This is a genomic window from Curtobacterium sp. LFS079, from assembly GCF_047977865.1.
Classification (GTDB): Bacteria; Actinomycetota; Actinomycetes; order Actinomycetales; family Micrococcaceae; genus Arthrobacter.
Map to the genome: position 1 here is coordinate 170809 of NZ_JBFPFO010000004.1, position 56433 is coordinate 227241.

Consider the following 56433-nt stretch of genomic DNA (forward strand, 5'->3'; position numbering starts at 1 on the left):
GGTGATAGTCGGGAGCGGGCCGACGGGGATGATGCTGGCAGGCGAACTGCGGCTCGCAGGGGTGGACCCGGTGGTCCTCGAACGGCGCGGCTCGCAGGAGCTGGCCGGCAGGCGCGGGGGCGGAATCCACGCCCGGACGATTGAGCTGCTCGACCAACGGGGAATCGCCGGCCGGTTCCTCGCCGAGGGCAAGACGATAGCAGCCGCAACATTCGGCGGCACCGCACTTAAGCTGGGCAGCTTGCCGACACGCCATCCGTACACCCTCGCCCTGTTCCAGAACCATATTGAGCGGCTGCTGCTCGGGTGGGCCGAGGAACTGGGGGTCTCGATCCGGCGTGGCGTGGAGGTCACCGGCGTCGCGGTTGACGACGGCGGCGTCGACGTTCAGCTCGACTCCGGCGAATCGCTGCGGGCCAAATACCTGGTGGGTGCCGACGGCGGCCGGAGCGTCGTGCGACGGGCGGCTGGTATCGGCTTCACCGGCCCGGACGCAACGCGCAGCAGCCTCATCGCCGAGGTGAAAGTGACCGAGGAGCCGACGCAGCCCGGGAAAATCGACGAGCGCGGTGTCCACGGACTGCACGCCATGGGCGATGGCATGGTCCGGGTGGTGTTGACCGAAGCGGTGCTGGGCCCGAACACCGAACCCACGCTGGACGAGCTGCGGCAGGGATTGGTTGAGGTCTTCGGCACGGACTTCGGCGTGCACAGCCCCGCGTGGTTGTCACGGTTCACGGATGCCACCCGTCAGGCGGAGGCATATCGGAAGGGCCGCGTGCTGCTGGCCGGGGACGCGGCGCACGTGCACTCCCCCACGGGCGGCCTCGGCATCGGCTTGGGGTTGCAGGATGCCGTCAACCTCGGCTGGAAGCTTGGGCAGGTGGTGCGGGGCGCCTCCGGTGAGGAACTGCTCGACACCTACCACGCGGAGCGGCACCCTGCAGGGGCGCGGGCACTGAAGTACACCATGGCGCAGTCGCTGTTCCAGAAGGCCGATCCGAGGCAGGAGGCGCTCCGTGACCTGCTTGACGAGGTGCTTGGCCTCGACGGCGCCGGCACACTGATGGCGGCGCTGATCACCGGACTCGACGTCGCGTACGACCTGGGCCCGGGCCACCCTCTGCTGGGGCGCAGGATGCCGGACCTCGACATCGTCACCCCGGAGGGCACGGTGCGCGTGTTCGAGCTCCTGCACCAGGCTCGGCCGCTGCTGCTGGAGCTCGACGGTCCCGGCCTCGACGCCGGCGCCTGGGCCGGACGCGTCCGGCACGTAACGGCCGGCTACGACGGCGCGTGGGAGTTGCCGGTGCTCGGTCAAGTTGCCGCGCCCACGGCCGTTCTGGTGCGTCCCGACGGCTACATCGCTTGGATCGGCGAAGGCTCAGCCGAGGGGCTCACCGAAGCGCTCACCACCTGGTTCGGCACGCCGGGGACGTAGCCCGATGGGGGCCCGGTAGTTAGCTGCGACCACTTCCTCGCTCCACCGGATGGGGCCATCATGGACAGGGGGAGGAAGGGGCTCGGCCATGTCACAAAGAGCGCGCACCACCCGGGATTCGACAGAGACGTCGGCATTCAAACGGCGCTTCATGCGGAAGATGATTTTCGTCCTGTCAGGCGGCATGTTCCTGGACGGTTACATCCTAGGAATCGTCGGCCCGGTCACCGGCAGCCTGACCGCCGATCTCGGCCTGTCGACGCTGTGGGAGGGATTGATCGCGGCCGGCCCCTTGTTCGGCATCTTCTTCGGTTCCCCGGCAGGCGGCTGGGCCGCCGACAAGTTCGGCCGCAAGCCCCTTTTCATGCTGGACATGGGCCTGTTCGTCGTCGCGTCGGGACTGCAGTTCTTCGTCGGCTCACCGGAACTGCTCTTCGTGGTCCGGCTGATGATGGGCGTGGCCATCGGCATGGAGTATTCGGTGGGCTGGCCACTGATGTCCGAATTCGCCCCGGCCGAGCTCCGCGGGCGCCTGCTGGGCGTGACGCTGATCGCCTGGTACACCGGGTTCATGGTCGCGTTCGCGCTGGGCTACTGGCTGGCCCACTCGACCACCCTTGGCTGGCGCACCATCCTGGGCACGAGCACACTGCTGGCGGTGGTCCTGTTCGTGGCCCGGTTCGGCCTTCCCGAATCGCCCCGGTGGTTGTGGAACCAGGGCCGCACGGACGAGGCAATGGCAGTGGCCCACCGGTACATGGCACACGCGGCGGAAATGTCCGACGTCGAGCATGAAGACACCGAGAAGGGCACCTTCGGAATGTTGTTCTCCCGGCGCTACTGGCGGGCGACACTCTTCGTCTCCATGTTCTGGTTCTGCGCGGTCGCGCCTTACTTCGCCATCGCAACCTTCGCCGATTCGGTGCTCGGGCAGTACGGTCTCAGCGGCGGCCTGGCCGGCGGAGTGGGCCTTTCGGCCGTAGCCCTTTCTGGGGTGGTCCTCACTGTCCTGCTGATCGACAAGGCCGGCCGGCGCGTGCTGACTGTGCCGCCGCAGTGGATCTGCACCGCGCTCCTCGCGGTCATCGGCCTGTGGGCCGGAGCGCCTCCGTTCGTGGTGCTGGCCTTGTTCTTCGGGTTCTCCTTCTTCAACGCGATCTACACCACCCTCACCGGTGTCTACCCAGGTGAAGTGTTCCCCACGGAAGTCCGTTGCGTGGGGACCGGCTTCGCTGCCGCAGTCAGCCGAATCGGTGCCGGGTTGGGCACCTTCCTGCTCCCGTGGGCAATGGTCAACCTCGGTCCCGCGACGTCGATGCTGATCGCCGCCGGCATCGCCCTTGTCGGCGCCGCGCTCTCGCAGTGGCTGGCCCCCGAAACGAAGGGCAAGAGCCTCACCGAGGCGGCGTCAGGGTTCTCGCACTAGAGAGCTGGCGTAGGCTTCGAGGACCCGATTCGATCGCCCCTTAAATCGCCCCTTAAGGAGATCCGGCCATGACAGAACCTGAAAAGTATGCCAGCGTCCGTTACGTCGTTGACGACGTCCAGGCCGCCGTCGACTTCTACACCACGCATCTCGGCTTTGCCCTCAACACCAACGCCGTTCCCGCCTTCGCTGATGTGGTGCGTGGGCGTGGTCCGTTGCGGCTGCTGTTGTCCGGTCCAAGCAGCTCCGGCGCCCGCGCCACTCCAAGCGATGCCGCCGCGGCTGGCCGCAACCGCATCCACCTGATCGTCGACGACTTGGACGCCGAGATCGGCCGTCTCCGCAGGTCGGGGTTATCGTTCCGCAGCGACGTGGTGACCGGGCCGGGTGGACGCCAGATCCTGCTCATGGACCCCGCCGGCAACCTCATCGAATTGTTCCAGCCGGGCGCACCCACGCCGGCCGCCCCCTGAGCGGATTACTCCTGATCCCCCAACCCGACTTGTTCCATCATTTCCGTCAACCATGGCCGGTGTTCACGATGGAATGCAATTCCTTCGGGCAGCCCCCGCACAGCAGGTTCGGAATCCGTGATGTCTATGGTGATCCGGCCGCCCGCCATGGGCGCGTTGGTGATGTGCAGGTCGCCGTACGAGGCCGGCAGCGCCGGATCCATCCAAAAGCCGCCGCGGGAGATGTGGGCGTCGTACCTCATCAGGCTGGTGATCAGCATGATCGGGCTCGTGGCCGCCCAGGCCTGCGGGGAGCACGCCGTCGGGTACGGCACGGGCTCGGCGACCTGCCCGCGATCGAAACCGCAGAAGAGTTCCGGAAGCCGGCCGTCGGTGTACTCGGCTGCCTCGAAGAGGGCCGTCGCGATTCGTTGCGCCTCGTCGACAAACCCGTAGCGCATCAAGCCTGCTGCAATGATCGCGTTGTCGTGCGGCCAGACAGACCCGTTGTGGTAGCTGGCGGGGTTGTACGCCCCCATATCGCTGGCGAGGGTGCGCACACCCCAGCCGCTGAACATCTCCGGAGACATGAGCCGTTCGGCCATCTGCGGCACCTTGTCCTCGTCGACGATGCCATGCCATAGGCATTGCCCCATGTTGGACGCGCACGCGTCCACTTGCCGCTTCTTGCCGTCCAGGGCGATGGCGTAGTAGCCGCGCTCGGGCATCCAGAACTTCTCATTGAACCGCTTCTTCAACTCGGCCGCTTCGGCGGTGAGTTTGGCTGCCAACGGTACGTCGCCGGCGTCGTAGGCCATCCATGCCCTGGACAAGTACGCGGAGTACACCAACGCTTGGACTTCGCAAAGCGCGATCGGCGGCTCTGCCAGGCGGCCGTCAGCGAAGTTGATCCCGTCCCAGGAGTCCTTCCAGCCTTGGTTGATGAGGCCCTGTTCATTGAGCCGCTCATACTCGACGAAGCCGTCGCCGTCCTTGTCTCCGTAGTTCCGGATCCAGTCCAGGGCGCGGTCGGCGTGCGGCAGCAACGCGGCGATGGTGTCCTTTGCAAAACCCCAGCGGCTCACCGATGCGAGTGCCATGACGAACTGCGGGGTTGCGTCGACGCTGCCGTAGTAGACCGACTTGCCTCCGAGCGAAAGCCCGCTGGAGACGCCGAGCCTGACCTCGTGCAGGATCTTCCCCGGTTCTTCCTCGCTCATGGGATCCACAACCTTGCCTTGGCGGTCCGCGAGCGTCTTCAGAGTGCCCAGTGCCAGGGACGGGTCCACCGGCAGCGCCATTTCCGAGGCCCAGAGCGAGTCCCGGCCGAAGAGCGTCATGAACCATGGAGCGCCCGCGGCCACGACGATCCTCTCGGGATGGGCGGGATCCTCAATGCGCAGCGCCCCCAGATCGTCGTAGCTGCGCCGCAGCGTCCGTTCGATGGAGCGGTTGCCCATGTGCAGCTTCGGGATCTTCGCCACCCATTCTTCGCGACGGCGGTCACTCGGTGACGCTTCCCCACCGCCTTGGCTAACGAACGACGCCGGTGCGGCGCCATTGGCGATGGGCACCACGCTCAGCCGGGCACTCCATTGTCCGCGCGGCGGGACGACCGGCCGGTAACTCAGGGCATCCGTGGCGATCTCGGCGCCGTCGGCCCTGACGACGACGCCCTTCCGGACACCCTGCCACGAGGCCCTGATGGTCAGCGACTCGCCGTCGGGCACCCGGGATTCTTCCCAGGGCCGCTGGACCCTGGCCTCCTTCACTTCGAAGAGGTCCGCGAAGTCCGATTCAACGTTGAAGGTGATCTCGCACTCGGCCTCGTCCGGGGAATAGTTCCGGACGGTGATCTCCTCCAGGATCCCGGCGCCGACCTCCCGGACGCGCTCGACAATCAACGGGCTGTCCGCGTACCCGTCGGAACGGGGCACCCGGCCGATGAACAGGGCCCGGTAGGGTTCTGTCGTCGACGCGGTCAATGGTTCCAGGGACTGGCCGTTAATCCTCAAGCTCCAGCGTGACAAGATGCGCGTGTCCTCATGGAAGACACCATGAGGATGTTCGGGGTGGATGTCCCCGTTCGCCTCGGAGATGCAGAAGGAGGAACCCTCCACCAACGTCACGGTCCCGGGCCCCACCGGGCCGGCAGCCGTATCGGCGTTCCATCCAGCCATCCCTGCCTCCTTGAGCAGCACAAAGAACCGGACGCCGGGCGGTTCCGGGTCCAGGATCCGCCATGGCCTGATGGATAGACGCTACGCCTGTGCCTTGCCCGGGAACAGGGCGGTCCGCGACTTGGGGACTTTGTGCCCTGTTCCGCCACCCGGAGGCAATCCTAGGATCGGCACATGGCAGACACGCATGCAGTGCCGGAAGCTGAAAAAACCGACACGAAAAATGCATCCTTTGAAAGACTCCTTCGCGACCGTTAGGACTTATGCTCATGGGCGATGTAACGAATCATGGCAAGATCGATTTCGAGGACTGCTACAGCCTGCTCGCCGCAGGTGTCGTCGGCAGGCTCGCTCTGATCGTCGATGGCCACCCCGAGATCTTCCCGGTGAACTACGTGCTCGAGCGCAGGAGCATTGTGTTCCGCACTGCGGCCGGAAAGAAGCTGTGGGAAGCCAGGAAGGAACTGGCCACCGCCTTCGAGATCGATGGCTACGACCCCACCACCCAGGAAGCCTGGAGTGTGATGGTGCGCGGCAACACTTCGTTGATCGATGACGCGGACGAGGAGGCCGCCGCGGATGCCCTCGGCCTGGAGCCCTGGGAACCAGGGCCAAAATCCCACTACGTGCGGCTCTCGCCCAGGGTGCTGACGGGACGGCGGTTCAAAGTCAACGCACCGGACGTGTGGGCGACCCGGCCCAACGACGCGCGTCGAACGTCCTTTGAGTAATCGCCTGTTGTCAACGCGCGATTGACATCCGGCGGCTGGACTCCTCCTCGGCTCACTCAGCTCTGCCCTCGTGGCGCACGCCCATTGCCCCGTACTCGTGGTCCACACTCCGGAACGCGGCTGAGCGCACGCACCTGGCCACTCCATCGTCGGGGTGCGGCGCGGTGGGTCCTTCGGCCCTTGTAGGGACTCTCGCGGGCGGGAAACAATGGCAAGACCGGCGGGAAAAGCCGGCTCAAGACAGGAGTTTGCCGCGTTGGACAGGAGAACCATGGACAGTCAGTCAAGTACGCCGCGGGAGCCCGGCGAGTCGATCCGTGTGTTCATCCTTGACGACCACGAACTGGTCCGCAGGGGCCTCCAGGAACTCCTGGAAGGTGAAGGATTCGTAGTGGTCGGCATGTCCGGTTCCGCCGAGGAAGCAACCCGCCGCATCCCTGCGCTGCGCCCCGACGTTTCGGTCCTCGACGCGCGGCTGCCCGATGGCACCGGCATCGAGGTATGCCGCGATGTGCGCTCGGTGGATCCTTCCCTTGTGTGCCTCATCCTGACGAGCTATGACGACGAACATGCCCTCCGTGGTGCCGTTCTGGCCGGGGCGGCCGGGTACGTCCTGAAGGAGATCGGCGGCTCGGACCTGCTGGGCGCACTCCGCAGGGCTGCACGGGGCGAAACATTGTTTGACGCCGCGGTCAAGGCCAAGATCGTCGAAGGCCTGACGGAACCCCAACGCGTGGATCCGCTGGTGGCCACCTTGACGCCCCAGGAACGCAGGGTCTTGGAACTTGTGGGGCAGGGCCTCACCAACCGGCAGATCGGGGAGCACATGGTGCTGGCCGAAAAGACGGTCAAAAACTATGTTTCATCGATGCTGGCCAAGCTGGGCTTCGAGCGGCGCACGCAGGCAGCGGTGTTCATCGCCCACGGAACCGCGGGCCGTTCGGACCGGGACAGGTAGAGCCCTTCGGGTACGCCCGCGGGTTCGGCCCGTTCCGGGTCCGGGTTGCGGCATGGGCCTTTGTGCCCTGTTGCGCCGGTGGCCCCGGGCGTACGGTCGGCCCATGACGAGCAAACAACCACCTGTTTCCGGTGTCGAGGTCCTTTCCCCCGCGCAATGCTGGGACCTTCTCCGCGGGGTGTCCGTGGGACGCCTGGCAGTCTGGGTGGACGACCACCCGGACATCTTCCCCGTGAACTACAAAGTCGACCACGGGACGCTGGTCTTCCGCACTGGGGAGGGCACCAAGCTGCACGCGGCGCTTGAGGGAGGCCCGGTGGCTTTGGAAGCCGACGGCGTCGACACTGATTCCGGCATTGCCTGGAGCGTAGTGGTGAAGGGCGGAGCCGTCGGCGTGACGCTGACCCAGGAGGTCCTTGACACGGTGGGACTCCTGTTGTTTCCATGGCAGGCCGGCCGGAAGGACGCATTCGTAAGGATCGTCCCGACGTCGGTCAGCGGCCGCCGGTTCAAGGTGACGCCGCCGCTTAGCTGGTGGAGTCCCCTGGACGATGCCACTCGGGCAGGCCTGGAATAGGCCGAAGAGGGCGGGGTCCAATGACCACTCCCCGGCAGCCACCGCCCCCTTGGCCCGATCCCCGGTAGTTCGGCCCTTCGAACGGGCATACGCTGTGCGGCGGTTGCTGGTCAGCCGGTCACCGGCGGCTCGCCGCGTCCGGAAACCTGCATCCACTGTGAGCCCGGATCGGCTTCCGCCAGGGCAGCTGCCCTGATCGATTCGGCCAGGCTCGTGTCATTGCGCGACATGACGTAATGCACCGCGGCAGCCACGATTGCTCCGATAAACCAGGAGAACGCCGAGAAGGCCCCGAGGACCGGAACCAGCGCGAAGACCACCGCAGGGACGGCCGAGACGACGAAGGAAATGACCGCTTTCCGGTTCCAGCCGTACGTGTAGGTGTAATACCCCTGCTCCCGGAACAGGTCCGGCACAAGCACGTGCTGCCTGCGGAGCACGAAGTAATCGACCATGATGATCCCGAACAGAGGCCCGAGCAGCGCACCGAGACCGCCGAGGAAGAGGTTGATGACCACCGGACTGTTGAACAGGTTCCAGGGTGTGATGACGAGCGCGATTATTGCGGCGATCAGTCCGCCCCGCTTGAAATCTATCCGGGAAGGCCAAACGTTGGCGAGGTCGTATGCCGGCGAGACAAAATTTGCCACAACGTTGATCCCCAGAGTTGCCACGGCGAAGGTGACTGCACCGAGCAAGAGCGCCCAGATGCTGTCAATCCGCCCCACAATGTCAACAGGGTCATAGATGTACTCCCCGTACACCTTGAACGTGCCGGCGGTGACAACAACGGAGACCACGGAAAAGGCTATGAAGTTGACCGGGAGGCCCCACAGATTGGCTGTCCATACTGCTTTGCGGGAGGGTGCGAAGCGGGAAAAGTCGCAGAAGTTCAGCATCAGGGTGGAGAAATAGGTCACGGTCAAGGCCATTGCGGCGAAGAACGCGTGCGTGACGCCCCACGTCGCGTTACCCCCTGGCAGGTCGAGGGAAATATTCCAACCCGCACTGACCAGGATGTAGAGCACCAGCACGCCCATCACGACCCAGACGGCGGGGCCTGCCCAGTCCTGGAACCTCCGGATCGTCTCCATGCCGTTTCGCAGCAGGAGAAGCTGCAGCGACCACATCAGCAGGAAGGCCAGCCAGCCCAAGGTTGATTCGCCCAGGAAGTTGTTTCCGGTCAGGACCTGGAGTCCGGGCCAGACTTCCAGGGCGATGACAATGACGGCGCGGGAAGCGAGCCACGTCTGGATGCCGTACCACGCGATCGCCACCAGGGCACGAACCAGCGCAGGAAGATTGGCGCCGAACGTTCCAAACGAAACGCGCGCAAGCACGGGGTACGGGACCCCGGTCTTCTGGCCGGCGTATCCGGAGAAATTCATCAGGGCAAACACCAGCACAATCCCCGCGACCAAGGCCAGGAACACCTGCCAGGCGCCCAGTCCCAGCGCAAAGAGACCCGCGGCAAATGTGTAGCCGCCAAGCGAGTGAATGTCCGACATCCACATCGCAAACAATGAGTAGAACCCCCAGGAGCGATGTTCAGCCGGTGCGAGATCCTCGTTGTACAGGCGCCGGCTGACCCCGGGCGGAATGACGTGGGACACCTATTCCTCACTTCCAACAACGGCCTGTGGAACGGCGGCGCGCAGTGCCTTGGAGCTGCACCCGCAGCACATCCATTGCTGCCAATATACTCAGCCCGGCCAAAGTGAAACAGGTCACCAGGACGCTGAAGTTGAAACCCCGACGGGAACCGATGCCCTGGCGGGGATGTTTGGGGCAGACTGGTGGCGTGAGCGGAATCCGGTGGGTGCTGCACGTCGATCTCGACCAGTTCATTGCGGCGGTCGAAGTGCTGCGGCGGCCGGAGCTTGCGGGCAAGCCGATCATTGTGGGCGGCCGCGGCGACCCCACGGAACGGGCCGTGGTGTCCACCGCCTCCTACGAGGCCCGGGCGTTCGGCGTTGGTTCCGGCATGCCGTTGCGCGTCGCGGCCCGCAAAGCGCCGGACGCCGTGATCCTGCCCGTCGACTTCGAGGCCTACCTGGCGGCGTCCGAAACGGTGATGGCCACGCTGCATGCACAGCCGGGCGCCACGGTGCAGGTGCTCGGTTGGGACGAGGCCTTCGTGGGCATTGAGACCGAAGATCCGGAAGCTTACGCCCGGCGGGTGCAGGCCGCCGTCCTGGACCGGACGCAGCTGCATTGCAGCGTGGGCATCGGCGACACCCTGGTCCGGGCCAAGGTTGCCACCGGTTTCGGCAAGCCCGCCGGCGTCTTCCGCCTCACTGCCGGGAACTGGCTCGACGTCATGGGCAGCCGGCCCACCAGGGAGCTGTGGGGCGTCGGGGCCAGGGTGTCGGGCCGGCTTGCCAAGCTCGGCATCAACACGGTCGCCGAGCTCGCCGCGGCCGACCCCCAAGGCCTGGTCCCGGAGTTCGGCCCCAGGATGGGTCCCTGGTACGCGCAACTCGGGCGCGGGGACGGAGCCAGCGTGGTGGACGACACCCCGTGGGTTGCCCGTGGGCATAGCCGGGAGACCACCTTCCAGCGCGACCTGACCGATCCGGCCGAAGTGGACGACGCCGTGAGGGAACTGACCGCGCGCGTCCTTGAGGACGTCGTGGCCGAAGGACGGCCCGTGATCGGGCTGACCTTGAAGGTCCGGTACGCGCCGTTCATCACGACGACCCACGGGAAGAAAATTCCCGGAACGTTCGACCGGAAAGAGGTCCTGGCACAGGCCTTGGACCTCGCTGCCGCAATCGAAGCCGGACGTCCGATCCGGCTCCTGGGGCTGCGGGCGGAAATGTCGATGCCCGACGACGCCCGAAAGGGGCATACGCCGACGCGCGGCGGTTGGTGACTTGGAGGAACCATGGACAGCAAGGATGAACTGCGGCGGGCATACGGGCGGCTCATCGCTGCCGTCGCGGCCAACGACGAGGACGCGTTGGCCGGAATCGTCAGCGCCGACATCGTGGACCACGGATCTGTTCCTGGCCAGCCTCCGGGCCTGACCGGAATTGTCTACTGGATGCAAGGACTTCATGCAGCCCTGTCCGGCCTCGAGGGAACCGTGGAAGACACGGTCGTCGAGGGCAACAAGGTCGCCGCCCGGGTGACCTGGCGGGGAACGCACACTGGACCGTTCCTGGGACTGGCAGCTACCGGCAACGCCCTGAGAATCGTCTCGATCCAAATACTCCGCTTCGAAGACGGCCACGCCGTCGAATGGTGGGGCGTGCCCGACCTGTACGGGGCCCTCACCGGGATGGGCGGCCATTTCGAACTCCACGGCGGCTGAAATAAACAGCCTGCGGCCCTCACCTGTCGAGTCCGTCACCAGCAGGAGGAATGATTCCGGCCCATCGAAGATCCATGCACCGGTAATCGGTCCCTGAACCTCGAGCCGCAATTGAACGCCAGGATGTCACCGACCGGGCAGGTTCGCATGGCATCCCCATGAGCTGCAAGTCTCTACCTGGTTGCTCCGCGAGCTGCGTCGATGACCAGGAGATACCGCAAGGATGCTGATCGTCCCATGCACCCGTGAAGCGTCCACTTCCCAGCTGACGTATCCCGCAAGGGCACCCTCGACCAACCGGCAGCAGGCAGTTGTTCCTCAAGAACGCGCGCGCGTTGAGCAGAAGCACTCCACCAAAACACCTTGGACGGCGGCGTCCCGATTCGAACAGTCCCAGCCCTCCCCCGTGAATCGAACGACAGCCAAAACCACTTGACGTCTATGCATGCATCCACGAAGCGTAGCTGACGGAGTCCGCTGCTCTGTATCGCCAAAGCCGCGGCTGCCAAAGTGGCTCTAGCCAGCCAAGGGTTCCTCCCAGTAGGTTGGTCACTACACCTCGTGGCGTGCTTCAAACGCAGTGAGCCAAACGATCATTCTTACCGAACCAGAACGGCCGGAGCGCAATGACGCGTCCCGGTCTGAGGAAACCCACCGGGCACCGCATGCCGCCCGGCGTTCAGGAGGATATTCATGACCGGAATGTTTGAACTCTTCATCGACGATGGAACGCTCTTCAGATTCAGGCTCAAGGCACCGGACGGAACCGTGGTAGCCGTCTCCCGGTCCTTCCCTGACAAACGCGCTGCGGTATCCGGCATAAGCGACGTGCGCGAATATGCCGGGATGGGCCTCATCACCGATCTATGCCCGGAGGTCCCGCTTCACGGAACACCGGCCGTGCTTCCTGCCGAAGGCAATCCGCAAGGAGTCGCCGTCGAGGACTTCCCCCGCAGCAACCCGGCGAAGTCACTGCCCCTGGCCACGGGCCGTCCTGACAGGGGTGCCGGCCTCCATGAAGATGGATCGATTGACGGGCATCATCGCCGTCCCAGGAGGCCTGCGTGGGTTATCAGGGGCCATGGCTACCTTCCGGGGCAAGAAGGACAACACGCGCTGAATCGCTGAAATGTCCGGAGCTCCGCAATCTCCGCGGGGACGATGTAGATGCCAATCCGGCGGACAGCCCACACTGACTCCTATTTCAGCAGGTGCACGATCGTCGTTTCGGTGTTGGCGGGATCCGGCGTCGGATCTCCGTAGATCTCCCAGGAGTGCCCCGCAGACTCCCGATGGTTCGCCGCCATCCACTCGTCAATCGCTTCGTAAGCCTCAACCATGCGGTGGTACGGCCCATGGTGGACTGCTACGGCAGCCTCGCCCCCGGGCGTTTCGGTCACGTATACCTCGCCCGCCGATTCAAATGTGCGTGTGACCTCGACGCCGAAGTCGCACAGAATGGGCGCGGCGGGCTCCTTCGGGTGGTGGTAGACGAAGACGTTGTGGCCGCCCGTCCACAGGCCCGGCTGACTGCGAATGAAGTCCCAGACCTTGCCCACCGCAGGCCCCCACGCCGAGCCAACGTCATTCGGCGCAACTTCCCGCCGCACGGCGGCCAGCATGCGGGGGTGGACAATCTCCACGGTGACGAGCTGGTGCGGATCGTGGTGATTCATGTGCCTTGGCCGTTTTCCGCAGGTTCCTGCGAGGTCACTGGGCGGGCCGCAGTGAGTGAGTCGATGGCTGTCGTCACCAGGGAACGTGCGTGTTCCGTGGTGATGAAGCCGCTGAGCCACCGCCCGGAGATGCCTTCGACGAGGCTCGTGAGGATCTCCGCCATGATTGAGGCCTCGCCCTCAGTTGTCGCCGTGGCGGCCCGGAGGGCGTGTGCGATTTCCTGGTTCCATTCGACTGTGGTCCGGGAAAGAGGCTCAGCGATGTCCTGTTCGAAGATGGAGCAAGCGCGCAGCTCGTTCCAGGCCACGGAATTCCGGCGGACGTCGGGGTCGTCCTTGATCTCGTCGAGGAGGAGGTGCCGGAAATGCTTCGTGCGGCTTTCGACGTCAGGAGAGGGGTCGGCGTCGTCCTTGCTGACTTGCTTGTTGATGTGGTCAAGCGTGGCGGCCAGCAGGCCGGCCCGGTCAGTGAAGTGGTAGTAGAGGAGCCCGGGCGACACGCCGGCCTCTCTGGCCACATCGTTGACCCGCATCCCCCGGACGCCGTTCCTGGCGATGCAGGTGGTGGCGGCAGTGAGGATCTTGGCTAGTTTTTCACTCATTGTTCGACAGTAATACCCGCACGCCAGTCTGCGGCGTGACCTCGGCGGGGGCGGCCGCAGGTTCCGGCCACAGGCGGAGCGCGAGCAGGTACCCGACGGCTCCGATCGCCGTCGAACCGATGAAGCTCAAGTCGATTCCGCCGGCAAGCTGGGAAAAGGGTCCCGTGTAAAGGGAGGTATCGGTTGCCAGGACCCCGAACAGCGAACCGATCGCCCAAGGCACCACGGCACGCAGGTTCCAGCCGCGGCTGAACCAATAGAGTCCCCGCGGGCCGCCGGCGCGGAAGAGCTGAAGATGGGCGGCATGGTAGTTGCCACGGCGGGCAACCAGGAAGCCCAGGACATTGATGGCCACCCACGGCCCCGCGAATCCGTTGAGGACCAGCGTCATCGCTGTGATGGAATCCACCGCGTTGAAGACGAAGACACCCACGTAAAGAAGCGCGACGGCGATCACCGACGTGATGAGCGTGGTGTGGATGCGGCGAAGCCGCGGGAAGAGCGCTTCGAGGTCCAGACCGCTGGCGTAGAGGTTCAGCACGCCCTGACCGAGGCCGCCGGCCAGCGCGATGATGAGAATGGGCAACAGGTACCACGCAGGCGAGGACCTGACGAGGTCTGCGACGTAGGAGCCGCCCAGCTCCGGGATGGCTGCTGCGGTGAAGGCGCCGAAGAGCGCCGTGACGAACAGGCCAAGGAAGACGCCCAGGCAGGCGGATCCCATCACGGAGCGGTCCGAATGCCGGGATCTGGAGATGCGGCGGCTGTAGTCCCCCAGCGTCGGTGCATAGGAAAGGGGGCCGCCAATGGAAATCACCACGGATAGGATCCAGGTGGGCCAGAAGTCGCCGAGGATGTAGGGGGCATGGACCGTTGTGGGGCTAAAAGCGGGAGCGAAGGCGACCACCCCGATGAGGAGCAGGACACCGACCACGGGGGCCACGAACTTCTGCATGGCCACCACGGTGCCGTGACCGAAGAGCGCGACGAGAACGATTTCCACCGAAATCACTGCGTAGCCTATGCCGAGAGTGACGCCGTCGATCGGGATTCCCATCAGGCGCTGGGCAGCGGCAACGAGCGCATCGCCTGAGGTCCAGACGGCGATGGCCGCGTAAGCCAGGGCGAACAGCAGGGTCAACCCGGATCCGATCAAGCGGCCGCGGGTGCCGAAGTGCGCCGCGCTGGATACCGTGTTGTTGGTTCCGGTCCGCGGCCCGAGGAGCGCGAGCGGACCGATGAGGACAGTGCCTAGGAGGAGGCCGGTGAGGCTGGCCGTGGCAGCTCCCACGAAGTCGAGGCCGAAGGTGATGGGGAGCCAGCCGAAGACGATGACGGAGAAGGCAAAGTTCCCGCCGAAGAACACGGTGAAGAGGTTCCGCGGACGGGAGGTGCGGTCCGCGTCGGGGATGAACTCGATGCCGGCAGTTTCAACGCGGCCGAAGCTGTCTTTGTGCGCGGATGCGGCACCAGCGGAATCCGCGTCTTTGCGAATGCGCGTGCTGATCATGGCGAGCCTTTCGTGAGCTGCATCACGGTGATGCAGTGCTCCAACTGTAAATCTGACTGAATTTTCAGTCAAGCCTTTCCGATGCGTTACGCCCGCGCTTTCCCGACAATTAAGCAACGGCGGCGCCGGATGAGACATCCGACGCCGCCCGCGTGTGGGTTGTGCTTGTTGTTAGAGTTCGCTGGGCGCGCCCGGCTCGCCGACAGAAGGATCGATGCCGTACTTTTCGAGGATCTTCTTGATGGTTCCGTCTCCGCGGAGCTTTTGGATGTCCTCGTCCAGCGCCTTGCCGAGGGCCTCGTTGTCGAGGCTGGACGGCAGCATGACCTGGCCTACCCCGGCGAACTGGGGGACGTTCGGGTTCGGCTTGACGTTGACCACGGTGGCGCCCTCGATAGGCGCGCTTTTGAACCGGTAGTTGGCGGATGCAGAGGACGCCACCAGGGCATCGATACGGCCTGCCTTGAGGTCTCCGTAGATCGACTCGTCGTCCTGGTAGATCTTGAAGTCATCCCCAAGCCACTTCTGCATGCTGTCGTTCCAGAGGTTGCCGGCGACCGAGCCGATCTTCTTGCCCTTGAGGTCGTCGCTGGTCAGACCTGTCTTGGAGACGATGGCCTGGGGGTCGCTCCAGAGCGGCGTGCTCAGATGGACGATCTTCGTCCGCGCCTTGGTACGCAGCCAGTTGCCCGAGCCGATGTCGACGCGCTTGGTCTGCACGGAGGGGATCACTGCTCCGGCGCCGCCCGAGGTGCTCACGGTGAGCTTGAGGCATTCGAGCTTGGCGATCTCGTTGATCAGGTCGCCTTCCATGCCGGTGACGTTGTCGCCTTGCAGGATGGTGGCGGGTGCGTAGTCGTAGCTGGCGACGGTGAGCTCGCCGTCGGTGATGGTTTTGAGGTCTTTGTGCGCCGGAGTGCAGCCGGATCCGCCGCTGGCCGTGCTGCCGCCGCCGCAGGCGGCGAGGGAGAGTGCGAGCAGGCCGGCGGCGGTGCCGGCCGAAAGCGTGCGCGCGAGAGTACGGGGAGTTGGTGACATGGTTGTGCTTCCTTGTTGTGGTGAACGGAGGGGTAGTGGGGGTTCAGTTGCGTTGCAGGTGGCGGCCGAGCCGCCGTTCCAGGACCCGGACGAGTCCGAGGAAGACCAGGGTGAGGGATCCGTAGACCACCGCGGTGAGGGAGTAGACGCTGAGGTATTCGAAGGTGATGGATCCGATCTCGAAGGCCTTGGACATCAGTTCGGGCACGGCGATCACGAACGCCAGGGCACTGCCCTGGAAAACGAGGACGGCAAGGCTTGCCAGGGGCGGGGTGGAAATCCGCAGCGCCTGGGGCAGGATGATGAGCCGGAACCCGGTCCAGCCGCGCAGCCCGGAAGTCAGGGCCGCTTCCTTCTGCCCCAGCGGCACCGCGGCAAGCCCGGCGCGGAAATACTCGGAGGCGTAGGCGCCGGTGTTCCAGCTCAGCGCGATGACCGCCGTCGTCAGGGAGGTCAGGGTGATGCCGGCGTCGGGAAGGCTGAAATACAGCAGGTACAGCAGCACCAGGGCCGGCAGGCCCCGCCCGATCTCCACGAAGAAGAAGGAGATCCATTGCAGCGGCGCGATTTTCGCCGCTGCCATGACGGCGAACAACAGGCCGAGCGGGAAGCCGAAAAGCAGCGACAGTCCGGTCAGCTGGAGACTGACGGCCAGTCCCGGGGCCAGGTCCGGGAACCAGGTGAGCCATTGGGTGAGGATGTCCATCAGGCCACTCCGATCTTCCTGCGCAGCCTCAGGTCCACCCGGCGGGAGATGAGGGCGACGATGAGGCTGATGATGATGTACAGGGCCCCGGCCACGACGAAGGAGAACAGTCCTTCGTGGGTTTGTTTCGCCGCTTGCTGGGCGTAGTAGGTGATTTCGCGGACGCCGATCGTGGAGGCCAAGGCCGAGTCCTTCAGCAGGCCGATGCCGTAGGTGGCGATTGCCGGCAGCGCGACACGGAACGCCTGCGGGGTGATGACGTACCGGACCGTGGTGAAACTGCTCAGCCCGAGCGCGTGCGCGGCTTCGCGCTGCCCGTCGGGGATGGACAGCAGGCCGGAGCGGTAGATCTCGGCCATGAACGCCGAGGCAATGATGGAGAAGCCTATGATCGCGGCCTGGATCGTTGACAGGCGCAGGGAGTACTGCGGCAGGCCGAAGTAGATCAGGAAAAGCCACGTGATGGGCGGGATGACCCGGACCACGTTGACGTACAGGGTGGCGATGGTGCGGATGATGGCGATCGGTGAGCGGGCGGCGGCGGCCAGCACCAGGCCGATGAGGCCGCCGAACAGCAGCGAGGCGCCCGTGACATACAGGGTCAGTCCGATGCCCTGGGCGATCGAGGACAGCAGTTGGGTGATCATGAGTGCCTCACCGGTCCAGCACGGCTTTGAGGAACTGCCGGGTGCGTTCGTTCTGCGGCTCGGACATGACCTGTTCGCTCGGGCCGATCTCCAGGACGCCGCCGTTGCCCATTACCATGATCCGATTGGAAACATCGCGGGCGAAGTGCATCTCGTGGGTGACCACCAGCATCGTCATGCCCTCGCCGGCCAGGTCGCGCATGACCGCCAGGACTTCCAGGCCGATCTCCGGATCCAGGGCCGAGGTCGGCTCATCAAAAAGCATCACCTTCGGCGACAAAGCCAGCGCCCGGGCGATCGCGATGCGCTGCTGCTGCCCGCCCGACAAACGGGCCGGATACGCCGCGGCCTTTTCCGGCAGGCCCACCCGCTTCAGCAGCCGGTTGGCGACCTCTTCGGCCTGTTCCCTGGACGAACCCAGAACCTTGCGCTGGGGCAGGGTGATGTTTTCCATCACGGTCAGGTGCGGGAACAGGTTGAAGCTTTGGAACACCATCCCGGTGACCCGGCGCAGGTGGTCGAGGCTGGCCTTGTCCGGCAGCTTCCCGCCGGCCACCACACGGGCCCCGCCGATCAGGATGGTGCCCTCCGTCGGGGTTTCCAGGTAGTTCAGGCAGCGCAGGAACGTGCTCTTGCCCGCACCCGACGGCCCGATGATCGAAACCACTTCCCCCTCGGCCACCGTCAGGTTCACATCCGACAACACCTTGTGCACGCCGTAACTCTTGCCAAGACCGGAGACCACCACCTCACCCGAAAGCGCGGTAGAGGGAGCTTTCGTGCCAAAACTCAAGCCCATTTTTCGTTTCCCTTCAGGGAGCTGACGCGCATGACCCTGAGACAGGTCCGCTGAGGGTGCATCTTTCATGGGTATGTCTTTCCTTCTTCTGACTGGCAAGGCTGCCGCGACCTTGAGTTCAAGTGGACAGGGAGTGTGTTCCCGATCACACCTAAATAATACATCCTCATATGTTTAAGGCAATGCCTTTTTGAAGAGAGTTTCTACCAACCGCTGCGTGACGGGAGCTTTGCCAGTCGAGAACAGCAAAATAATGCTGTGGCTCTGGGAAACGTCCGCATGTCCAGGCGCGGGCCACCAAGGACCTTTACGCCGCGAGGGAGGTGTCCGCGGTCAAACGGCGGCTTTGAATCATGCGTGGTGGCATGTGACGCAGGTCAGTTCAAGGTCCGCCGGTTCGCGCGACGTACGGCGAGCAGGTTGTCGCGCGAAGGTCGCAAAGCGGCTCATCGCAGACCCAGCAGCAAACCTTCAAACGCGGACCGGACGAAATTGCGGTGTACAAGAACGCCGGCGGGGTGCAATCTGGACTTGGTTGTCAGCCAGCATCTGATGAGCCCTTAAGCTGACCCGCGCCCGGCAATCCGCTTCGGCCAGCATCGACGACGCCGGGGATGGACCCACTGTGTACCGGCAGCCGGGCTGCGCCGCCGGGACACGGTGGGTTCCTTTACGGGGCGTCCGTCGTTTAACGGGAACCGAGTCCGGTTTGGACCTGTGCCAGGATCTCTTCGGCCACCCGCTGTGCTTCGGCATATGCGCCGTGGGTCCCTGCGGTCTCCGATGAGTAGTCACCCGCGAAGTGCAGCGTGCCAGCCACCGGTTTCCGGATCAACGGCAAGGCTGCGTTACGCTCCGGCGTAAGCAGCGAGAAGCAATGGCGCCAGGACTGGATGCGCGCCCCCACGATCCGATTGCGCAGGCCAGGGGCCACGGCCAGGAAGTGCTCGAGCCACTGGTCCAGCACTCCGGAATCGGCTTGGTTGGCATCCGGCACATACCCCGAGCTGTTGCCGTAGCAGACGAATTGGACGAGGTTCTCTCCCCTGCCGGGAAGCGGGTTGATGATTGCATCGAAAGGTCGCCCTGGTGTGACCACGAAGGACCAATCGTCGTAACCCAGTTGAACAGGCGACGGCGCTCCCGCAATACCTGGTGCTTCGACACCACGCACATCCGCAACGACGCCGAGGACAGTGGAACCCGGCGTCTTGACCTTTTCCAGCGCTTCCTTCTTCCAGCCCGGCAACTCTGCGATCTCTGCGATTCGAGGCGCCGGGACGGCCATGATGACATGCCGCGCACGAAAGGTAACGGGGGTGCCGTTGGCTTCGGAGGCAACAATCTCCCAGTCCCCCGCTGAGTCCTGGCGGGCCGACCTAGCCGAGCACTGCTTGCGCACCTCCGTCGAAACGAGACTTTTGGCCAGGGCGGCCGGGATCGACTCCATGCCGTTGCGGGCAAACATCCGGTTCTTCTTTTCATGCACCACATAGCTGGCGAAATAGCGCAAAGCATACGTCGCGCTGAGCTCTGAAGGCCTGGCGACAGAGCCGCCACGGATTGCAGCTTCCAGAATTTCCTGGACCTCTGCCGGAAGACCGTCCAGTTGAGCTTGGGCGGACATGTCTCCGTAGTCCTTTGATACCGGACGCAGTTGCCCGCCACTTGTGTTGTTGAAGTATTCCTTGCTGGCCCGCTCCATGAATGCACTCAGTGCGTCCTTAGACGCTTGCGGCAGGGGCAGGTTCGCGACTAGTTCGGCGTTGTCATTGGCCACCACGGTCTCACCGTTGACATGAATGCCGAAACTCGCAGGCTCGAACGGAACCAGGGGTACACCCAGGCTCAGCGCGAGATCATGGGATGGCGTCCCGCTGTAAACAAACATGGCGCCCAGGTTGATCGGCTGCCCCTGCACATCGACCGTCAGGGCCCGTCCGCCCAATCGATCAGTTTCTTCCACGACAACGGCAGACAGTCCGCCACGTTCGAGATGATAGGCAGCCGCCAAGCCGGCCGGCCCGCCACCAACAATTACGACGTCGTACATTTTCTTCTCGCTCTCCAGAGTGTGGCTTTGACCGCCGCCTCATCGTCCTCTTCCATGCCCCCGCCGGGAAAGCTCGGCCAGCTCCCAGATGACCCTTTTGAGTCACTGAGTCATTGAGTCGTTAGCCTGCCCGTGGCACACTGTCATCTGATGCAGCGCGCAACGACAAGGCCGGGGCCACCCGTGCGAGCCGAGGCCCGCAGTGCGGTACTCACTGCTCCCCTATGGATGCCGTCGCCGAAGTGGTCAAGCCGATCCATCGCGGAGGCACTGGGCGTTAGCCAGTCATTCGTAGCCCGCACGTGGCGCGACACAATGATCGAATCGGATGTGTCTTTGCATCTTGATTCTCTTCTCTCGCAGAAGGCGATGAAGCTCGCAGGCATGCTGATCGTTCCATCCGGATGCTGCCTGGTTCTTAGCCCCGCCCCCGAGGCACTCGCTCCACAACCGTTGGTGCCCTTGGCCGAAAATACCCGCCGTCAGCTGCGTTCGGTCCTGGCTGCTGACCTCGTCAGGAAAGAGCTGGATTGTGAACACCCCACTGCTCTCATAGATGACTTCTGGAGCGCGATCGGCAAATCGCGCTATTCGCACGCTGATGTTGTGATCATGTCCTCGGGCGATATTCCTGTCCCGGAAACCGTTTCGGTTTCCTTGGCTTACCCGAATGAAGCGGATTGGCAGGCGGCGTTCCACACCTTATGCCGCTTGCCTGAGCGCGCAAATTCTGAACAATTCAGTGATCTCGAGGGGCGACTTCGACGCTGGTACCAGATAGAAGAGAGTGCGTTCCGCGACGAACCGTTTTCCTGGGTTGCGAAGCCGGAACGAGGAAATCCTGGTGAAACGTCCGCTCCCCGCGGGGCTCCTAAGGGCCGCCCTGTAAGTCAGAACGGTCTGACCGATGCAATTGTCTTGGCCATTCGCCAAGGGTTGGCTGCGGGAATATTCAGGAACTACGACGAGATCTCCGACAGAACGTTGTCACAACTTCTGGGAACGAGCAGAGGTCGAATCCGTCAAGCATTGCGGGTACTAGCCGAGGACGGCCTGGTTACGGCGGCCACGGATAGTACGGTAGTTGTGCGCCTTCCCTCGGTCGAGGATGTCGTCGAAACCTATGCCGCGAGGCGGGCTCTTGGCACTATGGCCGTCCGGGCCGCAAGCCGCTGGACGTCTGATAGTCGCGAGACTGTAGCGCACGTGCTCCAGGAATTGCGTCTCTGCGCTGAACACGAGGATATCGACGGCGCACAACAGGCGGACCTGGCCTTTCAGAATGCACTATTCCAAGCTTCAGGCTTAGCCCGTATCCCCGTCATGCTGGAATCCTTGTCCAAGCAAACGTTGATGTTCATTTCTGTCATAGGTATTCGCTATGCCTATCCCCCCAACCGCATAGTAGAGCAAAACACGGCAATCTTTGAGGCAGTCAGCAAAGGCGACAAGGACAGTGCAGCCCTAGGCTGGCAGGCCAAAATTGACGAAGGTGCACGGTATATGGTCGAGCAAATTAGTCAGCTCAGCAAGCGTTCAACGCGGACGAAAAATTAACTCGCTCAAGATCGGGAGAACCAGTTTAGAGCCGGCATGATCCAGTAAACGATGGTGCAGAGCGGCCCTCAACCACCACAAAGCTGTTGACACTCTCATGACCCGTGCTCAAGGATTTCAACCTGAGGGAGGAGAAGCCAATGACCACGCTGAGTGAGGCTGCGCCGGAAGTACTCCAGCGGTATTACCGGATCCTGGCCGCCGGCATGGATGCGTACGACCCCGACGGCGAGCTTCGCACCCTGCTCGTCGACGACCTCGAATTTGAAGGTCCAATCTCAGGGAAGCGCACAGGGGCAGCCGGATTCTGCCAGGGTGTAAAGGGCTTCATCGCCAATGTGTCGACCATTGAGGTCGTTCAGGAAGTTCACGGAGCAGACGCCTCCGCGATGCTCTACGACGCCCACATGCCCGGCGGGATTGTCCGGATCGCTGAGTTCTTCCGCCTCCACGACGGTAAGATCTCGGCTCTCCGGATCCACTACGACCCCGCTGAATACATGCAACGTGGCGGTCACTGAGCACACTAGCGCGAGGCGGAATCAAGGACAGTGCGCAAGGTGGCGCCGAACTCGACGGGCTTTCCTGCGTATGGGTTCTCGGGGCCGCCACCGACGAAGCCGCCGTGGTGGCTGGGGAACACGACTGGAGGCACGCCGAGGCGATCGGCGACGGCATATGTGGTCCGCGCAGTGATGGTGTTGCCGGTTTCTTCGCCGACACCCAACACCACGTGAGTGGGAGCCGCTTTAACGGCGTCGAGGTCGTACGCGTATCGGGTGACCGCAACGCTGCGCTCGGACAACAGCGGGTCATCCCGGCTGCCGTCGTCTTGGGCGGGCAATCCGAACATCGCCGGGTCGGCCGGCGGCTGGGCGAAGTACTCACTGGTGAACTCGCCGGGCCACATGGTCAGCGCGATGAATTGCGCCATGCCAGGTCCGAAACCGCCGCCCTGGTAGGCCTGTCGGACGTTGCCGAAGGCCCGGTCGGCTTCGTCGGCATCATGGGAGAGTGCCCAGGTCGAAGGCGGCTCGTGCGCCACCAGCGTGTGTACGTCGTCCGGGTGGGTCGCTACCCATGCCAGGCCAGCGACAGCGCCGCCGCTGCTGCCGAAGACGTCGACCTTGCCCGCACCAAGGTGCTCGACCAATGCGTGGAGGTCGGCAGCCTGGTCCTCAGGCCGCTGATCGGTGCGACCGTCGCGACGCACGGCGCTTCGGCCGAGACCCCGCGGGTCATAGGTGACCACGGTCCGATCAGGAAACTGCGCGGCCAGGTCGGCGAATCCGGCTGCCGTCATCGGCTGGCCGATCATGACGAGGATGGGCTGGCCGTCGGCGGACGGGATAGGCCCGTGGACGTCGTAGACGAGATCAACGTCAGCTAGTTCCAGGGTGTGCGTTGTGGTGGTCACGTTCGTCTCCTTGTGCTGGCTGGCGTCAGAAAGCCCACTATCTACAACCATTTGGTTGTATGCTAGGTGGCTCGGGCGGGGTCGTCAAGATACCGGACCTGGTGAAACTCGTCGGCTGCGCGGCGTCATGGACGGAAGTCGAGAGCTTCGAGCAAGCGTTTCACCGAGCCGCCGAGGTTCCAATCGGCTGCGAGACGCCCGAGTTCAGTGCGCGAATCTCCGACGACGGGGTGCAGCCGTGCTCCGGCCTCGTCGAGAGTTGGCAATGCGAGGTCGCGCACGACATTCACGACGGCGGGCGCAACCGTCAGATAGTCGGCGGAGGCGGCGAGTTTCGACCTCACCGACGCGGACAGCCCGCTGCCCGGATCCGCCGCGGCCGCAAGTAGCCCGTCCAGCGTGCCATACGCCAAGAGCAACGACGCCGCACTCTTTTCGCCGATCCCGGCGACACCCGGCAGGCCATCGGAGGCGTCCCCGCGCAACGTCGCGAAGTCAGCGTACTGACCAGGCAGCACACGATACTTGCCAACGACAACGGCATCGGTCACGACCTCGAGGTTCTTCATGCCTTTTGCTGTGTAGATGACCCGCACCTGCCGGGCGTCATCGACCATCTGGAAGAGATCACGGTCCCCCGTCACGACGTCAACAGGAAAGTCGGCATGGCTGGCATAGGTGCCTATGACGTCGTCGGCTTCATGCCCGGCCGCCCCGACAACGGCGATGCCCGCGAGACGGAGCGCCCGGCGAATCATCGGAACCTGCACTACCAGCGCGTCCTGCACCACCTCGACGTCCGGAGCACCCACCACCACCTCAGCGACCCGGTGCGACTTGTACGACGGGATGAGATCCACCCGCCATTGAGGACGCCAGTCCTCGTCCCAACACGCCACCAGATGCGTCGCTCCATACTCGGTGACAAGCCGCGCGATCATCTCCAGTAAGCCGCGAATTGCGTTCACCGGCGTGCCGTCGGCGCGTCGGATCGAATCGGGCACGCCGAAGAACGCACGAAAGTACAACGACGCGGTGTCCAGAAGCATCAAACGGTCGGCCATAACCGATCCTTACACCCAGGCGCCGTCAGACCAAGATCCCTCCTACGCACGGAACCGGATGAGCCTGCGATTCCCAGCGGCCGCCGGGATCATCCGCCGGCCTCCCGGCCAGGCGCCACGGCTTCCACGACGGCGTCCGGCCATGGCTGAGCCTTGGCGGATCCCGGCGGCACATGGGCAACTGTCACGGTGCCGAAAGCTGCCAAACCACCGGTCAGCCCGCCGTGCGGATGTCCCTCGATTTCGAAGGCATACGTCATGGACGTTCTGCCGAGCTTGAAGATGCCCACGGTCGCCGTGACCCTCTGCCCGAACCACAGCTTGGCCTTGAAATGGATCTCCTGGTGGATGCGAGGAACGCTTGGGAAGTAGTCAGGCAGTTGAAGCTTGCGCAGGAATAGTTCGGCCTCGGCGGACTCCACCCAGCGCATTACTGCCGAGTTGTGCTGGTGGCCCGAAGCGTCCGTATCCACCCATTCCACGGTGCGCTCGATGCTGACTCGGGGATTCGATCGGGACAGGCGGTCCACGGCGCGCTCCTCTCACTTGTCCAAACCCTCTGAAAATATCAGTTCACTGGCGTTCGTCATCGCTGATACACCGAAAGTCTATCGCGTTCTATTTACGAACGTCACTCTAACGATATAAAATTGGGACCAGGCGATCTGATGGACACATGGACGTGATCCATCTGGAGGCCCTGACCAAGGAGGCAGCAAATGTCCGGTTCACGCTCAGACGAGCAGCAGGAGAATATGCAGGAAGTGTCCGTGCGCGCCCTGCTGGACGAAGAGTTCAAATCGGTTTTCGGTGGCACGACGCCGGTCACGGTGCCTTGGGCGGGCCTGACCTTCATCTGACCCTGGCCCCGGCAAGCATCGTGCAGATCAGCCGGCTGCCCGCCATGTAGCCTATGACTGTAAATCGAATCCGGAACCGATCGAGGTAGTCCTGCATGGCCAAGGCTGATGCCGTCCCTGACGTTGCCCCCACGCCGCGCCATCAACACCTCATTGTCACCGTGTATGGCCTCTATGCCCGCAACCAGGATGGCACTTTTGCTGTTGCCGAGCTGATACGGCTCCTCGGAGACCTGGGGGTCGAATCAGCGGGCGTACGGTCTTCGGTTTCCAGGCTGAAAAAGCGTGGAGTCCTGGTCAGCCTGAAACGCGGCGGGTCCGCGGCCTACAAGCTTTCCCCGGAACTCGAGGATGTCTTTACCGCCGGTGACGAGCGGATCTTCGCACCTCGCCGTGCCCAAAAAGGCGATGCCTGGCTCCTGGCGTCCTATTCCGTCCCCGAGGCCCAACGGCACCTCAGGCACAAGCTGCGGACCATCCTGACCCGGGTCGGCTGCGGCCAGGTGTCCCCCGGGTTATGGATAGCTCCCGAAAATCTTGCGGATGAAGTCCAACAGCAACTCAGCCGGGCCGGCCTCATGGGATATGTGGACCTGTTCAAGGCAACGCATCTCACGGAAGGGCACATCCACGAGAAGGTGGGTCAATGGTGGGACCTGCCTTCCCTGGAGGCTCTTTACACTGACTTCCTGGAACGCCACCAGCCCGTCCTCCAACGCTGGGAGCAGCTTGAGGGTGAGGCTTCGGAGTCTCCCGAGCTGCTGAAGGAGGCCTTCGCCGACTATGTCCCCATGGTCACCGAATGGCGCCGCCTGCCCTACATGGACCCCGGACTCCCGGAAGAATACCTGCCGGACAACTGGCACGGCCTGGCAGCCCAGGAGCTTTTCACGAAGCTGCACTCGTTGCTGGGTCCGAAGGCCCAGCGCTACGCGAAGTCCGTCGTCGGAGAAAACTAAAGCGCGGCAAAGGGGCGCTTGGGCCCGCAAGCCCAAGCGCCCTTTCGGAAAACTGCCAGTGTCCCCGGCAGCAGCGTCAGTGTCCCTGGAAGGCCTCCGCCAGCCACCAGGAGCCTCCGTCCGAGGCGATCTTCGCATCAATCACCAGCGGCCGGTCCTGTCCTCCATCACGGAACACGGAAACCCACTCCCGCACCGGCTGCAGATCTTCCAGCGTCCGCACCGTGACGCCGTCGGCTCCGTACCCCCGGGCGATGGCCGCAATGTCACTGTCCGGAAACGACACGCTGCCCAGGTCCTCAAGGTCATGATGGGCCGCGAAATGGTGGACTTCTGCGCCGTATGCGGCGTCGTTATAGACGATGCACACCAACGGCAGTTTGAGCCGGACGGCGGTCTCCAGTTCGCTGATGCCCATTAGGAACCCGCCATCGCCGGCGCCCAGGACCGGCAGCCGGTCGGGCCGTGCGACGGCGGCGCCGATCGCGGTGTAGAGTCCGATGCCGATGGCCTGGAACGCCTGCGTGAAGCAGAAGCCGAACTCGTCCGGCACCGCCAGGTACTGGCTGGGGTAGCCCATGAAGTTGCCCGAATCGACGGCAACGATCCTGTCCGGGGGAAGGATCGAATCCAGCTCCCGGCTGATCACCCGCGGATCTATGGAGGTCGGCGTGGAAAGGTCCGGCGTCTCCACATCCCGCCAGCGCGAACCCAGCTTAATGGCGAGCGCGTTCTGCTCGGTGCGGTATTTTTCCACCGGGGCGGCTTGGATCCTGAGCAAAGCGTCCAAGGCATCATCCGCTGTCAGGGCAGAATCCCCCAGCACCCCGAGGGCGATGCGCCTGTTGGCACCCAAGGCCGCGTCTTCGACGTCGATCTGGACCACTCTTGCGTCGGCGGAAATGAGCCGGCCGTGGCGCATCGTCCACATGTTCAGGGTGCACCCCCATCCGACAATAAGATCTGCGCCGCTGATCAACTCCGCAGTCAGCGGCGAAGAAAACCCGCCTGAGATGCCGAGATTATGCGAATCGCCATTGAACAGGCCGCTGGCAACAGCCGACGTTGCCACGAGTGCCCCGGCGTGCCGGGCAAGGGCCAGAATCGAGTCGCGGGCGCCCCTGCCTCCTCGTCCGGCGACGAACACCGGGCGCTGGGCCAGAGAAATCATGGTGACGAGCTTTTCCACCGACGCAAAGTCCGGCCGGATCCGGGCAGGTTCCGGTACTTCAACGACGTCGATCAGATCAGCTGCCAATCCCTTCTGCGCATCGAGGGGCAGACTGAGAACGACAGTCCGGCGTTCGTTCACAGCAGTGCGGAACGCCCTGACAGTGTCGGCGATAGCCGTTTCTGCTGAATGAATCCGCTCGGCGACCGCGCCCACGCTGCGTGCCAAGGCGTCCTGGTCGATCTTGAAGTTGGAGCGGACGGCCGCTCCTTGGGTGTCGGCAGTCAGCACAATCATTGGCGTGCGGCTCTTGGCCGCCTCCCCGATGCCTGTGATCGCGTTGCTCAGCCCGCATCCTTGGTGCGTTGTCACGACGCCCACCTTGCCCGAGATCCTTGAGTAGGCGTCGGCCATGGTCGCCGCGCCACCTTCGTGCCTTGCGGCAGTGTAGGGAACGCCTTCCTTGATGAGGGCGTGGGTCACGTCAAAATTCCCGCTCCCCACGACGCCGAACACATGACCGACGCCCAGCTTGGCCAAGGTCCTGCCAACGAGGGCCGAAACCTGTACTTTCCCGCTCATGGCCCCTCCACGAAAGCAAAGACCCGGCTGGGACTTCCCGTTCCGCCGACAATCGGCAACGGCGCGACGACGAGAGTTGCTCCGGTGATCGGAAGCCGCTCTACGTTGCGGAGCGAGGTTAGTCCGTATTTGTCCGCGCCAAGGAGGAACGAGTGGACGGGAAACATGGGGTCCATCGTGGCCGCCTGGCCGGCGTCGACGCCGACCGTCTCGACCCCGAACCCACTGATTCTGTCGTTGCCGGCGATCCACTTGGCACAGGATACCGAAACGCCAGGAGTGTGCGGTCCGCCTTCGTCCGCGTTGATGAAGTCGGCGGCGTTTCCGCCCCGGGCAGACCAGCCGGTCCTGAAGAGAACCCAGCAGTTCTCCGGCAGTTGGCCGTGCTCCAGTTGCCAGTGTTCAAAGTGTTCCGGCTCCAGCAGGAAGTCCGGATCCCGGGCGACGTCGCCGCTCTTGTCAATGACGACGATCGGGCCAACCAGTCGCTTCGGGTCGATCTGGTCAACGGATTTTCCCTCCCGACCCGTAATCCAGTGCACGGGAGCATCCAGATGGGTGCCGGCGTGTTCGCCCATGGTGACGTCGTTCCATGCCCAAGCCGGTCCGGCGTCGTCGAAATTGCTCACCGGGGTGAGCGAGAGCCCGACCGTATTGGCCAAGGGTTGCGGCAGATTCAGGATCGGAGTGTCAGGGCTGAGGGGCGTCGTGAGGTCGATGACTTCGATGGAGCCGGCTGAGAGGGCTGCGGTGAGCCCGTTTAGAACAGACATTGTTCTCCTGTCGGTTGTTGTGGTGTCATTTCAGCTTTTGGGCCACAAGATGGCCGGATCCGCCGGATAAACCCGGGCCGGGGTGGGTGGAAGCGCCGATATGCCACAAGCCCCTGATCGGGGTTCTGTGGTTGGCAGCCTGAGGGAAGGGGCGCCAGAGGAGGTTCTGGAAGAGTTCCGCCGATCCCCCGTAAGGGTCGCCCTTCACAGCATTGGGGTTCTCTGCAGCAAGATCGTTCGGAGCCAGGATGTCCCAGGCCAGGACCGAAGCCCTGGTGCCCGGCGCAAACTCCTCGAGCCTTGCCAGGACACGCTCCATGTACTGTTCCTTGAGTTCGGGGGTCCACCCGTCCGCAACGCTGAGCACCCCTGCCGCGTCCCCGGCCGGTTCGAACGGCACTTCCTGCAGTTGCAGCCACAGAGTTGCCTTCCCGGCAGGCGCCCTGGAGGGATCCAGGACGCATTGCTGGCCGACGACGACGGTGGGGTCAGTCGGCAGCAGTCCCGCCTCCGCTTGGGCGCAGGCAATCCCGGTACTGTCAGAGCCGTTGCTCAGGTGAATCAGCGGAACGGCGTTCAGTGCGGGATCCAGCCATTCGACGGGTTTGCCGAGGGCAAGATGAATCTGCATCGCGCCCCGGCCGTTCTGGTAGCGTGCCGCGGCGTCGGCCGCGCCAGCGGGTGGTCGCCGCAGGAGCGTGGAGTACAGGGCCTGGGGGGACACGTTTGCCAGGACGGTCCGGGCTTGGACCAGGCCGCGGGACGTTCTGACGCCCGATGCACCTTTGGAGTCCACGAGTATCTCCTCCGCCTCGGTCTCCAGCATGATCCGTACACAGTGGTCCCGGAGTAGCGCCTCAAAAGCCGAGACGAAATTCGATGCTCCGCCTTTGACGACGGGGAGGCCGTGCCCATGCATGCTCATGGCCATGACCGGAAGCATGACGCCGCCGCTTGCCTGGTCCGGGCCGAGCCCTGCATGAAGCAGCCAAGGCGACCACAGCTGGTCGGTTTCCCATCCGTCAAAGCGGCTCCTGAGGTAATTGCGGCCGCTCATCACTGAGTCCCGCACGAAAGACTCAGTGCCTCTCACCTTTCCTCGCAGCAGGGCTCGGAACGCAATCCTCATAAGTTCCTTGACGGATCTCAGCTCCGCGCCGAAAGCCGCGAAAACGGTATCGGCGTTATGTCCGAGGTCTTCCAACATTGTTTGGTAGGCGCTGTCATCTCCGCGCGTCCGTAAGGCCGAGGCGGTGAGCTGCGGGTCGCGATAGGCAACGACAACCCGGTGTTGTCCCGTCCTCGGGTCGGCGGCCACGCTTGCTGTCACGGCGCCGTCGGTATTGCAATATTCCAAACCCCGGACGTGCAGCTCGTGCCCCAGGACCTGGTAGGCGCCTCCCGAAACGAACAAGGGATGCCAGGAGGAGAATGTGTCATGTATGAACCCGGGCAGGGTCCGTTCCGCTGAATGGATGAAGCCGCCGAGCCTGTCACTGCGTTCAATGAGGCACACGCTCTTTCCGGCCATCGCGAGTTCCGCCGCGGCTACCAGGGAGTTGATACCGGAGCCGATGATTGCAATGTCGCTGGAAACGTCCATGTGGCGTTCGGTCCCCTCAGAAGTCCGGATGGCTGGCGGCGGTATGGTATTTGCCGCCATGGAACACCAAGGGCGCCCCTCCGGTGTTTTCGTATTTCTCGACCTCGCCGACATAGATGACGTGGTCACCGGCGTCGTGCCTTGACACAGTCCGGCACTGGAAAGTGGCTACCGCTCCGTCCAGTAGCGGAATCCCTGCAATTCCTTCCGAAGTTTCCGCGCCGGCGAATTTGTCGGTCGACGGGGTTGCGAATTGCCGGGACAGCACATGCTGGTCGCTGGCAAGGATGTTGATGGCGAAATGCGTGGAGTCCTCGAAATCCCCAAGGCTCGGCGAGCGCTTACTGGGACACCACAGCACCAGCGGAGGCTCCATCGAAACCGACGTGAAGGAATTGGCGGTCATCCCCACCTTCCGGCCGTTGCTCCCGAGGGTCGTGACTACAGTGACCCCGGTGGCGAATTGCCCGAGCGCACTTCTAAGATCCCTCAAATCAAAGGCCGCCGAGTCCTCTTCCTTCCCGGCCTGCACAAAATCTGCGGCAGCTTGGGGATCGAACCACCACGGATAGAACGTGCGGGGATCGTCGAAGCCTCCGGCGATGCTGGCGGCCAGTCCGGGATGCTCTGCCGCTTCAGCCAGGACAGCGCGCTGGTAGTCCCTCCGGGGCTTGAGCATGTCGTTTGTCCACCCGACTGCCCACTGGCCCCAGCCCCGCCAGAACTCATCGAAGGTCCGTTCCATCCACTCCCTGTCGAACGGCTGGTCTCCCCTGCGGAGGATGGAGTCAAGGTAATAGCGGGCAGCGAGGGTGGCATTGTTCGACCCCTGCCCGGTGAGGGGGTCGTTGAGGAGCACGGCGTCTCCGAGGCCGAACACGAGTTTGCCCTCCCCCAAATCTCCGACGGCGGAACGGACGGTAGGCGTGATCCGCCCCAGGAGAGTGGCTCCATCGTCCGTCAGGCTTGCATTCGCGAAGTTTCCCGCCTCATGGGGAAAGTGCTCTTCCAGGATTTCCAGCGAGCGGCTCAGCTGTTCTTCCGGGGTGCTGACATCGGTCCATCGGTCCATCGGCCCGCCCACGACGCCTTCGAACACCATCATCCGGCACGGGCCGGAAACTGTAAGCCCCGGGAAGGTGAAGAATTCGCCGACGCCGGGCACCACGGACATGCGGATGCTGTCAGCTCGCTCGGTGGACTGATCGTTGCCTGCGTCGCCCAGCGAAACGTAATTAAGGGCAAGGACCCGCTGGGGCCGATCGAAGGGAGACTTGGACTTGTCCCTGGGAAAGATCCCGCCGATCTCGCCCTTGCCGGTGCTGACAATGACGAGCTCATAGGCCTGTGCGAGTTCTTCCAGCATTCGCGGCGTGACTTTCTCAATGCGGAAATCACCGCCGCCGGCTACGAATGATTCGATCCAGGCGGCGCTCTTGATCCGCTGGTCAATTGAGCGCGCCGCCCCGTCCAGGGGCGCTTCCCACTGGATGGCGTCCTGCCCGGCCCCGCCTTCAACGCGCAGTTGTATGGCGTTGATCGCCGGCACGGCTGCTTCGCGATAGAGGCTGGCCAGCGCCGGACCAAGCTGCCCTTCGGCAGTGAGGGCCGTGGCGAACATGCATTGGCTGGACATGACCTTGCCCGTGCGGATCTGGGCAGCCGAGCGGTCTGAGAACAGCGTGACCGCATAGCCCTCCCGCTGCAGGCCCAGGGCCAGTTGGGCGCCGGATTCACCGGCTCCGATAATTGCGATTTTTCGCATCTTTTGCTTCTTTCAGGCGACAGAGTTTGCCGGTAGTGATGGAACAGCAGTCAGGACGCCGTCACAGGGGCCACGCTTGCCAGATAAGCCGAGGCCTTGTCCGGGTACATGAACCATTCCTGGAAGTCAGGCGGATTGTTGAAGCCGTTGACGAAGCGGTTGGCGATTTCGGGTGACTGGCCGGCGGCTCCCAGAAGTTCAAGAACGTGCGGGGGTGGCGGGGCGAGAAGGGCGTTGGTCCAATGCGCCACGTGCCGGGCGTAGTCCCAGTACCGTTCGAAGGCTTCCTGCATGAACGTTGCATCGAAGGCAGCTTCGCCGTGCGCCGCAATGCTCTGCAGGTACGACGCTGCGCACTTGCTGGCATTGTTGGAGCCCTGGCCGGTGATGGGATCGTTGAGGACCACGACGTCCGCGATGCCAAGGACTTGCCGGCCGCTGGGCAGGGTGGCAATCGGATGCCTGACGGTGGGAGCGAAGCGGCCTTGCAGGAAGCCGTTCCGGTCGGTCAGTTCGACGTCGGCGGCCCGGACTGCTTCCCACGGCAGGTACTGCTTCAGGATGTTCTTGGACGCTTCCAGGTGTTCCTCGGGTGTGAGGCCCTTCCAGCAGTCCATGGGCCCGCCCGGGATGCCTTCGAACACCATGATTTCGCAGGGGCCGGTTGTGGTGAGGGCGGGGAAAGCGAAGTATTCGCCGACTCCTGGAATCAGGTTGAAGGAAACGGCGGAGTGCTCTGCCCTTGGTTCCATCCCCTTTACGTAGGTCAGGGCCAAGGCCCGTTGGGGAGCGTCGTAATGGCTGCGTGTGGCATCTCGGGTGAACAGCTGTGCTATTTCTCCCTTGCCGGCCGCCACAATGACCAAGTCCGACTTCAGGGTGTAGCGTTCAAGGTCCTCCACGCCTGCGTCCTCGAAGACGAGCTCGCCGCCCCGGGCCACGAACTCCTCCATGAACCGGGGGAACTTGACGCGTTGGTCAATGGACTGCGCCGGGTTGTCCAGGCGGGAAGCCCAGTTGATGGCTTTCTCCCCCGGAACGTCGGGGTGAGGTATGGTGAAGGAGATTCCGTCAACGGTCGGCGCCTCGGGCCAGAAGTCGAGCCCCAATGCCCTTTCGTGTTCAAGGGCGTTGTGAAAAATGCATTGGCTGGATGAGACCTTGCCTTGGTGAATTTCTTCGGCGGTGCGGTTTGAGACCGTGGTCACGTCGAATCCGGCTTGGAGCAGACCGATACCCAACTGCAGGCCGGCCTGTCCCGCTCCGACGATGGTGATGTGGCGCTGTGTCATGGTGTTGCCCTTGTCTTTCTGCTGTCCCGGCATCCGTGGATGAATGGAGGTGAGTCTATTTGGCATGGTCTGGGGGCGGGATGGGGATGGGTCTTCTCCCCGCCCGGAAGCTCTGTGTGCACGGGCATGACGTCCTTCACCGGTCGTCAACTGCCTTCAGCCATGAGGAGCGGTATGGCTTCCTCGGCGCGTTCCGGCCCCAGCGCCGAGTATCCGCCGTCGACTGCCCAGTCGGCTCCGGTCACGAAACTGGCCCGGTCGCCGGCGAGGAATGCGACGACGTCGCCGATCTCCTGGGGCCGGCCGACCCGCTTCAGGACGTGGAAGGGGGCGGCCACGGCGTCGGTCTTCTCGATGTTTCCGTTGCTCAGGGAGTCCATGATGTTGCTCCACACCCAACCCGGACTGACCGAGTTGACCCGGATGCCGTCCGCGGCGAAATCCACGGCCATGCTGCGGGTCACCTGCACCAGGGCCGCCTTGCTGGCCGGGTACAGCCACCGGCCGGTCTGGGCGACGGAACTGGAAATCGAGGTGAAGTTGACGATGGCTCCGTGGCCCGAAGCCTTCAGGTGGGGCCGCGCTGCGTTGCTTGCCATGACGGTGCTGACGAGGTTGACGTTCAGCGCCTCCAGCCAATCGTTTCGATTCGATCCCGCACCGTCGTCCTTGTAGGTGCAGGCCAGGTTGACGAGGATATCGATGCTTCCATGGGCCGCTGAGGTTTCATCCATGAGCCGGGATACAGCGGTGTCATCCGTGATGTCGGTGTGCGAAAAGCTGACACCGCTGCCCAAAGCGCTGAGCTGGGCGCCGCCGTCGGCGTCGATGTCGGCAACCACCACGGCGGCACCGGCTTCCCGAAGCGCTGTGACGACGCCCCGGCCGATCTTGGTTACGCCGCCGGTGACGATTGCGGTCCTGCCGGAGAGTCCTGACATGGTCAAACCTTTCGTGGATGGCTGTGGGATGGTGCCGGTGGGAGTGGCTACTTGGCTGCGGGCCTGGGTGCGGGCTTCGGATGGGTGCGTTCCCATTCCAAGCGGCGCTCGTGGACGAGCTTGACGTTCTTCATCTCTGCTCACCCCTTCCACCGGAGTTCGTTGTTGCATTTCCATGACGTGCGTCATACTTGTTCTAAAAGTGACTCTATTCACACCCTGAAAACCGGTATATCCACTTGGCGCAGGGCACATCCGAAAAGCGAAAACCGCGGAAGTCAGGTGCGCAACCATGAGAATCCTGCCGCGCGACGTCCTAAGAGGCCGTCCAACCGTGGCCACCAAAGATGTCGATGATGCCCACCAAAAGATCGCCGAACTCTTTTGCAGCCATGATCTGGTTCCCCAGACCCGCGGACATTCCGTTGACATGAAATTGCGGTCCCTGCACCGTGGCGACGTCGGGATCGAATACCTGGACTACGGTGCGGAGGTCCGGATCAATCCGGAAGGGCTTGAGAACTTCCACCTCGTTCAGATTCCCCTCGCCGGCCACGCGCGCATGAGCGTTGGCACGAACACCATCGAATCCAGCCCCTCAACGGCAACGGTTCCTCCGATCGACCGCCCGTTTTCAATGGCATGGGATAGCGGAACTCCGCATCTGATCGTCTATGTGAAGCGCCTCGCGCTTGCCTCAGTGGCCGAACAGCTCTACGGAGACAGCCCGCGCAACGGCGCGGAACTCGGTTACGCGATGGACCTCACCGGTTCGCCGGGCAGGGCCTTCCTGAGGTCCGTCGTCGAACTTCACGAGGACATGATCAGCAAGTCATCAACCACGGCTCCTGCCTTCGTCCAGAAGCTTCTGGTCGACACCATGTTGTCGCGGCTTCTCATGGCCATGGACTACACGTTGGTGGAAGGCAAGGAAGGAAAGCCGGACTCGGAGAGCCGTTTGATCCAGCGCTTCAGGGAACTGCTGGAACGTCACGCCACGGAGGAGATCGCCGTCCCCGATATTGCGGAGAATCTGGGCGTCTCGGTGCGCACGCTGCAACTGGCCCTGCGCTCCGAACTCGGCGCCACGCCGTCGGAGCTGCTGAGAAGAGTCCGCTTGGATCGCGCCCGGGAACTGCTCCTCGCTGCGGAGCCCGGGCAGGAGACCATCATCGCGATAGCCGAGCGCTGCGGGTTCTCCCATCAAGGCCGGTTCTCAGCCCTCTACCTGGATACCTTCGGCGAATTGCCGTCGGAGAGTCTTCGGCGTTAACGCGGAAAGGGGCGGGAATTCTCCCGCCCCTTTCGGCAATCACGACGACGGCGCCAGCACGCTTGGGGGATCTCCTTGCGGAACGCTCCCCTACTTCATCCCTTACTTCACCAGGACCTTCCCCGGCAAGGAGTCGGGCGTCCAGCGCAGATGCGTGGTTGCATCCTCGGCATCCGGCTCCTTCAGCAGGGACAAGCGCGGGCGCACGGCGTCGGTGCGCGCGCTGGGCGGCTTCCGCCGTCCTGCGCGGAATTGCGGGATCCACTGGGCGCCGGGGCCCGCGTATTCCTGCTCCGCCGCGGCGTGAAGGGTCCACTGCGGGTCGTACAGGTGGGTACGGCCGAGGGCAATGAGGTCTGCACGGCCTGCGAGGAGGATCGAGTTCACGTCGTCGTAGCTGGAGATGGCCCCGACGGCGATCACAGCCACGCCTGCCGGAGCGGCGACTTCATGGCGGATGCGGTCCGCGAACGGCGTCTGGTAGCTGCGGCCAAAGGCAGGCTTCTCCTCCTTGGCAACCTGCCCCGTGGACACGTCCAGGCCTTCGGCGCCGTGGGCGACGAAGGCACGGGCGATCCCGACGGAATCGTCGGAAGTGTTGCCACCTTCGATCCAGTCGGTCGCGGAAATGCGCACCGTCACAGGCTTGCTTGCAGGCCAGGCTGCGCGGACGGCGTCGAACACCTCCAGCGGGAACCGCAACCGGTTCTCCAGGCTGCCGCCATATTCGTCGGTCCGGCGGTTGGACACCGGCGAGAGGAAGGAAGACAGCAGGTAGCCGTGCGCGGCGTGGATTTCCAGGAGATCGAAGCCGGCTTCGTCCGCCCGGCGGGCGGCCTCGACGAACTCGGCCTTGATCGCGTCCATCCCGGCCCGGTCCAGCTCCACCGGGGTCTGGTTCCCGGGGCCGTACGGCAGGGCGGACGGCCCGACGGCGGTCCAGTTGCCGGAGTCGAGGGGCTCGTCGATGCCTTCCCACATGAGCTTGGTGGAGCCCTTGCGGCCGGAATGGCCCAGCTGGGCACCGATCTTCGCAGTGGAACGGGTGTGGACGAAGTCCACGATTTCCTTCCAGCTGTCGCGCTGGACGTCGGTGTACAGGCCGCTGCAGCCGGGAGTGATCCTGCCGGCCTCGGAGACGCAGACCATTTCGGTCATGACAAGGCCGGCGCCGCCGAGGGCCTTGGAACCGAGGTGGACTTTATGGAAGTCTCCGGGGATGCCGTCGACGGCCGAGTACATGTCCATCGGGGAAACGATGACGCGGTTCTTCAGCTCCAGCCCACCGATGCGGTAAGGCTGGAACATGGCCGGCCCGGTTTCGGTGAGCCCCTGGGACTCAGCGAAGTTGCGGTCCACGGCCTCGGCGAATTCGGGGTCCCGGAGGCGCAGGTTTTCCTGGGTGATGCGGCGGCTGCGGGTGAGCAGGTTGAACGCGAACTGCGTCGGGTCCTGGTCCTTGTACTGGCCGATGCGTTCGAACCATTCAAGGGATGCCTGGGCAGCACGCTGCGTGGACGCGACCACGGGACGGCGCTCGGCCTCGTAGGCCTCCAGGGCGGACGCGACATCCAGGTGCTCATGCAAGCAAGCCGCAAGGGCCAGCGAGTCCTCCATTGCGAGCTTGGTGCCCGAGCCGATGGAGAAGTGCGCAGTGTGGGCGGCGTCGCCCACCAGGACCACGTTGCCCTTGCGCCAGCTCCGGTTGCGTACCGTGTTGAAGTTCAGCCACTTGGAGTTGTTGGACAGGACCTCGTAGCCGTCCAGTTCCTCGGCGAAGATCGAGCGGATTTTGGCGATCGCCTTCTCGTCGGAGACGCCCGGCGGGAAGACCTCGTCCGCGGTCTCGTCGAAGCCTGCCGCGTGCCACACGTCCTCGTGCATTTCCACGATGAACGTCGAGCCTTCATCCGAGTACGGGTAGCCGTGGATCTGCATGACGCCCCACTCGGTTTCCTTCACGAAGAACTTGAAGGCCTCGAATACCTGGTCCGTGCCGAGCCACATGTACTTGTTGGTGCGCGGGTCCAGGTCCGGGCCGAACGCGTCGGCGTACTTGGCGCGGATCTGCGAGTTGACGCCGTCCGCGGCGAGCACCAGATCGTAGTTTGCCTCCAGTTCCTCGATGGCCGGTGCCATGGTCTGGAAGCGCAGGTCCACGCCCAGTTCGGCGCAGCGGCGCTGCAGGAGCTCAAGCAGCTCCTTGCGGCTCATTGCTGCGAAACCCTGGCCGCCGACGGTGATCCTTTCGCCACGGAAATGGATGTCGATGTCGGACCAGCGGGCAAAACGGCGGCTCATGTAGTCGGCCACGACGGCATCGGCATTGCCGATGCCGCCAAGGGTCTCGTCGGAAAACACGACGCCGAAACCAAAGGTGTCGCTGGCGGCGTTCCGTTCCCAGAGCGTGATGTCGTGGGACGGGTCCAACTGCTTCATCAGTGCTGCGAAGTACAACCCGCCCGGGCCGCCTCCGACAATGGCAATCTTCATGGTGTTGCTCCTTCTCAGGCCTGGCTCTGGCCGGCCGGGGTAAGTTCTTTGGTTTCGCCCGCGACCTGCTCGCGGAGCTTGAAGTGCTGCAGCTTGCCGCTGGGATTGTGCGGGAGTTCGGTCACGAAGCGGACGTCCCGCGGGTACTTGTAGGGGGCAATGGTCTGCTTGACGAAGTCCTGAATCTCCTTGCGCTTCCCTGCGTCACCAACGACGCCCTCGCGCAGCACTACGAAGGCGCAGACGATGCTGCCGCGCTCCGGGTCCGGGATTCCGATGACGGCGTTTTCCACAACATCCGGGTGCTGATCGATGGCGGATTCGACCTCGGGCGCGCCGATGTTGTAGCCGGAGGAGACGATCATGTTGTCCGCCCGTGCCTGGTATGTGAAGTACCCGTCGTCGTCCATGGAGAACGTGTCGCCTGTGACGTTCCAGCCGCGGACCACATAGTTCGCCTGCCGCGCGTCGTCGAGGTAGCGGCAGCCTGTCGGGCCGATCACTGCCAGGCGTCCGACGTGGCCGGGACCAAGCTCATTGCCTTCGTCGTCCAGGATCGTAGCCCTGTAGCCGGGCACGGGCCGCCCGGTGGTTCCGGGCCGGATGTCATCGCCGGCCGCTGAAATGAAGACGTGCAGCATTTCCGTGGCGCCGATGCCGTTGACCAGACGCAGCCCCGTTGCCTTGTGGACGGCCTCCCATGTCTCCTTGGCCAGGTGTTCGCCGGCGGAAACAGCGATGCGCAGGCCTCGGAGCAGGTCTCCGCGGTTTTCCTTGAGGATGGTGCGATACGCCGTGGGTGCGGTGAACAGGATGGTCGCCCCCGCGGCCGCTGCTTGTTCAGCCAACTCCACCGGCCCGGCCCGTTCGATCAGCAACGACGACGCTCCAAAACGCAGCGGGAAGACCACCAATCCGCCGAGCCCGAACGTAAAGGCCAGCGGCGGGGAACCTGCGAATACGTCGGCCGCCGTGGGCCGCAGAATGTAGCGGGCGAAGGTGTCGGCGTTGGCCAGGATGTCCCGGTGGAAGTGCATGGTCACCTTCGGCACACCGGTGGTGCCCGACGTCGGGCCCAACAGGGCGACGTCCTCCGCGGCGGTGTCCACGGCCGTGAAGATTCCGCTCTTGGCCTGGCAGCGGGCGATGAGATCGCCGTCGTCGTCATGTGCGCCGTACGAAAGCACCGTGATGTCCCCGCCGGCGGCCGCGGCAAGCTCCTCCACGAATCGATGATCGGAGATCGCGACTATCGGCTTGGTGAGCTGGATCAAGGTGGCAACCTCGGCGGTGCGCAGCATCGGCATGGTGGTCACCACCACGGCGCCGGCCTTCAACACGCCGAGCCAGGCGGCGACGAGCCACGGATTGTTGGGACCGCGCAGCAACACGCGGTTCCCGGGGACGACGCCGAGATCTTCGCTGAGGACCTGCGCTACCTGGTTGGACCGCTTCTGCAGTTCTCCGTAGGTCCAGACGGATCCATCAGGCGTGCGCAAAGCGGGACGATCGCCGCCATGTTCCTCGACGGCCTTGTCGATGAGCACAGCTGCAGCGTTGAGCCGCTCGGGATATTGAAGCTCGGGCAAGGTGAATTCAAGCGCCGGCCAGGTATTTGCCGGTGGCAGGTGATCACGGGTGAACGAGTCCACGTGGGCCGATGCCGTATGGGTCATGGCCGTTCCTTTCAAGTGGTGCATCTCTAATGCTGGCGGATAGTGTTCCGGGCGCCTAGGCGCCGGGGCGAATCATTCCTTCTTGGGCAACGGTGGCGAGAAGCCGTCCTCCCCGGTCGAAGAACCGGCCCATGGCCAGTCCACGGTTGCTTTGGCCGGACACGGCTTCCTGGGCATAGAGGATCCAGTCGTCGGCGCGGCCTTCACGGTGGAACCACATGGAATGGTCAAGGCTGGCTGTGGTGAGTCCGGGGCTGGACCAGTGCAGTCCGTTGACCCTGAGCAGGGGTTCCAGGATGGTGTAGTCGCAGACATATGCCAGGGCGGTTCGGTGGAGGTCCGCGTCGCCGGGCAAGGTGTCAAATGCCCTGACCCAGATGGCTTGCTGCGGCACGTTCCCGCCCTCCAGCTCGACGTAGACGGGTCCCGGAACATGGCGCATATCGAAGCTGCGGCCAGCGGACCAGTATTCCGCGGCAGCCCCCGTTGCTTCGGCCAACACTTCTGCTGCGCTGCGCAGGGATTCGGGCTCGACGGCGGCAGGAGACCCGGGCTGGAAGTCCGGTCCGGCCTCCGGAACCTGGAAGGAACCCATCGCCGCGTAGACGGGCTTGCCGTTTTGGAAGCCGCGCACTGCACGGGTGGAGTACCCGCGGCCGTCGCGCAGGCGCTCCACTTCATACCGGACGCTGGAACCGACATCGACGGGACGCATGAAGTAGCTGTGCATCGAGTGCATCTGCCTGTCGACGCCTACAGAGCGCATCATGGCCGCAGCGGCCTGGGCCACCATGTCGCCGCCATAAGCCTTGGGCCACGGCACATATTGGGTGGTGGCTTCATAGGCTTCGTCGAAAACCTCGGCGGGAACCGGTGTGAGGTCTACGGCCCGGAGGAACGTCTCCGAGGTCAAGGTTCCGGTGATCATTGCTTAGGCCCGGCGGTAGTCGGCAAGGGTTTCGTCGGCGACGTCCTCGAGGTTGACCACGAGGTTCTCCGGCGTGCGCGCGGTGAGCCAAACGAGTTCTTCCGTGACCGACATGTTGGCTTCGACGTGTGGCATGAATGGAGGAACGAATACCCAGTCGCCGGCCTCCATGTCGATGAACTCCTGGTAGTTCTCGCCGAAGTAGATGCGGCCGTGGCCGCGCAACACATAGCCGCCGGTCTCGGCCTCGCCGTGGTGGTGGGGCAGGGAACGGTATCCCGGGGTATTGGAAACCTGGCCGAACCAGATCTTGGTGGCCGGGGTGTGCTGGATGCTCACGCCTGACACGCGGATGCAGTCACCGGACTGGGCCGTGTTCGTGTCCTCCTCACCGGCGCGGGTGACGACGGGAACCACCTTGCCGTCGGGCTGGGCGTAGATGGAGTTTTCGCCTTCGAGGCGGTATTCGGTGGCGGTCTGGCTCATGGGTTACTCCTTGGTTGATGGGGTTGCGTGGATGCGGACGACGTTCTCAAGGCGCCCGATCCCGCTGATTTCGGTAGTGAGGACATCGCCGTCGCTCAGGAAGCGCGGCGGGGTCATGCCCATGCCCACTCCCCCGGGCGTGCCCGTCAGCACGAGGTCGCCGGGGCGCAGGGTGGTGAACCGGGAAATATAGGAAAGAAGCTTGGCGGCACCGAACACCAGGGTGCGCGTGTTGCCCTTCTGCACGACGTCGCCATTGACGTAGCCGTAGACGTCGAAGTCCCTGCCGGCCTCGTCGGGAGTGACCATGACCGGGCCTACCGGCGTGGTCCGGTCGAAGGCCTTCCCTTGGAACCACTGCAGCGTCCGGTTTTGCCAGTCGCGCATGGAGACATCGTTGGCGATGGTGTACCCGGCAATCGCCGCCTTGGCCTGGTCCTCGTCCGCGTGGAACAGTTCGGAACCTACGACGACGGCCAGTTCGGCTTCCCAGTCGACGCGCTCGCTCCCGTGGACCTCGATGACGTCCCGGGCTCCCACCAGCGTGTCCGCGTACTTTGCGAAGAGTGTGGGGTATTGCGGGAGTTCGCGGCCCATTTCCTGGATGTGGTCCCCGTAGTTGAGTCCGCAGCAGATCACTTTGCCGGCACGCGGAAGGAGCGGGGCGAAGTCAGCATCTGCTGCGTCCAGGATGTTCGCCTCATCGGCGGCCTCCTCCGTCGACCGGACGGTCTCCTGCCAGTCCGGCCGGGCGAGCAGGTCCCCGACGTCCGCGGCAGGCAGCGCGAGGTAAGAGCCCGCGCCAGTGGCGAGTGCCGCCGTCGTACCTCCGCCGGCAGTGCGCAAGGTGGCAAGTTTCATGGGGTGTGTCCCTTCGGGGTTCGATATGTCGACTTTTTTACGGTCGTCACATATGCTCAAGGTACACGACAGAAATGATTCTGCCCAGAGCCTTTTCAAAACTTCCCGCAACCACACAAACCAGGAGGAATGGCATGAGCCACAAGACGATCAACCCGGGCACGCTCCCCAAGCCGTCAGGATTTGCCCACGGCACACTCGCGGGAAATCTCTTGTTCCTGGGCGGGCAGACCGCGCTCGACAAAGACATGAACATCGTCCCCGGCGGCATCGTGGAGCAGTTCACGCAGGCGTTTTCCAACGTCCTGGCGACCCTGCGCGAGGCCGGCGGGCAGCCCGAAGACCTGGTCAACGTGACCATCTACCTCACGGACGTGGACGACTACATGGCCAACGGCCGGGAAATCGGACGCATCTGGCGCGAAATGGCGGGTTCCGAGTACCCGGCGATGGCCGGAATCGGCGTCACGCGGCTCTGGCAGAAGGAAGCGATGATCGAAATCCAGGGCATCGCGGTGATCCCGGAGCGGTAGTCCTGCCTCAATGGCCCGGAACCGTCCCATAGACTGGGGCACGCAAGCCCGCTGTCGTAGGACAAACATGGCTCACACTGGACGGGCTGGGGCGCCAGGGCCAGCGAATAGTGTTCAAGGAGAACGAGCCTGGACTTCTCGGGATTACAACAGAGCCAAGTGTCGGGATCGGCCAGACCGCGCAGCTCGTCATGACAAGCCACGGTTCACTTCTGTGGGATCCGCCCGGGTATGCCGATGACAGCGCAGTTCAGGCAGTGCAAGCGCAGGGCCCCGTACTGGCGATCGCCGCCAGCCGTCCGCACATGTTCGGCGTCCAGGTCGAATGGTCGCATCGGCTCGGCGGCGCCCCCGTGTTTGTGGCCGGCGCAGACCGGCGCTGGCTGGGGCGCAACGATCCGGTCATCAATTACTGGTCCGGCAGCCTGACCATTGCCGAAGGGTTGACACTGCACCAGACCGGCGGGCACTTCCCGGGCAGTGCGGTGGTGCACTGGGCCGCAGGGGCAGGTGGCAGCGGAGTCCTGCTGACCGGTGACAGCGTGTTTCCGAATCCAGACCGCCGCTCCATCGCCTTCATGCGCAACTACCCGAATCACTTAACGCTGTCCGGCGCGGTGGCCCTGCGGATCGCCGCCCAGCTGGGAGAGCTCGAGTTCGACCGGATGTACGGAAAACTTCAACAATGTCATCGCGTCCGGAGCCAAGACAATCCCGCACGATTCCGCCCAACGGCACGCTGCGTGGGCCCGGGGAGACTTCGACCACCTGACATGAACCCCGGAAAACCCGGTAGACCGCCGCTAGCTGTTGAGCGCATGCCTTGCCACGGAAGCTATGTCCTTCGGGGTCGTCCGGCAGCACCCGCCAATGAGCCGGGCACCAAGTTCACGCCAGATGCCGCTCCCCTCGACCAGGTTTGACGGACCCCCGGAACCTTCAGCCCCCGCGGCGGGCCCCCACGTCTTGGTGACCGGGTCATAGCTCTCACCCGAGTTCGGGTACACGATCAGGGGCTTTTCAGTCGCATTGCGAAGAGTTTCAAGCGCCGGAGAGACCAATTCGAGCGGGACGCAATTCACGCCAATTGCCGCCACCCGCGGGTGTCCCGCGAAAAGTGCCGCCACCTCACCCAGGGGCGTTCCATCACTGATGTGGCCGCCATCCCGGAGCGTGAAGGAGAACCAGGATTCGACGTCGAACTCTTCCGCGATTGCCAAGAGAGCCTCGGCCTCCGCGAACGAGGGCAGCGTCTCGAATGCTACGAGATGCACTCCCGCCTTCACGAGGGCAGCAACGCGGGACCGATGGAAGTCCATGAACTCTTCCCGACTGAGGAAGTAGTCTCCCCGGTACTCCGAACCGTCCGCGAGGTAAGCGCCATAGGGCCCGACCGACCCGGCAATGAGAAGGGGGCCGGCGTCCGGGTTTTCGGCCAGGTATTCGCGCCGGGCCTCGTCGGCGAGCCGGACACTCAGCGCCACCAGTTCCAAGGCTTTCTCCTCCGTGATGCCACGGCGGGCAAAACCCCGGGGCGTTGCCTGATAGCTCGCAGTCAGGGCAACGGAGGCCCCGGCGTCGAAGTAGTCGCGGTGCACCTGCTTGATCAGCTGCGGCCGTTCCATCAGAACCTTGGCGGACCACAAGGGATCGTCCAGCTTGCAACCGCGTGCTTCCAGTTCGGTGGCAAGTGCACCGTCCAGGGTCAGGTTCGCGCCGGCGTCGAGGATGCGGGACAGCGTGGAGGGACGGGACGTCATTCAGCGCTCCAAAGGCTCGGGATGGCTTTCTCTCTTGTGATCATAATACGCATTTTTCCATGCTTGTAATGACCATCACACTGTGCCACGATTGCATCCAAACAGCCGAACGAACCATTGGACAGAGGCATCCCTTGAACATCGAGATGAAATCAGTACGTAAGCTGCGCGTGCATTGGCCTATCGAGCCGGAGACTTTCTCACGGATTGCGAAGGGCGAAGCCGAAGCATTCAAGGACGATCACGGCATCGCGGCCCTGCTCGGGGCCTTGGCGGAGTCCGGAGATCTGGGGGACTTCGGAAACTACCGGCACGTGTTTGAGTCCGGTCTGGGTTTCGAAGGCTTCACTGTGGCCGAAGGAGCCAACCCTACACTGGGCCAGGTTGGCCAACAGACCTTCTCGCCCACTTTCGTCTTCACGACGTATTTCGACGCGGCGCTGGAAGACACCGCAGTGGACAGGTTCACGCATCGCCTCGTGGAAATCCACCCTTGGGAAGTGCCGGTCATCGAGTTGTCCGCCCCAATCAGCGTCTCCAGCACTGCGCTGGCGGCAGTCCGCGGGAGCGAGGCTGCATCATGATTGAAGCAAGCACCACGAGTCTTTGGAGCAGCCTCGGGCAGTTGCTTGCCGGCAGGTCATTCACCGACCTGACCCACGCTTTCCACCCCGGCCAGCCGCATTTCCCGGCCTTCCCGGACGAAATCAGGGAGGCTGTCTTCGATCTGGAGAAGGGGGACGGATTCACCGCGCACCGCTATTCGATCATCGGGCAGTGGGGCACGCACGTCGATCCGCCGTCACATTTCATCCGCGGCGGGCGCACCCTGGACCAAATCCCGGTGGAGGAAATGGTGCTGCCGCTGGTCATCCTGGACATCACCGAGCGCGTCAGCACCGATTCCGACGCCACCCCCACCGTGGCGGACATTCAAGCATGGGAGGACCGCAACGGCACCATGCCTGCGGGCTCCTTTGTGGCGTTGCGGACCGGGTGGAGCCATCGCTGGCCGGACGCGGAAGCCATGGCAAACAGGGACCCGGAAGGCGTCAGCCATACACCGGGCTGGTCCAAGGAGGTCCTCTCATTCCTGATTCAAGAGCGCTCGATCGCCGCGGTCGGCCATGAACAGACGGACACGGACCCCGGACGTGCAACCTCCCGCCAGGACTTCAGCCTGGAGACCTACGTGCTGGCGCAAAACCGCTGGCAAATCGAGCTCCTGGCAAACCTGGACGGGCTTCCCGAGTGTGGCGCGGCCGTCATCGCGACATGGCCGAAGCCCCGGCAAGGCAGTGGATTTCCCGCGCGCGTTTTCGCCATCCACTGAGTCGCCGTCCACGAGGGCTGGCCTGTCCGGTGACTAGAATCGGATCCATGCCTAAGACATCGAGCATGGGCCGCGGAATCAGGGCCATTCTTGCCGTTGGCTCACGCAACGCGGCAGGCCTTCCGGGCGGCACAGTCGCCGATATCGCGAATGATTTGGGCAAAGACCGCAGCCAGGTTTCGCGGAGCCTGCGGAGCGCCCAGCAGGAAGGCTTCCTTGACCGCACCGGACAGCGATCATACACCCTGGACTGGTCCATCTTCACGGACGCCCAGCAGCTGACGGAGCAAAGGCTCCGCATCGACGGCGCAGCTGCCTTGGAACGCCTCGCCGCGGCAACTGACGAGGGATGCTTCCTCGGAGTGCTGAGCGGCGACAGCACGGTGACCATCGGCGAGCAGGTTCCGGCTAACAGCAAGCTGGTGGGGTCCTGGCTGGGCCGGCCCTACCCGGCTTACTGCAGCGACGCCGGCCAGGCCTTGCTCTGGGAAGCGTCTGACGCCGAGGTCCGGACATTGCTCGCAAACGCGAATTTCGTCCGCCATGGCCCCAACACGCCCGTTGATGTGGAGGACTTCCTGGCGCGATTGCGTGCCGCACGCGAGCGGGGATACTGCATTGTGGACGAGGAAGCAGAACCTGGCCTCTATTCCCTGGCCGTTCCGGTCCGGGACTTCAAGGGCGACGTGGTGGCCGCCCTTCAGGTGGTGGGTCCAAAGGCCCGCCTGGAACCGCAACGGGAATCCTGCGCGGAGTCGCTTGTGTCGTGCGGAAAATGGCTTGAGTCAGCGCTGGGCCATTTGAGCCCGGCCATTTGAGCTGGGCCATTTGAGCCCGGCCATTTGAGCTGAGCCATTTGAGCCTAGGGAGCGGCTCGCTAGCGGGTGCCGTCCCGCTCGATACCCTCACCGGACGCGAGCCGCCTGGCGGCTTCGGTCAGCATGCCGGCGATCTCATCGGCCCGGCCTTCGATCTCCTGCCTGCCACCGAGGACGCTGAGCGAGGCAAGGATGCCTCCCTCGGGATTGCGGACTGGAACGGCCAGCTCATGGATTCCGTGTTCGAACTCTTCGGCCGCTAGCACGAAGCCGTGCGCCCTGTCCCGGTTCATGAACCCGTCGACCTCGAGCGATGAATGGGCAGCACCCGGACCGCCGACGCCGATGAAGTTGACGTCCGTGAGAAGCTCCTCGATGGCAGCGTGGTCGTGGTCCCAAAGGAGTGCCCGCCCGGATCCGGTGCACCATACGGGCGTCACCATGCCGGGCTTCACAAAACTGCCCGGGAGGGCGTCGTTGCTGGATGCCCGCAGGAGAATGGCGCGGTAGCCGTCCCGGACGGAAACGCGGCATCTGAGGCCCAAGGAAGCAAGCAATGCCTCAAGCTCAGGCTTTGTTTCCCTGACCCAGCCGGTGTTGAGCGATGCCGCCAGGCCGAAAAAGCGCGGACCTGCCCGGAACGGCCCCCGCTCCACGCGTTCCAGCAACCCGAGATCGCACAACTCCTGCGTCAGCCGGGATACACGGCTCTGTTCCATCTCCAGTTCGGAGGCAAGCTGGGAAACGCCAAATAGCCGCCGGCCCCGCTTCTCCCGGTCCGCCACCAGCCGCACAATCCGAAGCCCCTGCGCCATGGACGATGCTTCCGAGAAAGAATCCACTATCAACGCTCCTTCCTCCGGATAACCACGCCTATTCTCACATGCCTTCGCGGCCGGAAGACGAACGTCTCCCGGCCGCGAAGCTGGAAAAGGGTCATGCAGTCAGGCCGCTTCGACGGCGCGCGCCCTGGGCCCGTACTTGAAATGGAAGAAGGCGTAGCAGGCGCCGACGAAGGGGACGCCGAAATAGAGCGCGGTCACCTGGTTCGGGTCAAACGCGATGCCGATCAGCGAAACCAAGCAGAGCGAGAATCCCAGGATCGGCACCAGCGGGAACAACGGGGCTTTGTATGTAAGCGCGGCGACGTCACCGCCGTTCTTGACGAAGTTCCTCCGGTGAAAGAAGTGCGAGGCGGTGATTGACATCCAGACACCGACGACGGCGAAGCCCGCCACCGAAACGAGCGCCAGGTACACCGTTTCGGGTGCCACCACGCTGCTGATGAGTGAAGCCAATCCGCCCAGCATGCTCACCGAAAGGGCGATCATGGGGATGCCGCGACGGGTTAGTTTCCGGAACGCCTTGGGAGCGTGTCCTTCTTCTGAAAGCGAGTAGAGCATTCGTGCGCAGGAGAACAGGCCGCTGTTGCCTGCGGAAAGGAGCGCGGTAATGATGACGAAGTTCATAACGTCTGCGGCAAACGGGATGCCGATGGATGAAAAGACGCTGACGAACGGGCTCTGGTCCACTCCGACCTGGTCAAACGGGAGGGTCGCGGCGATGACGGCAATCGCTCCGACGAAGAAGATGAGGAGGCGGAAGACCGTGGTACGCATGGCTTTCGGGATGCTGGTTGCCGGATCCGCCGTTTCGCCAGCAGCGACGCCGATGAGCTCGGAACCTGAAAAGGCGTAAAACACGGCCAGTGCGGTAATCAGGACGCCCGTGAAGCCGTTGGGGAAGAGACCGCCTGGGGTATTGAAGTTTTCGAGCAGGAACGGGTGGCTGCCGGAGGCCGCCAGGGGGTGGAAGCCCAGGAGGGCCGCTCCGCCGAGGAGGATCAGGACCACGATGGTGCCGACCTTGATGATGGAGAACCAGAATTCGGATTCGCCGAAGAACCTCGATGAAATTGCGTTGGAGGCAAAGAGGATCGCCGCGAAGACGATGCACCAGACCCAGACGTCGATGCTTGGAAACCACCGCTGCATGAGCAGGCCTGCTGCGGTGAACTCCGAGCCGATTGCCACAGCCCAGCAGAGCCAGTAGAGCCAGGCGGTGACGAACCCCGTGGCGGGGCCAATGGACCGTGCGGCATAGATGTGGAATGCCCCTGAGACCGGGTACGCGATGGCCAGTTCCCCGAGGCAGGCCATGACGAGGTACACCACGAAGGAGCCGATCAGATAGGCGATTACCGCGCCGAGCGGTCCCGCCTGGGAGATGGTGTAGCCCGAGCTCAGGAAGAGTCCGGAACCGATCACGCCGCCCATGGCGATCATGACCAGGTGCCGCGGTCCCATGGAGCGACGGAGTCCGGATTCGGCAGAGGGCGGTGTGGCTGCTTGTGGTTCGAGCGCGATGGATGGTGACGGTTCCATGGTGTCTCCCAGTTGGGTGGGTCAGGACAGGTGCGGGGCTTTGGTGTCTTCGGCAGCGCCGCCGTCGGACGACGGGCGCCGGGAACGGGATAGTGACGAAGGTAACACGAAACGGTCTGATCAGTCATTAAAAACATTTATGAATGCATATGTTGCACGAGTGGTCATTCCGGGCTACATGTCGAATCGACATCGGGATGGTCGATCCGCCCCGTTTTTCGGTCGGAATCACATGCCCTGGCTGACAGGGAATCCAGTGAACATTGGGAGACCGATGTAACCGATTGAAGGAGCACCATGACCACCTACGACATTGCGCTGATCGGCTTTGGCGGCGTCAACAGGACCTTGGCTGAGCTGATCGCAGCGCGCGGCCAGGCCCTCCGTTCCGATCTGGGTTTTGGCCTGCGGGTCGTTGCCATCACAGACCTCCGGCTCGGATCCTTGGTCCGGAACGAAGGCATTGACCTTTCCATGGCCCTGCAACTCGGCGGGAGCGAAACCTTCGCGGACCATGGCGGGTCTGCGGACGTCAACAATGAGTCGGTTATCCGCACGTGCCCCGCCGACATCATCTGCGAAGCAACCTTCACCAACCCCGACGACGGCGAGCCCGCAGTTTCGCACGTGCGGTGGGCCCTCGAATCGGGCAAGAGCGTCTGCACCACTAACAAGGGCCCCGTTGCCCTTCGTGGGGCCGAGCTGACTTCCCTGGCTGAACAGAATGGCGTGCGTTTCGAGTTCGAGGGAGCCGTGATGAGCGGTACGCCGGTCATCCGTTTGGCGAAGAAGATGTTTCCTGGCCTCGAGTTGAACGGCTTCGAAGGCATTCTCAACGGCACCAGCAACTACGTGCTGGGGCGGATGGAAGCCGGGCTGGGCTTCGAAGACGCCATCAAAGAGGCGCAGGAACTCGGTTACGCAGAGGCAAACCCCGCAGCGGACATCGAAGGCCATGACGTCCAGCTCAAGGTCCTGGTCCTGGCCAACGAACTTCTCAACGCAGGCATCGAGCTCAAGGACGTTCAGCGGAAGGGGATCTCGACGGTGACGCAGGAAGATATCCGGAACGCAGCCCGCGAGGGACGACGCTGGAAGCTCGTCGGTTCGGCGCGGCGCAATCCCGACGGGACCGTCGTCGCGGGCGTAGCACCCGTCGCAATCCCGCTCGGCCACGGGCTCGCCGGGGTCTCAGGCGCCACGAACGCAGTCTCATTTGACACCGACCTCCTTGGCCCGGTCACGGTCTCAGGACCCGGAGCCGGCCGCATTGAAACCGCCTATGCCCTCCTCTCCGACATGATCGCCATGCACGCGGCCAAGACAGGGGCAGCCGCGCATGTCTGAGTCCACCCTTTGCCCCCCGGAAACAGTTCTGCCGCAGTTCCATGAAGTGACGAGTCCCTACGACGGCAGGGTGGTCGGCGCCGTCCCGCTCACCCCTGCCACCGCCGGCGAAACCCTGCTCAACACAGCCAGGGCTGGAGCCCGGAAGGCACGCGATTTGTCCCGCCATGCGCGCGGGAGGATCCTCGATGCCGCAGCGGCGGACATCGAGCAACGAAGCGAAGAGTTCGCGCAGACAATTGTGGCCGAGTCCGGAAAGACCATCCGACAGGCACGGAAGGAAGTACTGCGCGCGGTCAACACCCTCCGGTTGTCCGCGGCCGAAGCACGCAGGAACGCCGGCGAGGTCATCCCCTTTGACTCTTACGAGGGCTCTGAGGACCGGACCGGGTGGTACGCGCGGGAACCGCTCGGCATCATTGCGGCGATCACGCCCTTCAACGATCCCCTCAACCTGGTGGCACACAAGGTGGGCCCGGCCATCGCAGGAGGAAACGCCGTCGTCCTCAAACCCTCCGCCCTGACTCCCCTGTCGGCGCAGTTGCTCACGGACGCCCTCGTCGACGCCGGCCTCCCGCCGGAGGCCCTCACCGTGGTCCACGGAGATCGGGAGGTGGCCGAAACAATCATCCGCTCCCGCGACGTACGCATGGTGTCCTTCACCGGCGGATTCTCCACAGGAGAAAGCATCGCCCGCACGGCCGGCTTGAAGAAGCTGTCCATGGACCTGGGCGGAAACGCCCCGGTCATTGTCCTGGACGACGCCGACCTTGACGTCGCCGTTGAGGCCTGCGTCTCCGGAGCGTTCTGGGCCGCCGGCCAGAACTGCGTGGGGGTTCAGCGGATCCTCGTCGCCGCGCCGTTGTACAGCGATTTCCGTGAGCGCTTCCTGGCGGCGACGGCCCGCCTGGTCGTCGGCGACCCGTCAGACGAACGCACGGACGTCGGGCCGATGATCAGCCTTGCCGCCTTGGGCGAGCTGCGGGCCAAGCTGGATGAAGCGATCGACGCCGGCGCCGTCCTTCTCGCGGGCAATGTCGCAGACGGAAACCTTCTTCAGCCGACCGTCCTGGAGGCCGTTCCGGCGGGCTGCAGGCTGTGGAAAGAAGAAGTGTTCGGACCCGTGGTGATGCTTGATGCCTTCAACACCTTCGACGAAGCGATCGAGATTGCAAACGCCATCGATTTCAGCCTTCACGCGGGCATTTTCACGGATTCCCTGACCAGCGCCATGGAGGCGGCCCGCCGGCTCGAGGCAGGCGGCGTCATGATCAATGACTCATCGGACTACCGCTTCGACGGCATGCCGTTCGGGGGTTCCAAATACGGGAGCATGGGCAGGGAGGGCGTCCGCTTCGCCTACGAAGAGATGACCCAACCCAAGGTTGTCTGCATCAAGAACAGGAAGCCATGACCCCCGCTTCGGTCATTCCGTGACACCCGGCATCTTCGGGCCGCGGCGAATGAGACTGGAAAGCGTCATGGCGGTCACGGTGTCCGTGACCCCCGGAAGGGCGGCGATTTGCTCCCAGATCTCCTGGATTCTTTCAAGCGAACGGGCCTCGAGCCTCACCAGAAGATCAAAGTCGCCGCTGACCACCTCACACAACACCACTTCCGGAATCGACCGCAATACAGTGACGACGTCCGATCCCCGCACCCGGTCTTTCCTGTAAACCATCAGGAAGGCGGACACCGACCCTTGGCCGGGTGGACCGGCGACGACGGTATACCCCTGGATATACCCTTGCCGTTCCATCCGGTCGATCCGCTGGCGCACGGCGTTACGCGAGAGCAGGACCTTCGTGGCAAGTTCGGCATGACTGACGCGTGCGTTCTTCGTCAGCTCCGCAAGGATCCGCTGATCTATCTGATCAAGGCTCACTCGATCCTCACCCTTCAAGCAATCAGCCCGGCCGCAACCCGGGTTCACCAACCCCAAGACCGAAAGCCTCAGAAAACACATGATAGTTGCGCACAATAGCGGCCCGCGCCATGGCAGCCGTCAACGTGCCAGTCCCACCTGCCCCGGCGCCATAGGTTCAAGGGCGGGTGTCCTGGCTTTCGTAGACGGCATGACCCGCCGCGACCGTCAGGTCGTGCCGGCCCCTTGCCTGCGCCACGTTGCGCCCGGCAATGCGTCCGGAAACCATGGCCCAGCCGATGTGCAGACCGTGGTTGAGCAGCTGGAGCCCGCCCTGCCCGGTTGATCCGGCGGCCCACAATCCGGGGATGGCTTCGCCTTCGGCTGTGGTCACCCGGAGTTCGGTATCGACGGCCAGCCCGCCGTCGGCCAGTGTGATGTACGCGTTCATCGGGCCGAGGGCATAGAACGGGCCCTCGCTCACACCCTGCCCAAGGTGCCGGCGGTCGAAGTCGCCGTCCTTGCCGGCCGCCGCCTTTTCGTTCCATTCCGCGACAGTGGCTGTCAGCACCGCGGGATCGAGGCCGGTGCTGGCGGCCAGTTCCTCGATGGTGCCGGCCCGGTGGTACACGTCCGGGCGGTACCGCTTGTAGTCGTCAACGTAGGCGTAGGCGACGCCGGGGAACGTTGACACCGGGTTGGGCCAGGCCGAGAACTTCCTGGCGACCCGTTCGTCGAAGATCATGTAGGCGGTATTTTTGCCATCGGCGGCGGTGGCCCGTGCCATGGCCTTGTCCGAATCCTCGTTGGCGATACGCTTCCCGCCGTGACCCACCAGGATTGCTCCGGCACGGTACATGGTGTTGTTGGGGCCGACCCAGCTGGTCAGTGCACCGCGGATGATGTAGGCCAGGATCTTCCGTGGCAGGCGTTCGACCACCAGGCGCATCGCCTTGGAAATAAGCGGATGGGACGGCAGCATTTTGATCGGGTCCACGCGGGTGGAGGGGGCGAAGCGAAGCCCCTCATACAGGCGGTCCATCTGGACCATGACACCGCCCGCCTCGGTTCCCAGCCTGAGTCCGTCGCCGGTGTTGTTGGGGTTGACCGGCGGGATTTTGGCCGCCTCCTCCCCTACGTACTTGGCCTTCATTGCGGTGGACGCCGAGTAGTCGCCGGTGGCCAGGATGACCCCCCGGCGGCCGAAGTACTCCGTGTCGTTGGCCCGCGCGCCGATGATTTCGCCGTTGGCATTGCGCAGCAGTTCCTCCACGCGCACGGACGTGTGGATGACGACGCCGCGCTTCCTGCACTCACGAAGCAGCGCCTCGGCGTAGGCACCGGAGTTCGGCAGGACATTGTGCATGCGGGGCTTCTCGTAGGGCGGCTCGGGGGTGGGTCCGAGGAACTGCACGCCGATGCTGCCCAGCCATTCCACAGTGGAACCCGCGTTTTCGGCGAGGATCCGGCGCAGTTCCTTGTTTTCGCGCTGCTCGAATTCGCCGTTGGCCACCTTCATGTCCTCGACGAACAGGTCGATGCTGTCATTGACTCCTGCGCGGTACTGGTACCCGGTGTTGGCGGCGGTGAAGGAACCCACGGACATCGCGGTGCTGCCGCCCACCTTGGGGCATTTTTCCAACACAATCACGCTGGCTCCACTGGTGGCAGCGGAGATCGCGGCACTCATGCCGGACCCTCCGCCGCCGATCACCAGGACGTCCGCTGTTGAACTCATTGCTGCTGGACTCACTGCTGTTAACTGCACTGTGCATTCCTTTCACTGCCGTGCCGGGAGGCGACGACGGCGTGGCTTTCGTTCCGTTCGAATGAGGCAGCCCGCGCGGCCGCCGAGATCCCGGCCCAGCGCCCGGTGATGTAGCCGGGGGCCAGGCCGCCGGCGTAGCCGTAGTTGGACAGCCCGCCGATATCGGCACCGGCGGCAAACAGCCCCGGCACCGGGCCGCCGTCGTAATCCAGGGCCTCGCCGTCCGCGTTGGTGCGGATCCCGCCGAAGGTGAACGTGATGGACGGCTGGACCATGAGCGCGTAAAACGGGCCGTTTTGCGGCGCCCGGGCGGAGGCCGACACCGGAACGCCGTCGGCGGTGCCCCCGCCCCGGCCCGCGACGTCCGCGTAGCGGTCCAGGGTGCGGGAGAGCTGATCGCGGTCCACGCCCCAGCCGGCGACCATGTCCACCAGCTCCGGGAGGGTTGGTGCCACGGCATGCCGCCCGCCGGCGTCGACGGCGATCCCGAAGCGGTCGATACTGCCCAGGCCCGGGAACGGCTCCTCAACGACTTCCGTACTGCGCACGGTCTCGTCGAAGATGAGTACACCTCGCGCTTGGGGCTGGAACGTGACGGCCTGGTTGAGCAGTTCGTCGCCGTCGGTCTCGTCCGCGAAGCGCTTGCCCTTCAGGTTCACCAGCACCGTGGAGCCGGAGTAGTACTGCGAATAGGGCAGATAATGCCCGGTTTCGAATCGGTGGACCGGATACGGCAACAGGTGCCCGTAGAAGGTGCTCATCGCCGTCGTTCCTCCGGCGCCGGCGGCGCGCGCGAGGCGCAGCCCGTCGCCGACGCTGCCTGGGTTGGAGCGCAGCATCAGCCGGTCCGCGTTGGGTCCGATGGAACGGGTCAGCTCCGCGCGGTCGCCTTGGAAGCCGCCGCTCGCCAGGACGACGGCGGCCGCTTCGTAGCGGGTACGGCGCCCGTCCGCGGTGCGCACCAGGACGCCCGTTACGGCATCGCCGTTCCGCACAAGCTCCGTGACCACGGCTCCCGCGGTGGCCTCTCCCCCCGCAGCGAGGACCTGGTCCCGGCACCAGGCCAGGATGCCGTGAATGTCCGTGGAGTAGCCGATGCCGAAGGTCATGATGTCCCGCTTCGGCTCCGCGGCTACCCGGACGCCGGCGGCCCGCAGCTCCGCGAGCGCCTCCTCGTAGTCGTCCACCAGTCGCCTGCCGAGCTCCACGTTTCCCAGCGGAATCCGCGTCCGGTAGGCGTCGACGCTGGGTGCGGTCCAGAACATGCCCGCCGAGAGGGCGGCCGAACCGCCGAATACCGACTGCTTCTCCAGCAGCGCTACCTTGGCGCCGCGCCGGGCTGCTGTCATCGCCGCGGCCGAACCGCTGACGCCGGATCCGACCACCACCACGTCCACCCGGCGGACCTCGGCCACGCCAGGATCCTCGTCCACGCCGCGGTCCGTTGCCACGAGGTTTTCCTTCTGCTTCGTGCCCGTGGTCATCGCGCCACGCCCGATGCCAGCCTGGCGGCGGCGTGCTCTGCGGCGATGCGGCCGAAGACGGCGCCCTTGCCCAGTGAGGTGCCGGTCATGTAGGCGGCGCCGTGGAATCCGCCGGTGAGCTCGCCGATCGCGTAAAGGCCGGGAATCATGTCGCCGTCGACGTCCAGCACCTGGGCGCTGGGATTGATGGTCAGGCCGCAGTAGGTGGTGGTCATCAGGGCCTTGGCCGGGTAGGCGTAGAACGGTCCCTGGTCCAGCGGCAGGAGGTCGCCGACGCCGTTGCACAGGTGGGTGCGGCCCACCTCGTCCCCTGCGCGGCCGGCCACAGAGGCGTTGTAACGGGCCACGGTCGCCACCAGCGCGGAGGGGTCGATGCCGGCGGCCTCCGCCAGTTCCTCGAGGGTGTCCGCCTTGAAGAGGTGGCCCAGGTCCTCGATCATGCCGATGTCGTTGAGCGGGATACCGGGGTGCGATTTGGCCCGGACCTTCGCGTCGAAGATCTCGAAGCCCAGCCCCTCGGGCTGCTTGAGCACCTCGCGGCCGAGGGTCTTGTAGGACTTGGACTCGTCCACGAAGCGCCGGCCGTCCTTGTTCACGATGATCGCGCCCATGTAATACGCGGTGAGCAGTTCGTGGAACTCCTCACCGGTTTCCGGGTGGGAGCCGTAGGTGGCGGTGATGTAGGCCATGTCCGCGACGCCCGCCCCGAGTTTCCAGGCCATCTTGAGGCCATCACCGGTGTTGCCCGGCCCGCCGTAGGGGATCGCCGCGAGCTGTTCCGGGGCGAAGGTCCGCAGCAGATCGGAGCTGCGGCTGAAGCCGCCGGTTGCCAGAATCACGCCGGCACGTGCGGTGAACAGAGACTCCGTGCCTTCGGACTCGACGACGACGCCGGTCACCTGGCCTTCGTTGCAGCGCACCAGCCGGACCGCGCGGTGTCCCAAAAGGGTTTCGCCGCCGTTTTCGGTGAAGGTCCGGTGCAGCTTGGCGAGCAGTTCCTTGATCACGGTGTTGTGGCTGCGCGGGGCCGACTGTCCGGAGCTGATTTCCAGGGCCCGGAAGTTCGCCCCTTGGTCCTTGAGCCAGTGGTAGGTCTCGTCCTGGCGTTCCAGGTACGCCTCCAGTAGTGCGCGGTCATTGACGCCGCCACCTGCGGAGAGCAGGTCCTGCAGGAACAATTCCGGAGAGTCTTCCACGCCTTCGGCCGCCTGCTCTGCGGTCCCCGAGAAAGCGAAGAATCCGCCGCTCATGGCCGAGGAGCCGCCGAGCTTGCCGGTCTTTTCCAGGAGAGCGACCTTGAGGCCGGCCTGTGCTGCGCTCGTGGCTGCG

52 protein-coding genes and 1 pseudogene (2 of these 53 cut by a window edge) are annotated in these 56433 nt (G+C 64.2%); 22 read left to right on the forward strand and 31 right to left on the reverse strand.

Translation table 11 applies throughout. The features are described 5' to 3' along the window. The 3 genes from ACNQPB_RS09115 to ACNQPB_RS09125 form a co-directional block, all read left to right on the forward strand. A protein-coding gene (locus tag ACNQPB_RS09115; protein ID WP_498750988.1) for an FAD-dependent monooxygenase crosses the window boundary here: on the forward strand, positions 1-1441 show its 3' portion. 11 nt of this gene lie to the left of the window's left edge; 1441 of the gene's 1452 nt are visible here — the last part of the coding sequence; its start codon lies beyond the left edge, outside the window; the stop codon is at positions 1439-1441. An 88-nt stretch (positions 1442-1529) separates the two neighbouring features. Continuing rightward, positions 1530-2867 carry an MFS transporter gene (locus tag ACNQPB_RS09120; RefSeq protein ID WP_498750989.1) on the forward strand — a complete coding sequence of 446 codons (1338 nt, stop codon included), beginning with the start codon at positions 1530-1532 and terminating at the stop codon, positions 2865-2867. 68 nt (positions 2868-2935) lie between these two features. Then, complete coding sequence (locus ACNQPB_RS09125) at positions 2936-3340, forward strand: VOC family protein (protein ID WP_498750990.1); 405 nt, start codon at positions 2936-2938, stop codon at positions 3338-3340. Positions 3341-3345: 5 nt separating this feature from the next. On the opposite strand, the gene ACNQPB_RS09130 is transcribed toward ACNQPB_RS09125, so the two are convergent. Beyond that, positions 3346-5499: an amylo-alpha-1,6-glucosidase gene (locus ACNQPB_RS09130; RefSeq protein WP_498750991.1), complete on the reverse strand. Its 2154-nt coding sequence runs from the start codon at positions 5497-5499 to the stop codon at positions 3346-3348. 269 nt (positions 5500-5768) lie between these two features. Here ACNQPB_RS09130 and ACNQPB_RS09135 point away from each other — a divergent pair, with 269 nt between their 5' ends. From ACNQPB_RS09135 to ACNQPB_RS09150, 4 genes and pseudogenes are all read left to right on the forward strand, one after another. Continuing rightward, the gene (locus tag ACNQPB_RS09135) at positions 5769-6230 is read left to right on the forward strand and encodes a pyridoxamine 5'-phosphate oxidase family protein (protein ID WP_498750992.1); all 462 of its coding nucleotides are present in this window, start codon (positions 5769-5771) and stop codon (positions 6228-6230) included. 37 nt (positions 6231-6267) lie between these two features. Next, a pseudogene (locus tag ACNQPB_RS09140) lies at positions 6268-6354 on the forward strand (universal stress protein); the annotation flags it as partial. A gap of 147 nt (positions 6355-6501) precedes the next feature. Further along, positions 6502-7188 carry a response regulator gene (locus ACNQPB_RS09145; RefSeq protein WP_498750993.1) on the forward strand — a complete coding sequence of 229 codons (687 nt, stop codon included), beginning with the start codon at positions 6502-6504 and terminating at the stop codon, positions 7186-7188. A gap of 103 nt (positions 7189-7291) precedes the next feature. Next, a complete protein-coding gene (locus ACNQPB_RS09150; RefSeq protein WP_498750994.1) occupies positions 7292-7765 on the forward strand; it encodes a pyridoxamine 5'-phosphate oxidase family protein in 474 nt (157 codons plus the stop codon). Positions 7766-7875: 110 nt separating this feature from the next. On the opposite strand, the gene ACNQPB_RS09155 is transcribed toward ACNQPB_RS09150, so the two are convergent. Beyond that, a complete protein-coding gene (locus ACNQPB_RS09155; protein ID WP_498750995.1) occupies positions 7876-9378 on the reverse strand; it encodes an NCS1 family nucleobase:cation symporter-1 in 1503 nt (500 codons plus the stop codon). 152 nt (positions 9379-9530) lie between these two features. On the opposite strand from ACNQPB_RS09155, the gene ACNQPB_RS09160 reads away from it, so the two are divergent. The 3 genes from ACNQPB_RS09160 (at position 9531) to ACNQPB_RS09170 (ending at position 12209) form a co-directional block, all read left to right on the forward strand. Beyond that, a complete protein-coding gene (locus ACNQPB_RS09160) occupies positions 9531-10640 on the forward strand; it encodes a DNA polymerase IV (protein WP_498751295.1) in 1110 nt (369 codons plus the stop codon). Between the two features lie 12 nt (positions 10641-10652). After that, positions 10653-11081 carry an ester cyclase gene (locus ACNQPB_RS09165; protein ID WP_498750996.1) on the forward strand — a complete coding sequence of 143 codons (429 nt, stop codon included), beginning with the start codon at positions 10653-10655 and terminating at the stop codon, positions 11079-11081. A 702-nt stretch (positions 11082-11783) separates the two neighbouring features. Continuing rightward, positions 11784-12209 (forward strand): YegP family protein, encoded by a 426-nt coding sequence (locus ACNQPB_RS09170; protein ID WP_498751297.1) that lies wholly within the window; start codon positions 11784-11786, stop codon positions 12207-12209. Between the two features lie 71 nt (positions 12210-12280). Here the strand turns inward: ACNQPB_RS09170 and ACNQPB_RS09175 are convergent, their stop codons facing one another. From ACNQPB_RS09175 to ACNQPB_RS09210, 8 genes are all read right to left on the reverse strand, one after another. Beyond that, the gene (locus tag ACNQPB_RS09175) at positions 12281-12757 is read right to left on the reverse strand and encodes a GyrI-like domain-containing protein (protein ID WP_498750997.1); all 477 of its coding nucleotides are present in this window, start codon (positions 12755-12757) and stop codon (positions 12281-12283) included. Next, the gene (locus ACNQPB_RS09180) at positions 12754-13359 is read right to left on the reverse strand and encodes a TetR/AcrR family transcriptional regulator (RefSeq protein WP_498750998.1); all 606 of its coding nucleotides are present in this window, start codon (positions 13357-13359) and stop codon (positions 12754-12756) included. Before ACNQPB_RS09180 ends, ACNQPB_RS09175 begins: the two co-directional genes overlap by 4 nt. Beyond that, positions 13352-14869, reverse strand: coding sequence for a purine-cytosine permease family protein (locus ACNQPB_RS09185; RefSeq protein WP_498750999.1), 1518 nt, complete (start codon positions 14867-14869; stop codon positions 13352-13354). The genes ACNQPB_RS09180 and ACNQPB_RS09185 overlap by 8 nt, the downstream gene beginning before the upstream one ends. A gap of 171 nt (positions 14870-15040) precedes the next feature. Next, positions 15041-15907: a substrate-binding periplasmic protein gene (locus ACNQPB_RS09190; RefSeq protein WP_498751000.1), complete on the reverse strand. Its 867-nt coding sequence runs from the start codon at positions 15905-15907 to the stop codon at positions 15041-15043. A 43-nt stretch (positions 15908-15950) separates the two neighbouring features. Next, on the reverse strand, positions 15951-16613 hold the full coding sequence (locus ACNQPB_RS09195; RefSeq protein WP_498751001.1) for an amino acid ABC transporter permease: 663 nt from the start codon (positions 16611-16613) through the stop codon (positions 15951-15953). Next, positions 16613-17260 (reverse strand): amino acid ABC transporter permease, encoded by a 648-nt coding sequence (locus ACNQPB_RS09200; RefSeq protein ID WP_498751002.1) that lies wholly within the window; start codon positions 17258-17260, stop codon positions 16613-16615. The genes ACNQPB_RS09195 and ACNQPB_RS09200 overlap by 1 nt, the downstream gene beginning before the upstream one ends. Positions 17261-17267: 7 nt before the next feature. After that, entirely contained in the window at positions 17268-18059 is a 792-nt protein-coding gene (locus ACNQPB_RS09205; RefSeq protein ID WP_498751003.1) for an amino acid ABC transporter ATP-binding protein, read from the reverse strand. A gap of 688 nt (positions 18060-18747) precedes the next feature. Next, a complete protein-coding gene (locus tag ACNQPB_RS09210; RefSeq protein ID WP_498751004.1) occupies positions 18748-20112 on the reverse strand; it encodes a flavin monoamine oxidase family protein in 1365 nt (454 codons plus the stop codon). Positions 20113-20427: 315 nt separating this feature from the next. On the opposite strand from ACNQPB_RS09210, the gene ACNQPB_RS09215 reads away from it, so the two are divergent. Continuing rightward, on the forward strand, positions 20428-21669 hold the full coding sequence (locus tag ACNQPB_RS09215; RefSeq protein WP_498751005.1) for a GntR family transcriptional regulator: 1242 nt from the start codon (positions 20428-20430) through the stop codon (positions 21667-21669). Between the two features lie 140 nt (positions 21670-21809). Then, entirely contained in the window at positions 21810-22190 is a 381-nt protein-coding gene (locus tag ACNQPB_RS09220; protein ID WP_498751006.1) for a nuclear transport factor 2 family protein, read from the forward strand. 5 nt (positions 22191-22195) lie between these two features. Here the strand turns inward: ACNQPB_RS09220 and ACNQPB_RS09225 are convergent, their stop codons facing one another. The 3 genes from ACNQPB_RS09225 to ACNQPB_RS09235 all read right to left on the reverse strand — a co-directional run bounded on the left by ACNQPB_RS09225 (position 22196) and on the right by ACNQPB_RS09235 (position 24680). Then, positions 22196-23086: an alpha/beta fold hydrolase gene (locus tag ACNQPB_RS09225; protein ID WP_498751007.1), complete on the reverse strand. Its 891-nt coding sequence runs from the start codon at positions 23084-23086 to the stop codon at positions 22196-22198. A 125-nt stretch (positions 23087-23211) separates the two neighbouring features. Further along, positions 23212-24150: a 5'-3' exonuclease gene (locus tag ACNQPB_RS09230; RefSeq protein ID WP_498751008.1), complete on the reverse strand. Its 939-nt coding sequence runs from the start codon at positions 24148-24150 to the stop codon at positions 23212-23214. An 89-nt stretch (positions 24151-24239) separates the two neighbouring features. Next, positions 24240-24680: an acyl-CoA thioesterase gene (locus ACNQPB_RS09235; RefSeq protein ID WP_498751010.1), complete on the reverse strand. Its 441-nt coding sequence runs from the start codon at positions 24678-24680 to the stop codon at positions 24240-24242. Positions 24681-24869: 189 nt separating this feature from the next. Between ACNQPB_RS09235 and ACNQPB_RS09240 the strand changes: the two genes are divergently transcribed. Together ACNQPB_RS09240 and ACNQPB_RS09245 are read left to right on the forward strand one after the other, a co-directional pair. After that, positions 24870-25010 (forward strand): hypothetical protein, encoded by a 141-nt coding sequence (locus ACNQPB_RS09240; protein WP_498751012.1) that lies wholly within the window; start codon positions 24870-24872, stop codon positions 25008-25010. Positions 25011-25105: 95 nt separating this feature from the next. After that, positions 25106-25969, forward strand: coding sequence for a PaaX family transcriptional regulator (locus ACNQPB_RS09245; RefSeq protein ID WP_498751014.1), 864 nt, complete (start codon positions 25106-25108; stop codon positions 25967-25969). A 76-nt stretch (positions 25970-26045) separates the two neighbouring features. Here ACNQPB_RS09245 and ACNQPB_RS09250 read toward each other — a convergent pair whose 3' ends face one another. From ACNQPB_RS09250 to ACNQPB_RS09275, 6 genes are all read right to left on the reverse strand, one after another. After that, a complete protein-coding gene (locus tag ACNQPB_RS09250) occupies positions 26046-27722 on the reverse strand; it encodes a thiamine pyrophosphate-binding protein (protein ID WP_498751015.1) in 1677 nt (558 codons plus the stop codon). Then, positions 27719-28495: a cyclase family protein gene (locus ACNQPB_RS09255; protein ID WP_498751017.1), complete on the reverse strand. Its 777-nt coding sequence runs from the start codon at positions 28493-28495 to the stop codon at positions 27719-27721. The genes ACNQPB_RS09250 and ACNQPB_RS09255 overlap by 4 nt, the downstream gene beginning before the upstream one ends. A 25-nt stretch (positions 28496-28520) precedes the next feature. Then, positions 28521-30098, reverse strand: a complete 1578-nt coding sequence (locus tag ACNQPB_RS09260) for a phytoene desaturase family protein (RefSeq protein ID WP_498751019.1) — start codon at positions 30096-30098, stop codon at positions 28521-28523. 16 nt (positions 30099-30114) lie between these two features. Then, positions 30115-31863 (reverse strand): flavin reductase, encoded by a 1749-nt coding sequence (locus ACNQPB_RS09265; RefSeq protein ID WP_498751021.1) that lies wholly within the window; start codon positions 31861-31863, stop codon positions 30115-30117. 50 nt (positions 31864-31913) lie between these two features. After that, positions 31914-33155: a styrene monooxygenase/indole monooxygenase family protein gene (locus ACNQPB_RS09270; protein ID WP_498751022.1), complete on the reverse strand. Its 1242-nt coding sequence runs from the start codon at positions 33153-33155 to the stop codon at positions 31914-31916. A gap of 146 nt (positions 33156-33301) precedes the next feature. After that, positions 33302-34096 (reverse strand): SDR family oxidoreductase, encoded by a 795-nt coding sequence (locus ACNQPB_RS09275; RefSeq protein WP_498751024.1) that lies wholly within the window; start codon positions 34094-34096, stop codon positions 33302-33304. A 334-nt stretch (positions 34097-34430) separates the two neighbouring features. Between ACNQPB_RS09275 and ACNQPB_RS09280 the strand changes: the two genes are divergently transcribed. Then, positions 34431-35369, forward strand: coding sequence for an AraC family transcriptional regulator (locus ACNQPB_RS09280; RefSeq protein ID WP_498751026.1), 939 nt, complete (start codon positions 34431-34433; stop codon positions 35367-35369). A 102-nt stretch (positions 35370-35471) separates the two neighbouring features. Here ACNQPB_RS09280 and ACNQPB_RS09285 read toward each other — a convergent pair whose 3' ends face one another. Genes ACNQPB_RS09285 through ACNQPB_RS09305 form a run of 5 tightly spaced genes read right to left on the reverse strand, consistent with a single transcriptional unit; the run spans position 35472 to position 41813 of the window. Then, positions 35472-37862, reverse strand: a complete 2391-nt coding sequence (locus ACNQPB_RS09285; protein ID WP_498751028.1) for a bifunctional salicylyl-CoA 5-hydroxylase/oxidoreductase — start codon at positions 37860-37862, stop codon at positions 35472-35474. A 14-nt stretch (positions 37863-37876) separates the two neighbouring features. Then, entirely contained in the window at positions 37877-39538 is a 1662-nt protein-coding gene (locus ACNQPB_RS09290; protein WP_498751030.1) for an AMP-binding protein, read from the reverse strand. 55 nt (positions 39539-39593) lie between these two features. Further along, positions 39594-40466, reverse strand: a complete 873-nt coding sequence (locus ACNQPB_RS09295) for an acyl-CoA thioesterase (protein WP_498751032.1) — start codon at positions 40464-40466, stop codon at positions 39594-39596. A gap of 3 nt (positions 40467-40469) precedes the next feature. Further along, a complete protein-coding gene (locus ACNQPB_RS09300) occupies positions 40470-40952 on the reverse strand; it encodes a cupin domain-containing protein (protein WP_498751034.1) in 483 nt (160 codons plus the stop codon). Between the two features lie 3 nt (positions 40953-40955). Continuing rightward, a complete protein-coding gene (locus ACNQPB_RS09305) occupies positions 40956-41813 on the reverse strand; it encodes a fumarylacetoacetate hydrolase family protein (RefSeq protein WP_498751036.1) in 858 nt (285 codons plus the stop codon). 134 nt (positions 41814-41947) lie between these two features. Here ACNQPB_RS09305 and ACNQPB_RS09310 point away from each other — a divergent pair, with 134 nt between their 5' ends. Further along, the gene (locus ACNQPB_RS09310; protein WP_498751037.1) at positions 41948-42346 is read left to right on the forward strand and encodes a RidA family protein; all 399 of its coding nucleotides are present in this window, start codon (positions 41948-41950) and stop codon (positions 42344-42346) included. Positions 42347-42456: 110 nt separating this feature from the next. Continuing rightward, complete coding sequence (locus tag ACNQPB_RS09315) at positions 42457-43269, forward strand: MBL fold metallo-hydrolase (RefSeq protein WP_498751039.1); 813 nt, start codon at positions 42457-42459, stop codon at positions 43267-43269. Here ACNQPB_RS09315 and mmuM read toward each other — a convergent pair. Further along, positions 43150-44106 (reverse strand): homocysteine S-methyltransferase, encoded by a 957-nt coding sequence (gene mmuM, locus ACNQPB_RS09320; RefSeq protein ID WP_498751041.1) that lies wholly within the window; start codon positions 44104-44106, stop codon positions 43150-43152. The genes ACNQPB_RS09315 and mmuM overlap by 120 nt on opposite strands. 134 nt (positions 44107-44240) lie before the next feature. On the opposite strand from mmuM, the gene ACNQPB_RS09325 reads away from it, so the two are divergent. Genes ACNQPB_RS09325 through ACNQPB_RS09335 form a run of 3 tightly spaced genes read left to right on the forward strand, consistent with a single transcriptional unit; the run spans position 44241 to position 46257 of the window. Next, positions 44241-44690, forward strand: coding sequence for a hypothetical protein (locus ACNQPB_RS09325; RefSeq protein WP_498751299.1), 450 nt, complete (start codon positions 44241-44243; stop codon positions 44688-44690). Beyond that, complete coding sequence (locus ACNQPB_RS09330; RefSeq protein ID WP_498751043.1) at positions 44687-45439, forward strand: cyclase family protein; 753 nt, start codon at positions 44687-44689, stop codon at positions 45437-45439. The genes ACNQPB_RS09325 and ACNQPB_RS09330 overlap by 4 nt, the downstream gene beginning before the upstream one ends. Before the next feature lie 47 nt (positions 45440-45486). Next, positions 45487-46257, forward strand: coding sequence for an IclR family transcriptional regulator (locus ACNQPB_RS09335; RefSeq protein WP_498751045.1), 771 nt, complete (start codon positions 45487-45489; stop codon positions 46255-46257). Between the two features lie 59 nt (positions 46258-46316). On the opposite strand, the gene ACNQPB_RS09340 is transcribed toward ACNQPB_RS09335, so the two are convergent. Both ACNQPB_RS09340 and ACNQPB_RS09345 read right to left on the reverse strand, forming a co-directional pair. Further along, complete coding sequence (locus tag ACNQPB_RS09340) at positions 46317-47099, reverse strand: IclR family transcriptional regulator (protein WP_498751047.1); 783 nt, start codon at positions 47097-47099, stop codon at positions 46317-46319. A 102-nt stretch (positions 47100-47201) separates the two neighbouring features. Further along, complete coding sequence (locus tag ACNQPB_RS09345) at positions 47202-48641, reverse strand: amino acid permease (RefSeq protein ID WP_498751049.1); 1440 nt, start codon at positions 48639-48641, stop codon at positions 47202-47204. Between the two features lie 297 nt (positions 48642-48938). On the opposite strand from ACNQPB_RS09345, the gene ACNQPB_RS09350 reads away from it, so the two are divergent. Together ACNQPB_RS09350 and ACNQPB_RS09355 are read left to right on the forward strand one after the other, a co-directional pair. Further along, positions 48939-49988: a homoserine dehydrogenase gene (locus ACNQPB_RS09350; protein ID WP_498751051.1), complete on the forward strand. Its 1050-nt coding sequence runs from the start codon at positions 48939-48941 to the stop codon at positions 49986-49988. Then, on the forward strand, positions 49981-51402 hold the full coding sequence (locus tag ACNQPB_RS09355; protein ID WP_498751053.1) for an aldehyde dehydrogenase family protein: 1422 nt from the start codon (positions 49981-49983) through the stop codon (positions 51400-51402). The genes ACNQPB_RS09350 and ACNQPB_RS09355 overlap by 8 nt, the downstream gene beginning before the upstream one ends. 12 nt (positions 51403-51414) lie before the next feature. On the opposite strand, the gene ACNQPB_RS09360 is transcribed toward ACNQPB_RS09355, so the two are convergent. The 4 genes from ACNQPB_RS09360 to ACNQPB_RS09375 all read right to left on the reverse strand — a co-directional run. Beyond that, a complete protein-coding gene (locus ACNQPB_RS09360) occupies positions 51415-51873 on the reverse strand; it encodes an Lrp/AsnC family transcriptional regulator (RefSeq protein ID WP_498751055.1) in 459 nt (152 codons plus the stop codon). Between the two features lie 157 nt (positions 51874-52030). Continuing rightward, positions 52031-53590: an FAD-dependent oxidoreductase gene (locus ACNQPB_RS09365; protein ID WP_498751057.1), complete on the reverse strand. Its 1560-nt coding sequence runs from the start codon at positions 53588-53590 to the stop codon at positions 52031-52033. A 20-nt stretch (positions 53591-53610) separates the two neighbouring features. After that, the gene (locus ACNQPB_RS09370) at positions 53611-55104 is read right to left on the reverse strand and encodes an FAD-dependent oxidoreductase (RefSeq protein WP_498751059.1); all 1494 of its coding nucleotides are present in this window, start codon (positions 55102-55104) and stop codon (positions 53611-53613) included. Further along, positions 55101-56433 carry the 3' portion of an FAD-dependent oxidoreductase gene (locus ACNQPB_RS09375; protein WP_498751060.1) on the reverse strand. Its footprint extends 62 nt past the window's final position, so only the last 1333 of its 1395 coding nucleotides appear in the window; the start codon falls outside the window, past its right edge; its stop codon occupies positions 55101-55103. The genes ACNQPB_RS09370 and ACNQPB_RS09375 overlap by 4 nt, the downstream gene beginning before the upstream one ends.

Excerpts from the sequence above, each read along its gene's own strand:
- ACNQPB_RS09120 (WP_498750989.1), top strand. The coding sequence starts at position 1,530 with ATGTCACAAAGAGCGCGCACCACCCGGGATTCGACAGAGACGTCGGCA.
- ACNQPB_RS09125 (WP_498750990.1), top strand. The coding sequence starts at position 2,936 with ATGACAGAACCTGAAAAGTATGCCAGCGTCCGTTACGTCGTTGACGAC.
- ACNQPB_RS09130 (WP_498750991.1), bottom strand. The coding sequence starts at position 5,499 with ATGGCTGGATGGAACGCCGATACGGCTGCCGGCCCGGTGGGGCCCGGG.
- ACNQPB_RS09135 (WP_498750992.1), top strand. The coding sequence starts at position 5,769 with ATGGGCGATGTAACGAATCATGGCAAGATCGATTTCGAGGACTGCTAC.
- ACNQPB_RS09145 (WP_498750993.1), top strand. The coding sequence starts at position 6,502 with ATGGACAGTCAGTCAAGTACGCCGCGGGAGCCCGGCGAGTCGATCCGT.
- ACNQPB_RS09150 (WP_498750994.1), top strand. The coding sequence starts at position 7,292 with ATGACGAGCAAACAACCACCTGTTTCCGGTGTCGAGGTCCTTTCCCCC.
- ACNQPB_RS09160 (WP_498751295.1), top strand. The coding sequence starts at position 9,531 with ATGCCCTGGCGGGGATGTTTGGGGCAGACTGGTGGCGTGAGCGGAATC.
- ACNQPB_RS09165 (WP_498750996.1), top strand. The coding sequence starts at position 10,653 with ATGGACAGCAAGGATGAACTGCGGCGGGCATACGGGCGGCTCATCGCT.
- ACNQPB_RS09170 (WP_498751297.1), top strand. The coding sequence starts at position 11,784 with ATGTTTGAACTCTTCATCGACGATGGAACGCTCTTCAGATTCAGGCTC.
- ACNQPB_RS09175 (WP_498750997.1), bottom strand. The coding sequence starts at position 12,757 with ATGAATCACCACGATCCGCACCAGCTCGTCACCGTGGAGATTGTCCAC.
- ACNQPB_RS09180 (WP_498750998.1), bottom strand. The coding sequence starts at position 13,359 with ATGAGTGAAAAACTAGCCAAGATCCTCACTGCCGCCACCACCTGCATC.
- ACNQPB_RS09185 (WP_498750999.1), bottom strand. The coding sequence starts at position 14,869 with ATGATCAGCACGCGCATTCGCAAAGACGCGGATTCCGCTGGTGCCGCA.
- ACNQPB_RS09190 (WP_498751000.1), bottom strand. The coding sequence starts at position 15,907 with ATGTCACCAACTCCCCGTACTCTCGCGCGCACGCTTTCGGCCGGCACC.
- ACNQPB_RS09195 (WP_498751001.1), bottom strand. The coding sequence starts at position 16,613 with ATGGACATCCTCACCCAATGGCTCACCTGGTTCCCGGACCTGGCCCCG.
- ACNQPB_RS09200 (WP_498751002.1), bottom strand. The coding sequence starts at position 17,260 with ATGATCACCCAACTGCTGTCCTCGATCGCCCAGGGCATCGGACTGACC.
- ACNQPB_RS09205 (WP_498751003.1), bottom strand. The coding sequence starts at position 18,059 with ATGGGCTTGAGTTTTGGCACGAAAGCTCCCTCTACCGCGCTTTCGGGT.
- ACNQPB_RS09210 (WP_498751004.1), bottom strand. The coding sequence starts at position 20,112 with ATGTACGACGTCGTAATTGTTGGTGGCGGGCCGGCCGGCTTGGCGGCT.
- ACNQPB_RS09215 (WP_498751005.1), top strand. The coding sequence starts at position 20,428 with ATGATCGAATCGGATGTGTCTTTGCATCTTGATTCTCTTCTCTCGCAG.
- ACNQPB_RS09220 (WP_498751006.1), top strand. The coding sequence starts at position 21,810 with ATGACCACGCTGAGTGAGGCTGCGCCGGAAGTACTCCAGCGGTATTAC.
- ACNQPB_RS09230 (WP_498751008.1), bottom strand. The coding sequence starts at position 24,150 with ATGGCCGACCGTTTGATGCTTCTGGACACCGCGTCGTTGTACTTTCGT.
- ACNQPB_RS09240 (WP_498751012.1), top strand. The coding sequence starts at position 24,870 with ATGTCCGGTTCACGCTCAGACGAGCAGCAGGAGAATATGCAGGAAGTG.
- ACNQPB_RS09245 (WP_498751014.1), top strand. The coding sequence starts at position 25,106 with ATGGCCAAGGCTGATGCCGTCCCTGACGTTGCCCCCACGCCGCGCCAT.
- ACNQPB_RS09250 (WP_498751015.1), bottom strand. The coding sequence starts at position 27,722 with ATGAGCGGGAAAGTACAGGTTTCGGCCCTCGTTGGCAGGACCTTGGCC.
- ACNQPB_RS09255 (WP_498751017.1), bottom strand. The coding sequence starts at position 28,495 with ATGTCTGTTCTAAACGGGCTCACCGCAGCCCTCTCAGCCGGCTCCATC.
- ACNQPB_RS09260 (WP_498751019.1), bottom strand. The coding sequence starts at position 30,098 with ATGGACGTTTCCAGCGACATTGCAATCATCGGCTCCGGTATCAACTCC.
- ACNQPB_RS09265 (WP_498751021.1), bottom strand. The coding sequence starts at position 31,863 with ATGCGAAAAATCGCAATTATCGGAGCCGGTGAATCCGGCGCCCAACTG.
- ACNQPB_RS09270 (WP_498751022.1), bottom strand. The coding sequence starts at position 33,155 with ATGACACAGCGCCACATCACCATCGTCGGAGCGGGACAGGCCGGCCTG.
- ACNQPB_RS09275 (WP_498751024.1), bottom strand. The coding sequence starts at position 34,096 with ATGTCAGGACTCTCCGGCAGGACCGCAATCGTCACCGGCGGCGTAACC.
- ACNQPB_RS09285 (WP_498751028.1), bottom strand. The coding sequence starts at position 37,862 with ATGAAGATTGCCATTGTCGGAGGCGGCCCGGGCGGGTTGTACTTCGCA.
- ACNQPB_RS09290 (WP_498751030.1), bottom strand. The coding sequence starts at position 39,538 with ATGACCCATACGGCATCGGCCCACGTGGACTCGTTCACCCGTGATCAC.
- ACNQPB_RS09295 (WP_498751032.1), bottom strand. The coding sequence starts at position 40,466 with ATGATCACCGGAACCTTGACCTCGGAGACGTTCCTCCGGGCCGTAGAC.
- ACNQPB_RS09300 (WP_498751034.1), bottom strand. The coding sequence starts at position 40,952 with ATGAGCCAGACCGCCACCGAATACCGCCTCGAAGGCGAAAACTCCATC.
- ACNQPB_RS09305 (WP_498751036.1), bottom strand. The coding sequence starts at position 41,813 with ATGAAACTTGCCACCTTGCGCACTGCCGGCGGAGGTACGACGGCGGCA.
- ACNQPB_RS09310 (WP_498751037.1), top strand. The coding sequence starts at position 41,948 with ATGAGCCACAAGACGATCAACCCGGGCACGCTCCCCAAGCCGTCAGGA.
- mmuM (WP_498751041.1), bottom strand. The coding sequence starts at position 44,106 with ATGACGTCCCGTCCCTCCACGCTGTCCCGCATCCTCGACGCCGGCGCG.
- ACNQPB_RS09330 (WP_498751043.1), top strand. The coding sequence starts at position 44,687 with ATGATTGAAGCAAGCACCACGAGTCTTTGGAGCAGCCTCGGGCAGTTG.
- ACNQPB_RS09335 (WP_498751045.1), top strand. The coding sequence starts at position 45,487 with ATGCCTAAGACATCGAGCATGGGCCGCGGAATCAGGGCCATTCTTGCC.
- ACNQPB_RS09345 (WP_498751049.1), bottom strand. The coding sequence starts at position 48,641 with ATGGAACCGTCACCATCCATCGCGCTCGAACCACAAGCAGCCACACCG.
- ACNQPB_RS09350 (WP_498751051.1), top strand. The coding sequence starts at position 48,939 with ATGACCACCTACGACATTGCGCTGATCGGCTTTGGCGGCGTCAACAGG.
- ACNQPB_RS09355 (WP_498751053.1), top strand. The coding sequence starts at position 49,981 with ATGTCTGAGTCCACCCTTTGCCCCCCGGAAACAGTTCTGCCGCAGTTC.
- ACNQPB_RS09365 (WP_498751057.1), bottom strand. The coding sequence starts at position 53,590 with ATGAGTTCAACAGCGGACGTCCTGGTGATCGGCGGCGGAGGGTCCGGC.
- ACNQPB_RS09370 (WP_498751059.1), bottom strand. The coding sequence starts at position 55,104 with ATGACCACGGGCACGAAGCAGAAGGAAAACCTCGTGGCAACGGACCGC.